50 protein-coding genes and 3 tRNA genes (1 of these 53 running past the window's edge) are annotated in these 52,393 nt (G+C 32.8%); 34 read left to right on the top strand and 19 right to left on the bottom strand.

What is annotated here, in order from left to right; translation table 11 throughout:
* Positions 1-777, top strand: a 777-nt coding sequence (locus GBO31_RS03780; RefSeq protein ID WP_219006981.1) for a glycoside hydrolase family 16 protein, incomplete at its 5' end; no start/stop codon positions are given.
* Between the two features lie 488 nt (positions 778-1,265).
* Entirely contained in the window at positions 1,266-1,778 is a 513-nt protein-coding gene (locus tag GBO31_RS03775) for a DinB family protein (RefSeq protein WP_219006980.1), read from the top strand.
* A 5-nt stretch (positions 1,779-1,783) separates the two neighbouring features.
* Here GBO31_RS03775 and GBO31_RS03770 read toward each other — a convergent pair whose 3' ends face one another.
* Positions 1,784-2,569, bottom strand: a complete 786-nt coding sequence (locus GBO31_RS03770; protein WP_219006979.1) for a phosphatase PAP2 family protein — start codon at positions 2,567-2,569, stop codon at positions 1,784-1,786.
* A gap of 306 nt (positions 2,570-2,875) precedes the next feature.
* On the opposite strand from GBO31_RS03770, the gene guaB reads away from it, so the two are divergent.
* On the top strand, positions 2,876-4,348 hold the full coding sequence (gene guaB / locus GBO31_RS03765) for an IMP dehydrogenase (protein ID WP_219006978.1): 1,473 nt from the start codon (positions 2,876-2,878) through the stop codon (positions 4,346-4,348).
* Positions 4,349-4,424: 76 nt separating this feature from the next.
* Here guaB and GBO31_RS03760 read toward each other — a convergent pair whose 3' ends face one another.
* Both GBO31_RS03760 and GBO31_RS03755 read right to left on the bottom strand, forming a co-directional pair.
* A complete protein-coding gene (locus GBO31_RS03760; protein ID WP_219006977.1) occupies positions 4,425-4,931 on the bottom strand; it encodes an OmpH family outer membrane protein in 507 nt (168 codons plus the stop codon).
* Positions 4,932-5,021: 90 nt separating this feature from the next.
* Positions 5,022-5,261, bottom strand: a complete 240-nt coding sequence (locus GBO31_RS03755; RefSeq protein ID WP_219006976.1) for a hypothetical protein — start codon at positions 5,259-5,261, stop codon at positions 5,022-5,024.
* Positions 5,262-5,592: 331 nt separating this feature from the next.
* Between GBO31_RS03755 and GBO31_RS03750 the strand changes: the two genes are divergently transcribed.
* The 20 genes from GBO31_RS03750 to GBO31_RS03655 all read left to right on the top strand — a co-directional run bounded on the left by GBO31_RS03750 (position 5,593) and on the right by GBO31_RS03655 (position 26,290).
* Complete coding sequence (locus GBO31_RS03750) at positions 5,593-7,551, top strand: peptidylprolyl isomerase (RefSeq protein WP_219006975.1); 1,959 nt, start codon at positions 5,593-5,595, stop codon at positions 7,549-7,551.
* Between the two features lies 1 nt (position 7,552).
* Positions 7,553-8,401: a peptidyl-prolyl cis-trans isomerase gene (locus GBO31_RS03745; protein WP_219006974.1), complete on the top strand. Its 849-nt coding sequence runs from the start codon at positions 7,553-7,555 to the stop codon at positions 8,399-8,401.
* On the top strand, positions 8,364-9,815 hold the full coding sequence (locus GBO31_RS03740; protein ID WP_219006973.1) for a peptidylprolyl isomerase: 1,452 nt from the start codon (positions 8,364-8,366) through the stop codon (positions 9,813-9,815). The genes GBO31_RS03745 and GBO31_RS03740 overlap by 38 nt, the downstream gene beginning before the upstream one ends.
* Before the next feature lies 1 nt (position 9,816).
* Positions 9,817-10,770 carry an AAA family ATPase gene (locus tag GBO31_RS03735; protein WP_219006972.1) on the top strand — a complete coding sequence of 318 codons (954 nt, stop codon included), beginning with the start codon at positions 9,817-9,819 and terminating at the stop codon, positions 10,768-10,770.
* A gap of 413 nt (positions 10,771-11,183) precedes the next feature.
* Positions 11,184-11,660: a hypothetical protein gene (locus GBO31_RS03730; RefSeq protein WP_219006971.1), complete on the top strand. Its 477-nt coding sequence runs from the start codon at positions 11,184-11,186 to the stop codon at positions 11,658-11,660.
* Positions 11,661-12,273: 613 nt separating this feature from the next.
* A complete protein-coding gene (locus tag GBO31_RS03725) occupies positions 12,274-15,051 on the top strand; it encodes a bifunctional aconitate hydratase 2/2-methylisocitrate dehydratase (RefSeq protein ID WP_219006970.1) in 2,778 nt (925 codons plus the stop codon).
* A 194-nt stretch (positions 15,052-15,245) separates the two neighbouring features.
* The gene (locus tag GBO31_RS03720) at positions 15,246-17,513 is read left to right on the top strand and encodes an aconitate hydratase (RefSeq protein ID WP_219006969.1); all 2,268 of its coding nucleotides are present in this window, start codon (positions 15,246-15,248) and stop codon (positions 17,511-17,513) included.
* Positions 17,514-17,607: 94 nt separating this feature from the next.
* A complete protein-coding gene (locus GBO31_RS03715) occupies positions 17,608-18,288 on the top strand; it encodes an NUDIX hydrolase (RefSeq protein WP_219006968.1) in 681 nt (226 codons plus the stop codon).
* Positions 18,289-18,491: 203 nt separating this feature from the next.
* On the top strand, positions 18,492-19,316 hold the full coding sequence (gene prs, locus GBO31_RS03710; RefSeq protein ID WP_219006967.1) for a ribose-phosphate diphosphokinase: 825 nt from the start codon (positions 18,492-18,494) through the stop codon (positions 19,314-19,316).
* Between the two features lie 83 nt (positions 19,317-19,399).
* Positions 19,400-19,858, top strand: coding sequence for a nucleoside 2-deoxyribosyltransferase domain-containing protein (locus tag GBO31_RS03705; protein WP_219006966.1), 459 nt, complete (start codon positions 19,400-19,402; stop codon positions 19,856-19,858).
* Positions 19,855-20,409 (top strand): NADAR family protein, encoded by a 555-nt coding sequence (locus GBO31_RS03700; protein ID WP_219006965.1) that lies wholly within the window; start codon positions 19,855-19,857, stop codon positions 20,407-20,409. Before GBO31_RS03705 ends, GBO31_RS03700 begins: the two co-directional genes overlap by 4 nt.
* A gap of 253 nt (positions 20,410-20,662) precedes the next feature.
* A complete protein-coding gene (locus GBO31_RS03695; protein ID WP_219006964.1) occupies positions 20,663-21,298 on the top strand; it encodes a DUF4291 domain-containing protein in 636 nt (211 codons plus the stop codon).
* Positions 21,299-21,308: 10 nt separating this feature from the next.
* Complete coding sequence (locus tag GBO31_RS03690) at positions 21,309-21,902, top strand: DUF4291 domain-containing protein (protein ID WP_219006963.1); 594 nt, start codon at positions 21,309-21,311, stop codon at positions 21,900-21,902.
* A gap of 14 nt (positions 21,903-21,916) precedes the next feature.
* A complete protein-coding gene (locus tag GBO31_RS03685) occupies positions 21,917-22,339 on the top strand; it encodes a macro domain-containing protein (protein WP_343211285.1) in 423 nt (140 codons plus the stop codon).
* Positions 22,340-22,411: 72 nt separating this feature from the next.
* Complete coding sequence (locus GBO31_RS03680) at positions 22,412-23,374, top strand: DUF1152 domain-containing protein (protein ID WP_219006962.1); 963 nt, start codon at positions 22,412-22,414, stop codon at positions 23,372-23,374.
* A gap of 2 nt (positions 23,375-23,376) precedes the next feature.
* A complete protein-coding gene (locus GBO31_RS03675; protein ID WP_219006961.1) occupies positions 23,377-23,892 on the top strand; it encodes an O-acetyl-ADP-ribose deacetylase in 516 nt (171 codons plus the stop codon).
* 108 nt (positions 23,893-24,000) lie between these two features.
* Positions 24,001-24,417, top strand: a complete 417-nt coding sequence (locus tag GBO31_RS03670) for an ADP-ribosylation/crystallin J1 (RefSeq protein WP_219006960.1) — start codon at positions 24,001-24,003, stop codon at positions 24,415-24,417.
* Positions 24,404-24,949, top strand: coding sequence for an RNA 2'-phosphotransferase (locus tag GBO31_RS03665; RefSeq protein ID WP_219006959.1), 546 nt, complete (start codon positions 24,404-24,406; stop codon positions 24,947-24,949). The genes GBO31_RS03670 and GBO31_RS03665 overlap by 14 nt, the downstream gene beginning before the upstream one ends.
* A gap of 55 nt (positions 24,950-25,004) precedes the next feature.
* Positions 25,005-25,556 (top strand): 2OG-Fe(II) oxygenase, encoded by a 552-nt coding sequence (locus tag GBO31_RS03660; RefSeq protein WP_219006958.1) that lies wholly within the window; start codon positions 25,005-25,007, stop codon positions 25,554-25,556.
* Entirely contained in the window at positions 25,553-26,290 is a 738-nt protein-coding gene (locus GBO31_RS03655; protein ID WP_219006957.1) for a metallophosphoesterase family protein, read from the top strand. Before GBO31_RS03660 ends, GBO31_RS03655 begins: the two co-directional genes overlap by 4 nt.
* A 4-nt stretch (positions 26,291-26,294) precedes the next feature.
* Here the strand turns inward: GBO31_RS03655 and GBO31_RS03650 are convergent, their stop codons facing one another.
* Positions 26,295-28,718, bottom strand: a complete 2,424-nt coding sequence (locus GBO31_RS03650; protein WP_219006956.1) for a T9SS type B sorting domain-containing protein — start codon at positions 28,716-28,718, stop codon at positions 26,295-26,297.
* Between the two features lie 698 nt (positions 28,719-29,416).
* On the opposite strand from GBO31_RS03650, the gene GBO31_RS03645 reads away from it, so the two are divergent.
* The 5 genes from GBO31_RS03645 to GBO31_RS03625 all read left to right on the top strand — a co-directional run bounded on the left by GBO31_RS03645 (position 29,417) and on the right by GBO31_RS03625 (position 35,574).
* Positions 29,417-30,541: a hypothetical protein gene (locus GBO31_RS03645; protein WP_219006955.1), complete on the top strand. Its 1,125-nt coding sequence runs from the start codon at positions 29,417-29,419 to the stop codon at positions 30,539-30,541.
* Positions 30,542-30,647: 106 nt separating this feature from the next.
* Complete coding sequence (locus GBO31_RS03640) at positions 30,648-32,090, top strand: nicotinate phosphoribosyltransferase (protein WP_219006954.1); 1,443 nt, start codon at positions 30,648-30,650, stop codon at positions 32,088-32,090.
* 220 nt (positions 32,091-32,310) lie between these two features.
* Positions 32,311-32,976 (top strand): Crp/Fnr family transcriptional regulator, encoded by a 666-nt coding sequence (locus GBO31_RS03635; RefSeq protein WP_219006953.1) that lies wholly within the window; start codon positions 32,311-32,313, stop codon positions 32,974-32,976.
* 74 nt (positions 32,977-33,050) lie between these two features.
* Positions 33,051-34,796, top strand: a complete 1,746-nt coding sequence (locus tag GBO31_RS03630; protein ID WP_246615759.1) for a hypothetical protein — start codon at positions 33,051-33,053, stop codon at positions 34,794-34,796.
* 217 nt (positions 34,797-35,013) lie between these two features.
* Positions 35,014-35,574, top strand: coding sequence for a TlpA family protein disulfide reductase (locus tag GBO31_RS03625; protein WP_219006952.1), 561 nt, complete (start codon positions 35,014-35,016; stop codon positions 35,572-35,574).
* A gap of 1 nt (position 35,575) precedes the next feature.
* Here the strand turns inward: GBO31_RS03625 and GBO31_RS03620 are convergent, their stop codons facing one another.
* The 7 genes from GBO31_RS03620 to GBO31_RS03590 form a co-directional block, all read right to left on the bottom strand.
* Positions 35,576-36,025: a beta-carotene hydroxylase gene (locus GBO31_RS03620; protein ID WP_219006951.1), complete on the bottom strand. Its 450-nt coding sequence runs from the start codon at positions 36,023-36,025 to the stop codon at positions 35,576-35,578.
* Between the two features lie 27 nt (positions 36,026-36,052).
* The gene (locus tag GBO31_RS03615; protein WP_219006950.1) at positions 36,053-36,892 is read right to left on the bottom strand and encodes a phytoene/squalene synthase family protein; all 840 of its coding nucleotides are present in this window, start codon (positions 36,890-36,892) and stop codon (positions 36,053-36,055) included.
* Between the two features lie 86 nt (positions 36,893-36,978).
* The gene (locus tag GBO31_RS03610; protein WP_219006949.1) at positions 36,979-38,472 is read right to left on the bottom strand and encodes a phytoene desaturase family protein; all 1,494 of its coding nucleotides are present in this window, start codon (positions 38,470-38,472) and stop codon (positions 36,979-36,981) included.
* A 29-nt stretch (positions 38,473-38,501) separates the two neighbouring features.
* Positions 38,502-39,398, bottom strand: a complete 897-nt coding sequence (locus GBO31_RS03605) for a MerR family transcriptional regulator (protein WP_219006948.1) — start codon at positions 39,396-39,398, stop codon at positions 38,502-38,504.
* 322 nt (positions 39,399-39,720) lie between these two features.
* Positions 39,721-40,944, bottom strand: coding sequence for a M23/M56 family metallopeptidase (locus GBO31_RS03600; RefSeq protein WP_219006947.1), 1,224 nt, complete (start codon positions 40,942-40,944; stop codon positions 39,721-39,723).
* Between the two features lie 100 nt (positions 40,945-41,044).
* Positions 41,045-41,428: a BlaI/MecI/CopY family transcriptional regulator gene (locus GBO31_RS03595; RefSeq protein ID WP_219006946.1), complete on the bottom strand. Its 384-nt coding sequence runs from the start codon at positions 41,426-41,428 to the stop codon at positions 41,045-41,047.
* 304 nt (positions 41,429-41,732) lie between these two features.
* Positions 41,733-42,284 (bottom strand): RNA polymerase sigma factor, encoded by a 552-nt coding sequence (locus GBO31_RS03590; protein ID WP_219006945.1) that lies wholly within the window; start codon positions 42,282-42,284, stop codon positions 41,733-41,735.
* Between the two features lie 279 nt (positions 42,285-42,563).
* On the opposite strand from GBO31_RS03590, the gene GBO31_RS03585 reads away from it, so the two are divergent.
* The 4 genes from GBO31_RS03585 to GBO31_RS03570 all read left to right on the top strand — a co-directional run bounded on the left by GBO31_RS03585 (position 42,564) and on the right by GBO31_RS03570 (position 47,009).
* Positions 42,564-44,369 carry a tetratricopeptide repeat protein gene (locus tag GBO31_RS03585; protein WP_219006944.1) on the top strand — a complete coding sequence of 602 codons (1,806 nt, stop codon included), beginning with the start codon at positions 42,564-42,566 and terminating at the stop codon, positions 44,367-44,369.
* A 458-nt stretch (positions 44,370-44,827) separates the two neighbouring features.
* Positions 44,828-45,955 carry a hypothetical protein gene (locus GBO31_RS03580; protein ID WP_219006943.1) on the top strand — a complete coding sequence of 376 codons (1,128 nt, stop codon included), beginning with the start codon at positions 44,828-44,830 and terminating at the stop codon, positions 45,953-45,955.
* 101 nt (positions 45,956-46,056) lie between these two features.
* Positions 46,057-46,629, top strand: a complete 573-nt coding sequence (locus GBO31_RS03575; RefSeq protein ID WP_219006942.1) for a TlpA family protein disulfide reductase — start codon at positions 46,057-46,059, stop codon at positions 46,627-46,629.
* Between the two features lie 164 nt (positions 46,630-46,793).
* On the top strand, positions 46,794-47,009 hold the full coding sequence (locus tag GBO31_RS03570) for a hypothetical protein (protein WP_219006941.1): 216 nt from the start codon (positions 46,794-46,796) through the stop codon (positions 47,007-47,009).
* Positions 47,010-47,071: 62 nt separating this feature from the next.
* Here the strand turns inward: GBO31_RS03570 and GBO31_RS03565 are convergent.
* The 3 genes from GBO31_RS03565 to GBO31_RS03555 all read right to left on the bottom strand — a co-directional run bounded on the left by GBO31_RS03565 (position 47,072) and on the right by GBO31_RS03555 (position 47,449).
* Positions 47,072-47,155 (bottom strand) — tRNA-Leu (locus GBO31_RS03565).
* Between the two features lie 67 nt (positions 47,156-47,222).
* A tRNA-Lys gene (locus tag GBO31_RS03560) sits at positions 47,223-47,295 on the bottom strand.
* Positions 47,296-47,376: 81 nt separating this feature from the next.
* Positions 47,377-47,449: transfer RNA gene (locus GBO31_RS03555), tRNA-Lys, on the bottom strand.
* 133 nt (positions 47,450-47,582) lie between these two features.
* On the opposite strand from GBO31_RS03555, the gene GBO31_RS03550 reads away from it, so the two are divergent.
* The gene (locus tag GBO31_RS03550) at positions 47,583-48,104 is read left to right on the top strand and encodes a shikimate kinase (RefSeq protein ID WP_219006940.1); all 522 of its coding nucleotides are present in this window, start codon (positions 47,583-47,585) and stop codon (positions 48,102-48,104) included.
* Here the strand turns inward: GBO31_RS03550 and GBO31_RS03545 are convergent.
* From GBO31_RS03545 to GBO31_RS03535, 3 genes are read right to left on the bottom strand one after another with little or no spacing between them, the layout of a single operon-like run.
* Complete coding sequence (locus GBO31_RS03545) at positions 48,096-48,596, bottom strand: phosphoribosyltransferase family protein (RefSeq protein WP_219006939.1); 501 nt, start codon at positions 48,594-48,596, stop codon at positions 48,096-48,098. The two genes, GBO31_RS03550 and GBO31_RS03545, sit on opposite strands and share 9 nt — an antisense overlap.
* A 25-nt stretch (positions 48,597-48,621) precedes the next feature.
* Positions 48,622-49,200, bottom strand: a complete 579-nt coding sequence (locus tag GBO31_RS03540; RefSeq protein WP_219006938.1) for a methyltransferase domain-containing protein — start codon at positions 49,198-49,200, stop codon at positions 48,622-48,624.
* Positions 49,197-49,592, bottom strand: a complete 396-nt coding sequence (locus tag GBO31_RS03535) for an RNA-binding S4 domain-containing protein (protein ID WP_219006937.1) — start codon at positions 49,590-49,592, stop codon at positions 49,197-49,199. Before GBO31_RS03535 ends, GBO31_RS03540 begins: the two co-directional genes overlap by 4 nt.
* A gap of 90 nt (positions 49,593-49,682) precedes the next feature.
* Between GBO31_RS03535 and GBO31_RS03530 the strand changes: the two genes are divergently transcribed.
* Complete coding sequence (locus tag GBO31_RS03530; protein WP_219006936.1) at positions 49,683-50,855, top strand: hypothetical protein; 1,173 nt, start codon at positions 49,683-49,685, stop codon at positions 50,853-50,855.
* A gap of 59 nt (positions 50,856-50,914) precedes the next feature.
* Here the strand turns inward: GBO31_RS03530 and GBO31_RS03525 are convergent, their stop codons facing one another.
* Positions 50,915-51,532: a porin family protein gene (locus tag GBO31_RS03525; RefSeq protein WP_219006935.1), complete on the bottom strand. Its 618-nt coding sequence runs from the start codon at positions 51,530-51,532 to the stop codon at positions 50,915-50,917.
* 169 nt (positions 51,533-51,701) lie between these two features.
* Positions 51,702-52,393, bottom strand: partial view of a transketolase family protein gene (locus tag GBO31_RS03520; protein WP_219006934.1) — the 3' portion only. Its footprint extends 262 nt past the window's final position; 692 of the gene's 954 nt are visible here — the last part of the coding sequence; its start codon lies off the right edge, out of view; it ends in the stop codon at positions 51,702-51,704.

The following is a 52,393-nucleotide window of genomic DNA, read 5'->3' as shown; positions in this document are numbered from 1 at the left end:
GCTAAAGCGGGACCTTGGGTTCGTCAATTTACCGACAATTTTAATAGTAATGGTAATTTAAATCAATGGCAAAGAACACATAATAGAACAGATTATAATTCTAGCATTTGTCATTATAGAAATTGGAATTCTGAAATCGCCAGTTTGGATGGGAGAAGTTGTCTTCGTTTGCAAGCATATCGAGTAAACAGTAATAGATATGAGTCAGGGCATGTAAAGTCTTATTATGATTTCCATCCTGGGAACAATCAAGAGTATCGATTACGTGCAAGTATTAAGCTTATTGCTAGACAAGGAAACAATTATAAAGGTTTTGCTGAAACATACGGTGTTTGGCCAGCTTTTTGGACAGTAAATGAAACCAATTGGCCTACACGTGGTGAGATTGATATTATGGAAGGATATTCTTATGGTAATCGAGCAGACTTTGGTAGTAACTTGTTCTACGGATCCAATGTTGGTCAAAATCAATTAGGCAATAATGCAAGTAGACCTTATAGTCTTGGTGAAGGATGGCATACATATGAACAGCGATGGATAAACAGAAATGGAAATATTACTGTTAAAATTTACGTCGACGGAAATCTTAGAGCAAATTATACCAATAGTGTAGATAATGATTTAAGACTACAGAACTTTAGAGATCATAATATTATACTCAATTTAAATATAGGGTCTGATGCTCAATTTGGAATTTTCGATAATTCTCGAATTAATGTTTTCTGGAATACATACATGTTTGTTGATTATGTAAGACTAGATAGAAGAACGCTATAAAAATATCATAATAACATACCATCAAAACCTACAATCGCTTTAGCTGTCTCGAAGTTATATTTCGAGGCAGCTTTTTTGTGTGTTGTAAAAGAAGTCTTAAATGAAAAAGCCTAAAAACTATATATTCTTAAGTTTTGGATACTTCCACTTTTGTTAGAAATTTATACAATTACATTTATTTTTTACTTACTCTCTGATCTAACTGGCCCCATATCCAAAGAGAGTTTTTAAATATATTGTTTTTAGGCTCTTCGGTACATTTTAATTGTGGCTAATTCAAAAAAAATATAACTCTTGATCAAGTCAAAAGTACCAACTAATACGATGTTTTGAAAGAGGGAAAAAGCTGGTTTTTAAGGGGTATCTTACCCTTTTTTTAAGATATAAGTTTTTTATAAAAGAGAAAGATGTTTTATTTCTGATAGCCAACAATATTATATTGTATTTTCGATCTTATAAGGAAGTTTGTGGAATCTAATACTTTTATTATGTCTACTTATCAATTCATAATTGATGAATTATCTAGAAATCAACAGGTTTTTAAAGAGTTACTAAGAGATGTGCCTAAGGAGGTGTATCTGTGGAAAAACAGACCCAATCGTTGGTGTTTGTTAGAAATTGTGTGTCATCTGTATGATGAAGAACGAGAGGATTTTAGAGCAAGAACCAAACATATACTGGAAACCCCAGATAATGAGTTTATTCCAATTGATCCGGAAGGATGGGTAGCACAAAGAGAATATATTACCAAAGAATATAGCAATATGTTAAGTAAGTTTTTACATGAACGAAGTATTTCCATAAATTGGTTGAAGACACTACAGGATCCAAAGTGGAATAATGTAACGATACATCCTGAATTTGGTGAAATGACCGCACAACAGTTCATGGCAAATTGGCTAGCACATGATTATTTGCATATAAGACAAATTACAAATCTTAAATTAGATTATTTAAAAAAACGATCCCAAGAAAATTTTCAATACGCAGAAGGTGATTAATTTTGTTAGAACGATTTAGAAAAATATAATCCGACACCTTCACCTGTAAATTGAGGTAGAAAAGCCATATCATCCATTTTCTTAAAAGGGTTCCATGAAATTAAATGTTCATAATGATAAACTAATCTCGTTGTTAGAATTCCGATTCCTGCACCGACTAATACATCAGATAGATAATGTTTATTATTCATCATTCGTAAACTACCCGTAGTGACAGCAAAAAGGTATCCACTATAGGCTAATATTGGACTAGAATCTATGAATTCTTCATATAAAACTGCTGCTGAAACAAAAGCCATAGAAGTATGTCCAGAAGGAAAGGAGTTTAATTGAGAAGGGTCACCAGGTCTAGCTTTATCTACTTCTTTTTTTAGAATTGTGGTAGCAGCACTAGTCACTAAAGTTGAAATTAGTAAATTTTTAGTTTGATCAAACCAATGATTTCTTGCTTTGACACCAAAAATATCGGCTGCATACATCTGAAGAATCGGTGCATATCTCGTATAATCATCAATGTTTAAATAAAAATCATCTCCGGTATATCCTCTGATGTCACTTTGTAAAGATTCTTCAAAATCACTTGTTGATAATAAAATACCAGAAGCAATAAGGGTAAAAGGAATAATTCTTTTAGTAAATAAGTTCCTTCTCTTTTTTTTAATTTCTGTTTGATCTGTCGTTTTTAGACTGATTTCAATAGGATTCAGATCTGATAGAGAGGATTCTGTTAACTGCGCATTAGTGATATGGACACAAAAGCATATCAATAAAAAGGTAATATTGATTTTCATAGGTATTCTTTTGGGGTTAGGTAGTTTGGGCGTAATCTTTTTGTAAGATACTATTTAAATATTAAAAAATTGTTAAAATACAATTCTATATATAACGAATTATTCAAAATTTATTGTGTCTCTTTAATGTTAATTTATTTAAAACCAGAATTTAACATAAGATTACTCATTTTAAGTATCCATAATTATGGAATGCTTATTTTGAATGAAGTAAGTATCTTAAAATAAATGAGATATTACTAATGTGGTTTTATGGGATTCCTTTAAAAAAAACTTATATTTGCACGCAATTAAATCTTAATTGCTATGACAGCTCACGAATCCAAAATCGTTGGAGAAGGACTTACATATGATGATGTATTATTAGTTCCTGCCTTTTCAGAAGTTTTACCAAGAGAAGTAAATATTCAAACTAAGTTTACTAGAAACATAACTATCAATGTTCCGATAGTTTCAGCTGCTATGGACACTGTTACAGAAAGTCGTATGGCAATTGCAATGGCTCAAGAAGGAGGAATTGGTGTGCTTCACAAGAATATGACTATTCAGGAGCAGGCTATGAAAGTCCGCAAAGTAAAGAGAGCAGAAAGCGGAATGATTATAGATCCCGTTACTTTGCCTTTAGATGCCAAAGTAATTGATGCAAAAAATAATATGCGAGAGCATAGCATTGGTGGAATTCCAATTGTTGATGAAGATAACAAGTTATTAGGAATTGTTACCAATAGAGATTTGCGTTTTGAAAAAAATGATGATAGACCTATCTCTGAGGTAATGACTAGTAAGAATTTAGTCACCGTTGGAGAAGGTACTTCTTTGCAAGAAGCTGAAGTAATATTACAAGACAATAAAATTGAAAAACTTCCAGTAGTTAATGATGATTATACCTTAGTAGGGTTGATTACTTTTAGGGACATTACAAAACTCACCTTAAAACCAATAGCGAATAAAGATAAATATGGGCGACTTAGAGTTGCTGCTGCTATTGGTGTTACTGGCGATGCAGTTGATCGTGCAGAAGCTTTAGTAAAAGCTGGTGTAGATGCTGTAGTTATTGATACAGCTCATGGGCACACCAAAGGTGTTGTATCTGTATTAAAAGATGTAAAAAAGAGCTTTCCTGATCTAGATGTAATTGTTGGTAATATAGCTACTGCCGAAGCAGCTAAATATTTAGTAGAAGCTGGAGCAGATGCAGTAAAAGTAGGAATTGGACCTGGATCTATATGTACAACAAGAGTAGTAGCTGGAGTAGGATTTCCTCAGTTTTCTGCTGTTTTAGAGGTAGCTGCTGCGATAAAAGGCTCTGGAGTTCCCGTAATTGCCGATGGAGGAATTCGATATACAGGTGATATTCCAAAGGCTATTGCCGCTGGAGCAGATACAGTAATGTTAGGTTCTTTATTGGCTGGTACAAAAGAATCTCCAGGAGAAACTATCATTTACGAAGGAAGAAAGTTCAAATCCTATCGTGGAATGGGATCTGTTGAAGCAATGAAACAGGGCTCGAAAGATCGCTACTTCCAAGATGTGGAGGATGATATTAAGAAATTAGTTCCTGAAGGTATTGTAGGTAGAGTAGCCTATAAAGGAGAGTTATTCGAGAGTATTCATCAATTTGTAGGTGGTCTACGTGCTGGAATGGGATATTGTGGTTCAAAAGATATAGAAACACTTCAGAATACAGGACGTTTTGTAAAAATAACGGCAAGTGGAATTCACGAAAGTCATCCACATGACGTAACGATCACTAAAGAAGCTCCTAATTATAGTAGATAATCAGATAGCAATAAATTCAATAAAAAAACGCTTCAATTTTAATTGGAGCGTTTTTTTATAAAAACTGGTTGTATGATTATTCGGTTGGGATACCTAATTTGGTCATTACCGTTTTAGTAAGATCAAATTTTGGATCTACATAAGCTAATCCACTGCTAGTAATAGTTAATACTTGAGTGTACCCTTCAGCTTTCGCTACTTCTTCTAAAGCTTTACCTATTTTACTATATAATGGTTGAAGTAACTTGTTTTGTTGTAACTGAACAAGTTGAGCTCCATTTTGACGAAATTTTGCAATATCATTTTCTAAAGCTATGATTTCCTCTTGTTTGGTCTTTTTCATAGGCTCTGTCATACTAGCTACGCCTTCTTGATAAGCTTTTACTTTTGCTTGATAATCATCTGCTTTTACTTTTAAGTCAGCTTCTAACTTTGCATTGTAAGCCTTAAGGTCTTCTTGTACCTTAGTAAGTTCTGGCATTTTTGAAAGAATAAAATCGCTATCAATTGTTCCAACTTTAGATTGTGCAATTGCTTGTACACTAACGAATAATAAAAGCACTGGAAATATTATATTTTTCATTGTTATCTTTTTAGTTCTTGTTTTTAAAATTTTTGCAAATATATAAGGTCTAAGGCAATATAAGTGCCAAGACAAATATTTTTTAAAAATCTATTCTTGATAAAGCTGTCCGCGATGAGGTTTTAGTGCATCTCTGACTTGTTTCATTTCAGAATCTATAACAACCATAAAGGCAATGCAATGAAATTCATCAATTACTTGAAAACCTGTAATATCGATAGATAGTTGCTCTATTTGAATGTATTCCTTTAGATGAATAACATGATGCTCTGCAGTTTTTTGAGCAGCGGGACCTCTAAAATCCCATATGAGTTTTAATTTACGTTCCAATTTTATATAATAATGTTTTTAAAATAATATGTCCTTTTTCGTATTTGTTTGCTAAAATACTACATCGTTTTGAAAGCTATTTTATTTGACATTATTAAATCTTGCAAATAACTTGTTCTTTGGATTATATAAAGTAGATACTAGTTTGGATGTGTATTTCTGTATCCTTATTTTAGTAATAAAGAAGAGAGTTTCTTAATTAAAAAAGAATTATCAAAATTATCAACTCGTTTCATACGATATKCTTATCATAATACGTTACTACAAATAGCTTGTAAAACACGTTAATATTGTTATTTTTGTCCGATTGGGGACTTTATTTTAGAGAACTATGCACAAAAAATCTATCATACTTTTTTTAGGAATAATCTTTAGTACATTAAATTATGGTCAAAAAAAAGATCAAGTACTCCTTACCATCAATGATTCACCAGTTTATAGATCAGAATTCAAGAGAGTATATCTAAAGAATATAGATTTGGTAAAAGATGAATCTCAGAAAGATATTGATGAATACCTTGAACTTTTTATTAATTATAAATTAAAACTTGAAGAGGCTAGAGCACAAGGGCTGGATAAAAAAGAGTCTTACATTAAAGAACTTGAAGGGTATAGAAAGCAACTATCTTCTGGATATTTAACAGATACTAAAGCGTCTGATGCTCTGGTAAGAGAAGCTTATGATCGTTTACAAGAAAGAGTAAATGCAAGTCACATTTTAATAAATGTTAGACCCGATGCACTTCCTAAAGATACTTTAGCCGCTTATCAAAAAATAACTGAAGCTAGAAACAAAATTATAAATGGAGAAGAGTTTAAAAAAATAGCAGTTGCTTATAGTCAAGATCCTTCTGTGAAAAGAAATAATGGAGACTTAGGCTGGTTTTCTGCTTTTAGAATGGTATATCCATTTGAAGAAGCCTCATTTACTACAGAAGTTGGTGAAGTTTCAGAACCTTTTAGAACTCGGTTTGGATACCATATCGTAAAAGTAAACAAAAAGGAAAAGTCATTAGGAGAAGTTACTGTTGCCCATATTATGGTAGCCTTTAATAAAGGAAGAACTGAAGAACAAGCTGAACAGAGAATTAAAGAAATACAAACACAGCTAAAAGCAAATACTTCATTCGAATCGCTAGCGAAACAATATAGCGATGATCGCAATACAGCTGTAAAAGGTGGTAAAATAAATCGTTTTGGACAAGGAGCCTTGAATTCAGAGAGTTTTGAAAAAGTAGCTTTTGCATTAAAAGAAAAAGGAGAACTTTCTCAACCTGTTAAAACAAAGTACGGATGGCATATCGTGAAGTTGATAGAAAAGCATCCACCAAAAACTTTTGATGAGCAAAAAGCAGAACTAACACAAAGAATAAAAAAAGATAGCAGATCTAAGTTGATTACAGAATCATTTATTAACTCGTTGAAGGATAAATATGGCCTGCAAAAAAATGAAAAAGCCATTAGTTATTTTAAAAAGACAGTACCAACAACGATTTTTAGCGAAAAATGGAATATCCCTACGAATGATGCTAATTTAAAAAAGAGTGTTTTTAAAATAGGAGACGAAAACTTTTCATATTTAGATTTTGCAAACTTTATTCAAAGCAAAGCAACTCGTAAAACTAATATGAAAGATGTTAAGGTTTTTGTTGAAAAAAATTATGAGGATTACGAATCTGAAAAGCTGCTTCAATATTATGAAGAACATTTAGAACAGGATAATCAAGATTTTGCTAATGTTATTTCAGAATATAGAGATGGTTTATTACTATTTGACTTGATGGAATCGAAAATTTGGAATGCTGCTAAATCAGATTCTATTGGATTACAAAAATATTATGAATCTAAAAAAGATGCATATATTCAAAATGAAAGTTATAAAGTAGTTAAATCTTCTTCTTCGGATGAAACATTGATGGATAAGGTTAAGCAAATGATTGAAAAAGGGATACCAATGAGTGATATCAAAAAAGAAGTTAATCAATCGGATGCCAATAAAGTGTTATTCACAGAAGAAATAGTAGAGAAAGGAGTAGATGAATTAGCAGATAAATTATCTGGTAAAGTAGGCGAAATTTTCAATCTAAAAGAGAATAATTATATCACCTTGGTTAAGGTAATGGAAATAATACCTGCCAGAACTAAAACTTTCGAGGAAACCAAAGGGAAAGTTATCAACGATTTCCAAGAAGATCTAGAGAAAAAATGGTTAAATGAACTTAGGAAAAAATATTCTGTGGATTTAAATCAGAAAACCCTAAAACAAATTAAAAAAGAACTATCAATTTAATATGCGATGTACTTATATCATAGTACTTTTTCTCTTACTTATATCTTGTAAAAATATAGATCGCTCTGCCAATAGAGAGGTAATTGCAAGAGTTAATGAGACTTATCTATATAAAGATGAGATCAAAGATCTTGTGCCTAAGAATACTCCAAAAGAGGATAGTTTGAATATTGTAAATAATTATATCAATATTTGGGCTACTAGACAATTGTTTATTGATCAGTCTAAAAGAAACTTAACGGAGTCAGAATTAAAAGAGTTTGATAATCTTGTAGAAGATTATAAAAGCACCTTATATATCAATGCTTATAAGGACGCTGTAATTAATAAATCCATAAATATGGAAGTTACAGATGCCGATATGACCTCTTATTATTCGGGAAATATCGAAAATTTTGTGCTTAATGAAGAATTAGTAAAGTTACGTTACTTACATTTGCCACCTGATTATAACAATATTGTTGCAACGCAAACACGTTTTAATCGTTTTAATGAAGAAGATCAAGAAGAATTACTAGATAAAAAGTTGGAATTCACGACATTTTCATTCAATGATTCTATTTGGGTAAAGTTTGATCAGGTATTGAATAAGATACCAGTTCTTAAAAATCAAGATAAGAATAAGATCTTAAAAAATGGTAAATATGTGCAACTGCGTGACTCTTTAGGAGTTTATATGATTAAAATTAAAGAGGTACTAACCAAAAATGAAACAGCACCTTTGATATATATTAAACCAACAATAAGACAGATTATACTCAACAAAAKAAAGAGGGAATTGATAAAAAAATTAGAAAAGGATATTACTAAAGATGCTATTAAAAACAAACAATTTGAAATCTATAATTAAGAATATTATTTGTCTTTTAGTATTAGTAGGAGCTAATACAGGTATGAAAATACATGCCCAAGAGATTATTGAAGATGAAAAGAAAGAAGTAGCGCAAAACGATGATTCTGTTAAACCATTTCAAAAAATTAAAATCGACGGAGTTGCTGCGGTAATAGGAGAGTATGTAATACTTGAAAGTGATATTACTATCGCTTATCAGCAATTACTTAGTGAAGGTGTTTCTGCAGCAGATGTAAGCCGTTGCGAATTAGCGGGAAGTTTATTCGAAAATAAACTGTACGCTCATCATGCTGTTCAAGATAGCGTTATTGTAACAGATGCTGAGGTAAATTCTATGGTAGATCAACAATTAAACTATATGACCAGAGAATTGGGTACTTTAGAAAAAGTGATAAAATTTTATGGAAAAGATAGTGAAGCTGATTTTAGAAAAGAACTTTTCGAAATTAATAAAGGAAATCGATTAGCAGAACAAATGCGATCTAAGATCGTAGAGGAAATTGAAATCACTCCAGAAGAAGTAAGAGAGTTTTTTGATGATATACCAAAAGATGAAAGACCACTGTTTGGAACAGAATTAGAACTTGCACAAATCGTAATCGAGCCTGAAATACCAGATGAAGAAGAACAAAAGGTAATCGATAGGTTGAAACAATTTAGAACAGATATCGTAGAAAATGGTAGTAGTTTCGCTACTAAAGCGGTATTATATTCTCAGGATCCTGGATCGAAATCAAAAGGAGGTAAGTATACATTGAACAGGCAAACTCCATTTGCCAAAGAATTTAAAGACGTTGCCTTCAGTTTGCAAGTAGGAGAGGTAAGTGAACCGTTTAAAACAGATTTTGGTTGGCATATCATACAACTAGATAAAATTAGAGGAGAAGAAATCGATGTGCGACATATTTTATTAATTCCTGATGTAACTAGAGAAAGTGTTGAAGTTGCACAAAAGTTGGTAGATTCTGTTCGTACAGCAATAGTTTCTGAAACTATTGATTTTAAAGAAGCAGCAAGAAAATTCAGTAATGAAAAAGAAACGAAAGAGGATGGAGGGCAATTAATAAATCCAACAACTGGAGATACTCGTTTTGAACTTACCAAAATTGATCCTATATTGTACGATCAAGTATCAAAATTAAAAACCAATGAAGTTTCTTTGGTAATTCCTGATCAAGACCGTCAAGGTCGTAAAAAGTTCAAACTAATTACTGTTTTAAATCGCTATGATGARCATATCGCTGATTATGCTAAGGATTACCTTAAAATACAGGAATTAGCGCTTAGAAAAAAGCAAATTGAGGCTATACGAAAGTGGCAAGAGGAAAAAATTAATGATACATATATAAAAATTAATGGTGAGTACAGAGACTGTGAGTTTAGCGGTAACTGGTTAAAAAAAGAAAAATAATATGTCTGACGTTGCAGCAGTAGAAAAACTGGTAAGCAAACATACCGAACTCAAAAAAGAAATTGCAAAAATAATCATAGGTCAGGAAGAAGTAATCGATCAGATTCTTATTTCTATATTTTCAGGAGGGCACGCGCTTTTAATCGGAGTGCCTGGATTGGCCAAAACCTTAATGGTAAATACGATATCTCGTGCATTAGGATTGGATTTTAAAAGAATTCAATTTACGCCAGATCTAATGCCAAGTGATATTTTGGGAAGCGAAATCTTAGATGAGTCTAGACATTTTAAGTTTATAAAAGGACCTGTTTTTTCCAATATCATACTTGCAGATGAGATTAACAGGACACCACCAAAAACGCAAGCTGCACTTTTGGAAGCGATGCAGGAAAGAGCGGTCACCGTTGCAGGTCACCATTACAAATTAGATCTACCTTATTTTGTGTTAGCAACACAAAACCCAATAGAACAAGAAGGAACTTATCCATTGCCAGAAGCACAATTGGACCGTTTTATGTTTGCAATAGAACTAAAATACCCAAGTTTTCAGGAAGAAGTAGAAGTGGTTAAAAGTACTACAGGAGACAATAAAGTAACAATCAATCCATTATTTACATCGCAAGAAATTATTGATTTTCAACAATTGATTCGCCGTATTCCGGTAGCTGATAATGTTGTAGAATATGCGGTTAGAATGGTTTCGAAAACAAGACCTAATGAAGATTCAGCAACCGATCTAGTAAAGAATTATATCGATTGGGGAGCAGGACCAAGAGCTTCACAAAATTTGATATTAGCAGCAAAAGCAAATGCTGCTGTAAAAGGAAAATTCTCTCCAGATCAGGAAGATGTTCAAGCTGTTGCAACTGGGATTCTTCGTCATAGAATGATCAAAAATTATAAAGCAGAAGCAGAAGGTGTAAGCATCGAAGATATTATCCAAAGTTTGTTCTAAAACACCCTACAAAATATCGTTAAAATTTAAAAAGCCCGTTAAGCAGGTAACGGGCTTTTTTGTAATTATGAACAATTGAATTTTACGGGAATGGATACTTGGGGAAAAACCATTTCCTAATATTTTCAATTTGAAGGTGCGAAAATAAAAGGTACAGGGGAATATTCCCTTTTTTTAACTTTTTTTTAATTCATTTTAAGCCTTTGTATAGAAACTTCCTGTAGTTATACTTATGATGTAAAGAGAAAATAAAGATCTATCCTTATGATCTTAGGTTACCACTTCTTTAGAAAACTAAATAGATGAACAGAACAATGTAATTTTTACCTTCTAAATTAAACCTTTTTTATTCTAAGAAGTCTTAGTAATGAACGTTCAAAAAATTATAGTTTAATAAATAAGAAAATAGATAGATGAAATATATTGTAACCTGCATGATTTTGTTTTTAGGAATATCAACCATTAAAGCACAATCAGAAGAAATAACAGATAGAAGAGAAGATCGTAAGCAGCGGAGAGAATTAAGAAAAGAGTTTAACGAGAGTTTATCTGAAGATCAGAAAGAACAATTAGAATATCAAAGAGAGCTTCATAAAGAACATAGAAAATCTTTCAGAGCAACCTATAATGAAGAGCAATTAGCTATTGTAGAAAATGAGGATCTTTCTAGAAAGGGAAAGCATAAAGCACTGAAACCGATCTTGAGTGATGATCAAAAAGCTCTTAAGGAGTCTCAAAAGAAAGAAATGAAAGAAGCAAAAAGTAAGTTTGAGGCTACATTAACTAAGGAGCAGCAGGAAAAATACGAGAAAATAAAAAGGAGGAAAGGAAAAAGAGGTAAAAAAGGAAGAAAAGGTAGACATACTGAAAAGGAGCAAAATGATGATTAACAATTTTTGTAATGTATAAATGTGAAAAAGTGAAGTTAATAAAACTTCACTTTTTTATACTTATAAGATAAAATTGACCGTTTTTAGAGGAATATTTTATAAACTAACTATAACGTTTTCGTAATTCTTTAAAATAAGGCTTAAAATATTAGATATTTTTTTAGTTGATTGCCATTTTAACCGCCTTATAATTGTTGATTTACATAATTAAATATCATATTTTTTCTAAAAATGTAAAAAAATATCATTACAGTCTTTCATATGATAAAAATCCTTTAAAATTTGTATTTTCGTCGGACTTGTCAATACGCAAAATTTAGCAATATCACGTTTAGTATTGAGTATTTTTTAAGAAATAAGTAGTATTCTTTAATTTATAAAATACACTACGAATTGATAACTATGGTTTTTCGTTTTTGCTCAAAACAGTGCAAAAAAAGACAAGTTTAAAAATGATGTAAGGACTTCAGTGTTTTCTCAACAGATTATATAGTTTTTTAGCTATTATTCAAAACGATTTGTTGGTATACTTTATAAATTACCAGAAAGAAAACAGATTCGTTTTCCTAACAGCATTTAAATTAAACCAGGAAAGAATTCTATTTTAAATTGTATGAACACTTATAATGATTACATCAAGGAGATTGAACAAAGAAAATCTCTAGGTTTACACCCAAAACCAATTGATGGAGCTGAGTTATTAAGCGAGATTATTTCGCAAATCAAAGATGAAAATAATTCGAATCGAGAAGATTCCTTGAAGTTTTTTATTTATAACACTTTGCCAGGTACTACTGCCGCTGCTGGTGTTAAGGCAAAATTTCTAAAGGAAATTATTCTTGGAGAATCTGTAGTTGAAGAAATTTCAGTTGCTTTTGCTTTTGAGCAATTATCTCATATGAAAGGTGGGCCTTCTGTAGAAGTGCTACTAGATTTAGCTTTAGGTACTGATACTTCATTAGCGGCACAGGCGGCAAAAGTTCTTAAAACTCAAGTGTTTTTATATGAAGCAGATACTGAACGTTTAGAAGAAGCAATGAAACTTGGTAGTGCAGTTGCTAAAGAAATTATAGAAAGTTATGCAAATGCGGAGTTTTTTACAAAATTACCTGAAATAGATGAAAAAATAGAAGTGGTTACCTACATCGCGGGAGTTGGAGACATTTCAACAGATTTACTTTCTCCAGGTGCTGATGCACACTCTAGATCAGACCGTGAATTGCATGGTCAATCTATGTTTGAGCATAACAAAGACATGCAGAATGAATTATTAGCATTACAAAAGCAACATCCGAATAAGCGTGTAATGTTAATTGCCGAAAAAGGAACTATGGGAGTTGGTTCTTCAAGGATGTCTGGTGTAAATAACGTTGCATTATGGACAGGTATTCCTTCAAGTCCTTATGTGCCATTTATTAATATTGCTCCTGTAATTGCAGGAACAAATGGAATTGCTCCAATTTTCTTAACTACTGTTGGTGTAACAGGAGGTATAGGTATCGATCTTAAAAATTGGGTAAAACAAAAGGATGAAAATGGAAATACGATCGTAGATGAAGATGGTGATCCAATTTTAAAAGAAGTATATTCTGTTAAAACGGGTACGGTTTTAACCATAAATACTAAAGAAAAGAAATTATATAACGGAGATAAAGAGTTAAAAGATATCTCCACAGCCTTAACTCCGCAAAAAATGGAGTTTATCAAAGCTGGAGGGTCTTATGCTGTAGTTTTTGGAAAAAAATTGCAAACATTCGCCTGTAAAGTTTTAGGTATAGATGTACCGCAAGTATACGCTCCATCAAAAGAGATTTCTATTGAAGGACAAGGATTAACTGCAGTTGAAAAGATTTTTAATAGAAATGCAGTAGGAAATACACCAGGAGTTACCTTACATGCAGGATCAAATACACGTGTTGAGGTAAATATTGTTGGTTCTCAGGATACAACAGGATTAATGACTTCTCAAGAGTTAGAAATGATGGCTGCCACGGTGATTTCTCCAATTGTAGATGCAGGATATCAATCAGGATGTCATACGGCTTCCGTTTGGGATGATAAGTCAAAAGCGAATATTCCTAGATTGATGAAGTTTATGAACGACTTTGGACTAATTACAGGTCGTGATCCGAAAGGAGTATATCATGCAATGACCGATGTGATTCATAAAGTATTGAATGATATCGCAGTTGATGATTGGGATGTGATCATAGGAGGTGATTCACACACTAGAATGGCAAAAGGAGTTGCTTTCGGAGCAGATTCTGGAACGGTAGCCTTAGCACTAGCAACTGGTGAAGCTACAATGCCAATTCCTCAGTCAGTGAAAGTGACATTTAAAGGAGAAATGGTTCCCTATATGGATTTCCGTGATGTAGTGCATGCTACACAACAACAAATGTTAGATCAATTTGAAGGTGAAAATGTTTTCCAGGGAAGAATTATAGAAGTACATATTGGTACCCTAACTTCTGATCAAGCATTTACATTCACTGATTGGACTGCCGAAATGAAAGCAAAAGCTTCTATTTGTGTATCAGAAGATGAAACATTAATAGAATCATTGGTAATCTCTAGAGATCGTATTCAAATTATGATTGATAAGGGAATGGATAATGAGAAGCAAGTACTACAAGGTTTGGTAGACAAAGCAAATAATCGTATTGCTGAACTTGCATCTGGGAAAAGATCTGCTTTAAGACCAGATGCTGATGCCAAATATTATGCAGAAGTAGTTATTGATTTAGATGAGATTGTGGAACCAATGATAGCGGATCCAGATGTAAATAATGAAGATGTTTCTAAGCGTTATACACATGATAATATCCAACCATTGTCATTTTATGGAGGAACAAAGAAGGTTGATTTAGGTTTTGTAGGATCTTGTATGATTCACAAAGGAGATATGAAGATTTTAGCACAAATGCTGAAGAATATTGAAGCGCAACAAGGAGAAGTTAAATTTAATGCACCTTTGGTAGTTGCTCCTCCAACCTATAATATTGTAGATGAGTTAAAAGCTGAAGGAGACTGGGAAGTATTAGCTAAATATTCAGGTTTTGTATTTGATGATGCTGCACCAAAAGCGGCGGCACGCACTAAATATGAAAACGTATTGTATTTAGAGCGTCCAGGATGTAACCTATGTATGGGTAATCAGGAAAAAGCAGAACCAGGTGATACAGTAATGGCAACTTCTACTCGTTTGTTCCAAGGCCGTGTTGTAAGAGATTCAAAAGAGAAAAAAGGAGAGTCGTTATTATCATCAACACCAGTAGTAGTTTTATCTTCAATTTTGGGAAGAACTCCAACATTAGAAGAATACCAAGCTGCTGTCAAGGGTATTGTATTAACGAAATTTAAGCCTTCTCAAAAACAATTAGTTGTTTAACAAATATTTGTTTTTAAAACATAATAAGAAAGCCTTAGTATCTAATATGCTAAGGCTTTCTTTTTTAAATATTTTTAGAAGTTCGCTATTTAATAAAAAGTGTTTTTTTATAATCATAATACCATTTCGTAGTCCTGCTATATTTCGTATCTTTCAATACCTAATAAAAATTAACGGAAATATATATAAGTCTTATGGCATTCGATATTAATATGATTAAAAAGGTGTATGCTCAAGTTGCTGAAAGAGTAGACGCTGCCCGAGAAGTAACGGGCAAACCTTTAACACTAGCAGAGAAAATTTTGTATTCGCATCTTTGGGATGGAAAAGCTAAAAATGCTTTTGTCAGAGGAAAAGATTATGTGGATTTTGCTCCAGACCGTATTGCTTGTCAGGATGCTACAGCACAAATGGCATTATTACAGTTCATGCAAGCCGGAAAGAAAAAAGTAGCAGTTCCTACTACCGTACATTGTGATCATTTGATTCAAGCAAAAGTAGGAGCTACAGTAGATTTACAAACTGCTTTAAATAATAGTAACGAAGTGTTCAATTTCTTAGAATCTGTTTCCAATAAATATGGAATAGGTTTTTGGAAACCAGGAGCAGGAATCATACATCAAGTAGTGTTAGAAAATTATGCGTTTCCTGGAGGAATGATGATCGGTACGGATTCGCACACTGTAAATGCAGGAGGATTAGGAATGGTAGCCATTGGTGTAGGTGGAGCAGATGCTGTGGATGTAATGGCAGGAATGGCTTGGGAACTTAAATTTCCAAAACTCATTGGAGTTCGATTAACAGGTAAATTATCTGGTTGGACAGCTCCAAAAGATGTGATTTTAAAAGTAGCCGAGATTCTGACAGTAAAAGGAGGAACAGGAGCTATTGTAGAATATTTTGGGCCAGGTGCAACGGCAATGTCTTGTACTGGAAAAGGTACTATTTGTAACATGGGCGCAGAGATTGGTGCTACCACCTCTACATTTGGGTATGACGAGTCTATGGAGCGATATTTAAGGGCTACCGATAGAGCAGATGTGGCAGATGCTGCAAATGAAGTAAAAGAATACCTGACCGCAGATCCAGAAGTATACGCAAATCCAGAACAATATTTTGATCAGGTGATAGATATCAACCTTTCTGAATTAGGGCCATTATTAAATGGACCTTTTACACCAGATTTATCTACAGAAGTTGGTTCAGCAATGACGGAGAAAGCAACAGCTAATGATTGGCCGATTAAAGTAGAGTGGGGATTGATCGGTTCTTGTACAAACTCTTCATACGAAGATTTGTCGAGAGCGTCTTCTATTGCTCAGCAGGCGTTAGATAAAGGATTAAAAACTAAAGCAGAATTTGGAATCAATCCAGGTTCTGAACAAGTGAGGTACACAGCAGAAAGAGATGGTATTCTTGATGTGTTTGAGAAATTGGATGCTAAAATATTCACCAATGCTTGTGGACCATGTATAGGGCAATGGGGTCGTTACGAAGATCCAAAGAATGCACCTAAAAATAGTATTGTGCATTCCTTTAATAGGAATTTTGCAAAGCGTGCTGATGGAAATCCAAATACACATGCTTTTGTAGCCTCTCCAGAACTAACAGCAGCCATTGCGATCGCAGGGCGTTTAGATTTTAATCCGATTACAGATAAATTGATAAATGAAGACGGACAAGAAGTAATGTTAGACGAACCAACAGGTTGGGAATTGCCGCCAAAAGGATTCGAAGTAAAAGAAAATGGATATTTAGAGCCAGTAGCTGATGGAAGTGGAGTAGAAGTAGTGGTAGATCCAAATTCGGAGCGTTTAGAATTGTTAACTCCTTTTGAACCTATTGGAGATGATGTTAAAGGAGCAAAATTATTGATCAAAGCTTTTGGGAAATGTACTACGGATCATATTTCAATGGCTGGGCCTTGGTTGCGTTATAGAGGACATTTGGATAACATTTCTAATAACTGTTTAATAGGAGCGGTAAATGCCTATAATAAGAAGACAAACTTTGTAAAAAACCAGTTAACAGGAGAGTATGATGGAGTGCCAACGGTACAAAGAGCATACAAAGCTGCAGGTGTTCCAACGATTGTAGTAGGAGATCATAACTATGGAGAAGGTTCTTCACGGGAGCATGCGGCAATGGAACCAAGACATTTAGGTGTGGTGGCAGTTATTGTAAAATCATTTGCTCGTATTCATGAAACTAATCTGAAAAAGCAAGGAATGTTAGGACTTACCTTTGTAAATGAAAGTGATTACGATAAAATTCAGGAAGATGATACGATTAACTTCTTAGATTTAAATGCTTTTGCACCTGGAAAAACATTAAGTCTAGAGTTTGTACATACTGATGGGTCAAAAGATGTGATTGAGGTAAATCATACTTATAATGATTCACAAATCGAATGGTTTAAAGAAGGATCTGCGTTGAATTTAATAAAGAAACAGAACGCTTAAAGATATAATCGAATAGAAGTAAATAATGCTCCCGAAGATCATTCTTCGGGAGTTTTTATTTTATAAAGCTTTGTAATTTTATAAATTTGCGTATATGATACGCCAAAATATTAAAGTAGCTGTAGATGCGGTAGTCTTTGGATATAAAGACAAGACATTACATGTGCTATTAATCAAAAGAAATATAGAGCCTTTTAAAGATTCTTGGGCTTTGCCAGGTGGTTTGGTTCTCGAAAACGAAAGCTTGGAAGAAGCTGTAGAACGAGAACTAAGAGAAGAGACCAATGCAACTGTGGATTATTTGGAACAATTATATTCTTTTGGGAAACCAGGTAGAGATCCTAGAAATAGAGTAGTCAGCGTAACCTATTTTGGACTAGTGAAACCAGAACATCATACGATCAAAGCGGATACCGATGCAAGTGATGTTGCTTGGTTTGATATTAATGAACTTCCTGAGTTAGCTTTTGATCATGCTACGATTCTTGAAATGGCTAAAAAGCGATTACAAAACAAACTTACCTATGAACCTATAGGTTTTGATTTGTTAGCAGATAAATTTTTGTTTTCTGATCTAGAAAAACTCTACATGACCATCTTGGATAAACAAATCGATCGTAGAAACTTCCGTAAGAAAATTTTAAGTTTTGGAATCTTAGAAGAATTAGCCGAAAAAGTATCCGAAGGAAGAGGAAGACCTGCAAACCTCTTTAAATTTAATCAAAAGCAATACTTCAAACTAAAAGATGAAGGTTTCCTTTTTGATATAAAATAATCCAACAGCTTTTAATAATTTCATAGGTTCCTTCGCTTGGAAGGGAAGGTGGTTTTATAAAACAAACTTGTTTTATAAAAACGGAAGGGTTGGTAATCCTTGTAATTCGAAATGTATCAAAAATTCTTTTTATTGTAATTTTTACGCAAAATATTTTGTAGATATATTTTTCTATTTTAAATTTGCGTAAAAATAACACAATTATGAAGTTTTTACATTTAGACCCATCGTTTACACCTTTTGGAAAGTCAATTGAGTTTAACGCATTTGTTTTTAATGGAGGAGAACCACATATCAAAATCGCAGAAAAGAATATAGGTAATGCGGTAACTATCACTCATCGGTTAAATTCATTTAATGAAGTGGGATTGTTATTGGTTGCTACAGAAGCATTACGAAGAATGGATGTAAAAGAGATTAAGGTGTTGATTCCTTATTTTCCAGCAGCAAGACAAGATAGAGTGATGGTTTCTGGTGAAGCATTGAGTGTAAAAGTGTATGCAGATATCATAAATGCTCAGAATTATAGTGAAGTAATGGTCTTTGATCCACATTCAGAGGTGACGCCAGCATTATTGAATAATGTAAAGGTGATTCAGAATTATGAGTTTGTAAAACAGTGTTTGAATTATATTGAAGAAGAGGTGTTGTTAATTTCTCCAGATGGAGGAGCGCTAAAAAAGATCTATAAAGTATCTGAGTATTTAGGAGGTATTGAAGTAATAGAATGTTCTAAGAAAAGAGATGTAAAAACAGGAAAGTTGTCGGGATTTAGAGTATATGAAGAGGATTTAAAAGGAAAACATTGTGTAATTGTGGATGATATCTGTGATGGAGGAGGAACATTTTTAGGATTAGCAACAGCTTTACAAGAAAAGAATGCAGGGAAATTAAGTTTGATCGTAACTCATGGGATTTTTAGCAGAGGTTTTGAAGAACTAAAGAAATCTTTTGATACGGTTTTTACCACCAATTCTTTTAGGGATGTCGATGAAGATGGAGTAGTTCAGTTTCCGGTAGGTAAATAAGTTAGTACAAAACTGAGCTTGTCGAAGTGTTGTAAAGAATGAACTAATGAAATAATAAGAATAACAATCAAACGAGTATTACCATGAACCTAATCAAAGCACCATCTACAATAGAACTTGATAAAAACCTCAGCGTTTTTTTAGCAGGAAGTATCGAAGTTGGTGTTGCCAAACGATGGCAAGACATAGTGATTCAAGAATTATCTAATGAAAAAGTAACCATACTCAACCCAAGAAGGGATAGTTGGGATCAAAGTTGGAAACAGACTATCGATGATCCAGTATTTAATAAACAGGTAAACTGGGAGTTAGAAGCACTAGAAAAATCAGATATGATCATCATGTACTTTGATAAAAATACAAAGTCTCCTATTACCTTATTGGAATTAGGATTGTTTGCCAAAAGCAGAAAGTTAATCGTTTGTTGTCCTGATGGGTTTTGGAGAAAAGGAAATGTAGATATCGTTTGTGAACGATATGGAATACAACAAGTAAGAAGTTTAAACGAATTGGTTCGTGAAATAAAAGAAAGAGTACAATGAAGTATACCATACAAAATATACAAGAACAATTTAATAAAGGGAAAAGCCTGAAGTATCTATTCTTTTGGGGACATACTCCTAATAAAGATGGTAGTATTGGTAAAAGTTGTTTTAGTCAGTGGTGGAATAATGCTTTTGAGGTAGAAGGAGTATGCTATAAAACTGCTGAACATTGGATGATGGCTAAGAAAGCTATTTTGTTTAATGATGAAATCATGTTAAAAGAAATCATAGACTGTAACCATCCTATGGAAGCCAAACAATTTGGTAGAAAAGTGAAAAATTTTGATCCAGAGATTTGGAATCAGCATAAATATGAGATTGTGAAAGAAGGAAATTTCCATAAGTTTTCACAGGATGAAGAAATGAAACAATTTTTACTAGATACAAAGAACAGAATCATTGTAGAAGCAAGTCCAAGAGATCGCATATGGGGAATTGGAATGGGACAAGCAAATGAAAAAGCGAAAAATCCCAATTTATGGAGAGGACAAAACTTACTAGGTTTTGCACTGATGGAGGTAAGAGATGAATTAAATGAAGAAAGTTAAAGTAGAATAATAATTCGTCCTATTGAAATTTCAACGTAAAAAACGAAGTGTACGCAGCGTAAAATTAAATTTTTGTAGCGTCAGAATAAAAATACAAAACCTGTTTTCCTGTGAAAACTTAAAGTTCAAGTAACTCAAAAAGGTTTTAATTTAATTTAGAGAAGAGAACGATGTTTTTAGTTGAAATTTCATAAGACTAGACTTTTTTGTTTCTTTTTTCGGCAATGGAAAAAAGAAAATAATAATAGATAAAATGAAACTTGAATTAAAAAAATATAAAGAACAAGAACCATACTGGCCACAAGATGGATATCATATCATGGCACAGTATGACGATGAGAAAATTATAGTGTATCAATCCTATAGACCTGAAATTGGGAATTTTGCAGTGCAAAATCAATTCTTTGACGGTGCTTTCAGTCTGGAAAGAATGACATGGATAAAACCTAATTTTCTTTGGATGATGTATCGAAATGGTTGGGGAACTAAAGAAGGGCAGGAAGTAGTCTTGGCAATTCATTTAAAAAGAACAGCCTTTGAGAAGTATTTAGAGAATGCTGTGTATTCATCTTTTAAACCCGATTTATACGAATCGTATGAATTATGGCAAAAAGATGTAGCTAATTCAAATGTTCGATTGCAATGRGACCCTGATCATAATCCTTATGGAGCCAAATTAGAAAGAAGAGCCATCCAAATTGGACTAAGAAAGGAATTTATAAGATCCTTTGTTAAAGATGATATTCTAGAGATCGAGGATATCTCAGCTTTTGTCAAAAAACAATATGAGTTTGTGAAATCAGGAGATTTAGAGCAATTAGTGACACCTTTTGAAAAACCAATGCTTTTTGAGAATGTGGAATTAAACAAGTATTTGAAATTGAAATAAAGAATTGAAAATGGGAAGAGTTCAAGAAATACGTGCAAACTATGATCGAGAAATAATTACGGTGTATCAGGCATATAGTAAAGCGATTGCCTTGCCTGCAATTCAGTATAATAAGTTCGAAACTCCATTTTCTTTTCATAGAATGACTTGGATAAAACCTTCCTATTTATGGTTAATGGCTAGAAGTAATTGGGGAACAAAATCCAATCAGGAATATATACTTGCCATAAAAATTACGAGAGCAGGTTGGGAGAAAGCATTGTCATTAGGAGTGTTGACCGATCCAGATAAAGCTATTTATAAAAGTGGATCGGTATGGAAACAAGCGTTTGAAAATGCGAAAGTGCATATTCAGTGGGATCCTGAAAGAACGCTGAAAGGAGCCAAAATGGACATGCGATCCATACAAGTTGGAATTGGTAGAGATCTGATCAAAGAATATAATGAAGAATGGATCCAAGAAATAGTGGATTTGACACCTTTAACGAGGAAAATAAAAGACCTGATTAAAAAGGGAAAATATAAAGAAGCGAAAAGACTAGTTCCGGATGAGAAAGTGTATACAGTATCGGAAAGTATACAACAAAGCATAGGAATTAGGTAAACAGAATAGGAGAAATGAAAACAATAACCTATATAAAAGGAGATGCAACAGTTCCACAAGCTAAAGGAACAAAGCTGATTGTTCATATCTGCAACAATATTGGTGGTTGGGGTAAAGGTTTTGTAGTAGCAATATCAAAACGATGGCTAGAACCAGAAAAAGCCTATAGAGAATGGCATAGAAACCGATCAAAAAATGATTTTGAGTTAGGAGCTATTCAAATAGTGAAGGTTTCCGATGATAAACATGTAGGTAATATGATTGCTCAGCAAGGAATCAAAACTGGTAGTAAAGGAGTTCCAATCAGATATGAAGCTGTGCAGCAATGTTTAGAGAAAATTGCAGTCGAAGCAAAAGAACTAAATGCAAGTATTCATATGCCAAGAATTGGTTGTGGATTGGCTGGTGGCAAATGGAAAGAATTGAACCTATTATAGAAGAAACCTTATTGCAGCATGATATAGATGTGTATGTCTATGATTTTGGTTAAAATTTAAATGAATAAAACTATGTACACTTTAGATAAAATACCTTTTTTTCAAGAAATCGAAAAAAGTAATAATATTCTTTTAGCAGGAATGGGCGGTGGTTTTGATATTTATGCAGCGATTCCACTATACTTTAGTTTAATAAAACAAGGTAAAAAAGTAACAATTGCTAATTATTCATTTACCAGATTAAATGATACATCATCAGAATCAGTATTTCCATTTTGTTACAAGATAAGACCTGGAGATCAAGTGCATACCATACCCAAATATTTCCCAGAGAAGTACCTTAAGTTATGGTTCCATCTACAAGGAATTTTAGTAGACATTTATGCCTTCGAAAGAACTGCAGTGCAACCACTAAAAGAAGCCTACCAGTTTTTAGTAGATAAACATGAAATAGATACTGTTGTATTGGTTGATGGAGGAACTGATTGTTTAATGTTTGGAGATGAAGAAGGATTGGGAACTCCTCAAGAAGATATTTGTTCCATGGCAGCAGTATTTCAGACTAAAGTGGATAAGAAATTATTATTGAGTGTGGGATTTGGGGTAGATCATTATCATGGAGTTTCACATTACAGATTTCTCGAAAATCTGGCTGAATTAGATAGAGAAGAAGCTTATTTAGGATCTTTTCAGGTATTGAATTCTATGACTGAAGGTCAAAAATATAAAGAAGCTATTGATTTTGTAGATACTAAAATGAAAGGAATGGAAAGTATTGTTTCCAATTCTATAATTAGCGCTTTAGAAGGAAATTATGGAGACTATCACAGAACATCAAGAACCAAAGGAAGCGAATTATGGATCAATCCATTAATGACAATTTATTGGAGTTTTAAGTTAGAAAATGTGATGAAGAAGAACACCTATTATGAGTATATAAAAAGCACAAATACAGTAGGAGAGTTTAGAGCTAGACTAGCTGATTATAGAAGAACACTAGTGGATTATAGAGAAAAACGACAGATACCTATTTAGAAATGAAACTAAAAGTACTACAAGCGGATATTACAACTGTTGAGGTAGATGTAATCGTAAATGCTGCCAATACTTCCTTATTAGGAGGCGGTGGTGTTGACGGAGCTATACATAGAAAAGGAGGAAAAGAGATTTTAGAAGCTTGTAGAAAAATTAGAGCAACACAAGGAAAATGTAATCCTGGAGAAGCAGTTATCACTACCGCTGGAAACCTTTCTGCAAAGTATATTATTCATACCGTAGGACCGGTTTGGAATAATGGAGGAAAAGATAAAGAGAAGACTTTGTCCAAATGTTATAGTAATTCACTAAGACTAGCAGTAGAGCATGATTGTAAAACGATTGCTTTTCCAAATATAAGTACAGGAATTTATAAGTTTCCAAAACAATTGGCAGCCAATATTGCTATTAGCACGGTAACAAATGACCCGAATCTGATACATATGAAAGAAGTGCTGTTTGTGTGCTATGATGAGGTGAATTTTAAAATATATCAGAAAATTCTAGAAGTGAACTAGCTTTTTTATAAATAATCCTATAGCTTATGTTGTCACACTGTCCCGATAGCTATCGGGAGTCGAAGTGTTTTTTGACAATGAAAAAAAGAAAATAAGAACAAGAGGAAAATGAAAACAACAACGTTATACAGACCTGTTGGATTAAAAGAATTAGAGCTAATTCACAAGAGCAATTGGAAGAGATTTCCACCAAGATTAGATTGGCAACCTATCTTTTATCCAGTAATGAATGAAGCATATGCTATAGAAATCGCTACCAAATGGAATTTGGATGACGAAGGTTCTGGATACTCTGGTTTTGTAACAGTGTTTGACATGAATGCAGAATTCATTCTAAAATATAAGATTGAAAATGTAGGAGGACCCATTCACAATGAATTATGGGTGCCCGCAGAAGAGTTGAAAGAGTTTAATGATCATATAGTTGGAGAAATCAGGATAACAAAAGCGTATTTCGGGAAGAAATATATTAGTCCTGAAAATGAAGAATTAAAAAGAATTATTAAAAAAAATGAAGAAAAATAATAAGCAAATAAGTAAGTTTTTAAGCCTTATTCTACGACATAATCCAGGAAAAATAGGATTGGTATTAGATGAAAATGGATGGGCAGATGTAAATGAGTTACTAGAAAAAGCAAATAAAGATCGTCATCAACTTACTTTAGAAATACTAAAAGAAGTGGTAGTTACGAATGATAAAAAAAGATTTGCTTTTAATGATGATGAAACCAAAATCAGGGCGAATCAAGGGCATTCCGTAAAGGTTGATTTGGAGTATACTCCCATAGAACCACCAGAATTCTTATATCATGGAACGGTAGGTAAATTTAGAGAAGCCATTAAAAAACAAGGCTTACTAAAAATGAGCAGGCATCATGTTCATTTGAGTGAAGAAAGAGAAACTGCTACACGTGTAGGTGCGAGAAGAGGCGTTCCTATCATATTATCAGTGCGATCAGGAGAAATGCATAGAAATGGAATTAAATTCTATCAATCAGATAATGGAGTTTGGTTAACGGATAACGTACCTCCAGAATATATTGAGTTTAAGACTTGAAAGTAATGAGACCTATCAGGTTTTCAAAACCTCATAGGTCTTAAAATCGAAATAAATGATTAAAGAAGTACTACATCCAGAAATATATTTAATTAAAGAATTTCTAAGTAAAGAAAAATGTGATCATTTTATCGAGAAAGGGGAACAGGTTTCCTTTGAGGAAGCAAAAGTGGCTATCGATGGCAGACAAGTCAAAATAAAAGGAATTCGTAATAATCAACGAATCTTATTCAAAGATCAGTTATTGGCTGATCAATTATGGAAAAAGATAGCATCGCATGTTGTTACAAATTTTGGAAAGTATAAGGCCTGTGGACTCAATGAAATGTTTCGGATTTATAAATATGAAGAAGGACAACGTTTCAAAATGCATAGGGATGGTAGTTACCAACGGAATGAAAAGGAATGTAGCTTTTTCTCATTTTTGATATATCTTAATCAAGATTTTGAAGGAGGGGAAACTCATTTTGAAAATGGTGTTACGATTAATCCTGAACTTGGAGATGCTTTATTGTTTCATCATCCATTACGCCATGAAGGAAAACCCATTATATCAGGAGAGAAATATGTGCTTAGAACAGATATAATGTATAAGTTAAAAGAATGAGAACACTTGTAATTGGAGATATACACGGAGGTTATAAAGCACTACTGCAAGTTTTAGATCGTGCTAAAGTGACTATAGAAGATACATTAATCTTTTTGGGAGATTATGTGGATGGATGGAGTGAATCTGCAGAAACGATTCATAAACTGATAGAATTATCTAAGACAAATAAATGTGTATTCATAAGAGGAAATCATGATCTTTGGTGTGGTTTGTGGTTGCAGAAAGGAGCAACAAATCCTGTTTGGCTTGCTAATGGAGGCGAAGAAACCATACAGAGCTATATAAAGTCAGGTCACTTAGCGAATTTTGAACATAAAAACTTCTTTTTAGACACTTTAAAGAATTACCATATAGATAATCAAAATAGACTCTTTCTTCATGCAGGTTTTACCTCTATGCATGGCGTAGGTCGAGAAGAATACGAATCCAATTATTATTGGGATAGAACCTTGTGGGAAGCAGCATTATTGGCCGATAAAGTAGATGAAAAAACATTAGAAGATGTACTCACCTCTCCAAAACGATTCAATCACTATACGGAAATCTATATCGGTCATACTCCTACAACCGATTATAAAAGAGATACTCCTATAAAAGCATATAATCTATGGAATATAGATACAGGGGCAGCCTTTACTGGAAAGCTTACCATTTTGGATATTGATACCAAAGAATTCTGGCAGAGTGATCCTTTACAAATCCTATATCCCGAAGAAAAAGGGCGTAATTAGGGTATTATCTCCTCAATGTAAAATGGCTACGATAGGTATCAGAACCATCTTTCAGTTCTGCCACAAACCAGTAGTCTGTTCCAGGCATAGGCGTTCCATTATAAACTCCATCCCATCCTTGTCCGTTAGGATCTATTTGTGCAAGTAACCTTCCATAGCGATCAAAAATAAATAAATCCATATCTGGTACATTATCATCAGAAATAACATTCCAGAAATCATTAAAACCATCATTATTGGGCGTGAAAAAAGCAGGAAAACCTATCACAAGAATAGTTTCTGTTAGTTCGCCACATCCATCTATATTCCGAACGGTTACGGTATGAGTTCCTAAGGAAACATTGTTGAAAATGTTATTTGTTTGAAAAAAACCATTGTCTAAAGAGAATTCATACGGCCCACTACCTCCTGTTACCGTAGCAAGAATGCCATTCTCACTAGAAAATAAACCATTCGTTAAACTAAGAACTAAGGATTCAGGTTCTTCAATAAAAATTACTGTTGTGGATGCAGTACCAATACATGAATTACTACTTATGCTTGTATACTCGATAACATATTCTCCGGGATTTTCGRCAATTATTGATGAGGTAGTAACGCCTGGAATTACAGCACCATCTAAGCTCCATACAAATGAAAACAATGCAGGATCTAAGTTTGTTTCCAAAATGGGAAATGGTTCGCCATTAATGGGCTGCCCATTGTTATCAACACATAAAGGTGCAGTGTTAGGAAGTAGCACTTGTGGGCAAAAACAATCTGGAGCAGTAACAGTTTCTGTAATCGAACAGCTGCTTACAATTGAGGAACTTAAGGTAATAGTAATATCTGTTCCAGAGGGAATATTAATAATGATATTATTAGCTGTGTCTACCGTTCCAGCAGAGGAAGTAACAACAATATTAGGTCCAGTCTGATACGTAATCTCATAGCCAGTGTTAGTACACTGAGTGACAATATTGGTAATAGTTGGTAATGCAACAGCTTGTACTGTAACTTCAGAACTAGCATTTCCACATCCGTTTCCTGAAGCTATTGTATACGTATAAACTCCATCCGGATCTGTGCCTGGTGTAAAAACTCCTGTTCCACTACTTAATGTAGGAGACCAAGTTCCACCGGTATCTGGTGTTCCTCCAAGAATAGTAAAAAGATCTATAGGAGCATCATTTTCACATACATCTAATGTTCCGGGATCACCAGCGTTTGGAGCATTAACTATTGTTACTGTAACATCCGCAGAATCATCTGGACAGTTAGTTCCAGTAACGGTATAGGTGTAAATACCAGGAGGATCCACAGCAGGATCAAAAACTCCAGTTCCACTTGCTAAAGGAGGTGTCCAAGTACCACCAGTAGTTGGAGTAATTCCATTAAGTTGAGTATATAAGTCAACAGGAGGACTCGTTAGACAGATATCTAAAGTTCCATCTTCACCAGCATTAGGAGAGTCCGTACCAGTTACGGTAACATCATCTGTTAAGGTTATTTGCTCACCATCACAGTTGGTATATACGATTTCTGCGGTATATGTTGTGTCCGTATTTGGGCATACACTAATCGTAGAAGTATCACCAATTTCCACACCAGAAGAATCAAACCAAGAGATTTCGTAATTGGGAGCACCATTTGGAGTAAATCGCCATGCTTCGTTGCTAATATCCCAAGGACCATCAGAAGTATTTCTGCCCGGAGGAACAAAAGCTATTGTACCTGGATTGTTTTGTATACCAATTACCGCATTTCCACTATTCCAGGAAGTACAAAAAGGTTTGTCTTCTACATAAACCTCAATAACATTGGTCGTTTCATAAAGAACCATCTGAAAGGTGGATGTTAAACTATTACAACTAGGACTAAAGTGAGCTACAGAAGAGTAAGAGACAACTAAGGTTCTGCAGGGAGATGTTCCTAGCAGTTCCCAACCAATTTCGGGAGAAGTATTAGTAATAGATGGATCGATATCATGAGCCACACCAAAAATATTAGCTTCGCCCAAAGTTGGATTCACATTTTCAGGAAGGTCTTCATTAAATTGCCATTCATTACTTTGGTCTAAAGCATCGACTTCAAGTCGTATCACACCATTTGAACCAACTTGAATCTGATTATAAGTATCTCCAAAAAAACAAAAATTAAAAGGTAAATCGATAACACCTGACCAAATATCATCGACACCAAGACTTATTGGATTCGCAAGCCCAGTAAAAGGAAATGGAGGTGCATAAGGAACAGACGATACTTCATAGCTTGTTGTAAGTCCAGTTTCTAAAAAATTTGCAGAAAGATCTACACAAAGATTTGTACAATCTGTACTTTGATCTGGTCCAGCATCTAAATTAGGACATCCTGGAGCTTGACTAAAAACAGAATAAGAAAAGAGTAGAAAGCCAATGCATAGGATACGCTTTAGAGTAGAGGTTTTCATATAGAGGGGTTGGTTTTAAGGTGGTTTCATAGGAGATCAATTAAAACTTCTGGGTTTAATCTGACGAGTAATAAAAAGTCTTCATTTATTAGTTTTTATTGTATTATCCATTTTTCAATAGATCTAATACAAGTGTTTCCAAAATTTTTAGAATGATGCATATCCAGCGACAGTAAATCCTCTACCAAATCTGTACTCTTTACAAGAATATCTACTTTAATAAAAACAGATTTCAAATTGATTTTATCTAGAATAAAAGGGACGAATTCCAAAATAATTCTCTTATGCGTATAGAGAACGTTTCTTAAAATATTTTTAGTGTGTAAGTTGTTTCTGTCTGAATTGTAGGTTTTTTCTAAACTTAAGGCAGCTTCATTCTAAAAAGTATTCTTGATACGATTAAAGGTGTTATTTGTCTGATTACGAACGTTTTTTTATTGATCTTGAAAGTATGTATTGATCTTTTTTTAATTAGAAATTAACTTTTTTAACATGAAATTAATGGTTGACCAATAAGCGCAAGAATTTCTTTAAAAGTACAAAAATTGTGAAAAATTTTGAATAGTTTCAAAACCTATTTGGTAGCTGTCTATACGATTATAAACTCATGAAAAATACAAGTTTAACTGAAAACAGGGTAGTTCTAAATTAAAATAATAAAGACTTTTATCCTTTAAAAAATAGAACATATGATAGTAATGAAACGTTTAGTAAACACTTTAGATAAAAATAGCATAGCGATTACTTTATTATGGTTTCTATGTATTAACATATCTAATAGTATAAATGCACAGAATATGGAAGATTTTATAGAGCATGATTCTTTTATAATAGTAGATAATCCGAAGGAAGTATATAAAAGTTTTTATAAGGATGGAATGCTTTACGAAGGGTATTTTCCTAAAGGAAATTCGGAGTTTCCAAGAGTAGACTATTATGAGAAGGGAATTCTAAAGTTTCAATATTCATTGGATATTTATCAAATGGCGTTAAATGGAGAATCAGAAGATATTGATGCTCCTATTGAGATGACAGAAGAGGAGTATGATGCATATTTAAAAAATCGATATAAACCTAAACTAGATATAAAATCTATTTACCAGAATGGCGAGATAATCGATGGATATAGCTATAAAGAAATAAAATCAGGGTTACTGACAAGAAAAATTGAAAATTATAGAACTATTGCGTTATTCATTGATGTATTTGCAATGCACTTTTATCAAAGAGTTAATATTATTTTAGATGGTGATCGGATATACATAAAGTCACCAACTATGGAAATGTCGGAAGAGAATCTGGAACTACAGTTATACAGAGAAGGTAATACTTGGATAACCAAACAGGAACTAAATCGGGAAACAATTGGACAATATTATTATGTCATCGGAGAACCGAAAAATTTACTTCCTAATACTACATTTTTTATATACAATCAGGAAGAGAATACCTATGGTTATGGCTATAAAGTATTTGAAAATATTATGGGAAATGGGATGAATCTGATGGATATTGATAGTATGTATTTTAATAATCCCAAAATGTTTCATACAAAGAATATGGAGACGTTTTTTGAAGATTTTATAGATTCGTATGCTGTTCAAATGTCAAAGGAAGAAGTAAGACCAAAAGAACCTGAAATATATCGAGGATACATACTAACGAATAAAAAAGGTGAAATAATAAAAGGGATCCGATTTTTTGAGAAAGAAAAAAACACCTTTTACGAAGAATATAAGGAAGGAAATACAATAAAAAAAGAGAATATAAGTCTACTTAATTTTCAAGATATGTTTAAAATATATATGGAGAATAATCGATAATCCAATATTTTATTTCCTATATGTTCATAGAAAAATCATCAATTGTTTCGGTAATTTAAAAATAAAAATTATATTTGCGTATAATTAACGCAAAATAAAATACGGTATGAATCCACTACTATTAACAGACGGTTACAAATTAGGTCATAAAGAACAATATCCAGAAGGAACCACCTTAGTGTATTCTAATTGGACTCCAAGAAAGAGCAGGATTAATGGAATTGATCAAGTAGTATTCTTTGGATTACAATATTTTATAAAAGAATATCTTATCGACCGATTTAATAAAGACTTCTTCAATCTTCCAAAAAAAGAAGTAGTTTCAGAGTATAAAAAGTATGTTGACAATTATTTAGGTGTTGATTATGATGTAAAGCATATCGGAGAATTACACGATTTAGGTTATTTGCCGATTGAAATAAAAGCATTACCCGAAGGTACTGAAGTTCCAATTCGCGTTCCTATGTTTATACTGGTCAATACGAAGCCAGAATTCTTTTGGTTAACGAATTACTTAGAAACATTACTTTCTAGTATTATTTGGCAACCCTGTACTTCTGCTACTATAGCTAAACAGTATCAAAAAATTTTAAGAAAGTTCGCTTCAGAAACGGATAAAGAAAACCTCGAATTTATTACTTGGCAAGGACATGATTTTTCTATGAGGGGAATGTCTGGTACCGAATCTGCTATTATTAGTGGTATGGGACATGCACTTTCTTTTTCAGGAAGTGATACTTTACCAGTAGCAAAAGCGTATGAGATGTATTATAATGCAGATGTAACCAAAGAATTGGTCATAGGAAGTGTAAATGCTACTGAGCACAGTGTAATGTGTGCTGGGAGTAAAGATGATGAAATAGGAACTTTCAGAAGATTACTAAATACGTATCCAACTGGAATCTTATCTGTAGTATCTGATACATGGGATTTGTGGAAAGTGTTAACAGAATATCTTCCTCAACTTAAAAATGAAATATTAGAGCGTGATGGAAAACTTGTTATAAGACCTGATTCAGGGGATCCTGTAGATATTATTTGTGGATGTGAACATGAGAATACTGTAATTGCCAAAGGAGTTATAGAACTATTATGGGATGAGTTTGGAGGTACTATCAATGCACAGGGATACAAAGTACTAAATCCTAAAATAGGAGCTATTTACGGAGATAGTATCACGATTGAAAGAGCTACTCAAATTTGTGAGCGTCTCAAGCAAAAGGGATTTGCTTCTACGAATGTAGTACTAGGAATTGGAAGTTTTACATATCAATATAATACTAGAGATACCTTTGGTTTTGCAATGAAGGCTACTTATGTAGAAGTAAATGGAGAAGGAAGAGAAATCTTCAAAGATCCTATAACGGATGATGGTACAAAAAAATCAGCGAAAGGACTGGTGCAATTGTACGAATCTGATGGCGAGATTAAACTAAAAGATCAATGTACCATTGAAGAAGAGAAACTCGGATTGTTACAAACGGTTTTCAAAGATGGAGAATTAATTCTTGATCAGAATCTATCCGATATTCGAAAGCGAATGCTATAATCTTTAGTATAATATATTTAGAAACTCCCAAAATTCATTTTTGGGAGTTTCTTTTTTTAGTTTAGGGTTTCTTCAATCCAAGCTGTTACTATTATATGGGAATCAYAGTTTTTAACTCAACGAAATTTTGTTGGTTTTTTTGTAAGGATTGTTTTTGAATTACGACGTCTATTTTAATACCAATCATTTGGTATGTAACTAACTTATAAAACACAACATCATGGGTGCAATTTGGTTTTTTGAGGATGCCAACCTCTTTAAGGTATTATGTCCTCATAAATTTAAGAACTACAAGAAAGATCACGATTTTGATGCCTACAAGAAAAGTGATTATATCTATTTTGAAGAGGATTCTGCTAATAAGGTATATCTTATCGAAAAAGGAAAGGTCAAAATTGGCTATTATTCTGAAGACGGAAATGAAGTGGTAAAAGCAATTTTAACTCGCGGAGAGCTTTTTGGGGAAAAAGCGATACTAGGAGAAGACAAGAGAACAGAGTTTGCGCAATCTATTGATAACACAACTTCGATATGTCCTATTGGTGTGAAAACCATGCATGATCTAATGCGTGACAACCAAACCTTTAGTTTAAAAGTATACAAATTCATAGGGCTACGTTTCAAGCGTCTTGAACGAAGATTACAACTACTCTTGTTTAAGGATACAAAAACGAGATTATTGGAGTTCTTGAATGAGCTGAAAGAGGATTTTGGATATTGTTGTCCTGATACTGGGGATACAGTTATACATCATCCATATACGCAAAGGGATATAGCTAATCTTATAGGAACTTCTAGACCAACCTTAAATATTTTAATGAACGAACTTAAGGAGTCAAATCGAATTGATTTTAATAGGAAAGAAATCCGCTTAATTGTTGCTTAGTGTTAGCTACCTAACATTTTAAATTGTTTTATGAATTTACTTTTACAGTAATAATAATCATAAAACAAAAAGCAATGTTTAAGAAAATAATTATAGGTATGCTTGCGATTGGGGTAATCGCAGTTTCCTGTGACGAAGATGATGACAATGTACAAGTAGCCAATGCAGGAACTATTGAAGGAGGTCCTTTTGAATTTGATGTAGATGGGGACCCAGATATGGTTTCCGGTATTACTTTAGATGATTCAGGCGCATTTGGTACTGGTAGTACATGGGTTATTACAGATGACCAAGGAAATATTCTTGGATTACCTCCAACATTAGCAGCTGTAGAAGGTGTGGATTTTGATGGAGCTGGAGCTGGAACTTGTTTTATCTGGTATGCTAGATATAACGGTGAAATTTCTGGACTAGAAATGGGAATGAACGCCAATGATGTTACCGGTGATTTCGATCTTTCGAATTCTATTACTGTAGAGCGTAATCAAGTAGCTAATGCAGGAGTTATAGAAGGAGGACCTTTTGAGTTTGATGTAGACGGAGAACCAGATATGGTATCTGGAATTACATTGGATGATACGAATGTTTTTGGTTCAGGTAGTACTTGGATCGTTACAGATGATCAAGGAAATATTCTTGGATTACCTCCAACATTAATGGCTTTAGAAGGTGTAGATTTTGATGGAGCAGGAGCAGGTACATGTTTGATCTGGTATGCACGATATGAAGGTGAAATTTCTGGATTAGAAATGGGAATGAATGCTAATGATGTTACTGGTGATTTCGATCTTTCAAATTCTATTACTGTAGAGCGTAATCAAGTTGTAAATGCAGGGACGATTTCTGGAGGTCCATATGAATTCGATGTTGATGGAGAGCCTGATATGGTGTCCGGAATTACATTAGACAGTTCAAACGCATTTGGAGATAATGGTACTTGGATTATTACTGATGATATGGGTAATATTTTAGGTCTTCCGCCAACATTAATGGATGTAGAAGGAGTAAACTTTGATAATGCTGGTGCAGGAACCTGTTTAATCTGGTATGCAAGGTATAATGGTACTGTAACTGGATTAGAAATGGGAATGAATGCCAATGATGTTATGGGAGATTTTGATCTTTCAAATTCGATTACAGTTGTTCGTAATCAAGTGGTAAATGCAGGAACACTTTCAGGAGGTCCTTATGAGTTTGATGTAGATGGAGAAACTGATAACGTATCTGGAATTACCTTAGATGATACCAACGCTTTTGGAGATAACAGCACTTGGATTATCACTGATGATCAAGGAAATATTTTAGGACTTCCATCAACATTAATGGATGTAGAAGGAGTGGATTTTGATGCAGCAGGTCCTGGTGTATGTCTAATCTGGTATGCGCGATATAATGGTACGGTAACAGGATTAGAAATGGGAATGAATGCTAATAATGTGATGGGAGATTTTGATCTTTCTAATTCCATCACTGTGACTCGTAATCAAGTAGTGAATGCAGGAACAATTTCTGGAGGACCATTTGTATTTGATGTAGATGGAACCATCGATAATGTTTCTGGAATTACATTAGACGATACTTTTGCGTTTGGAGATAATAGCACTTGGATTATCACAGATGATCAAGGAAATATTTTGGGACTTCCAGGAACATTATCAGAGGTAGAAGGAGTAGATTTTGACTTAGCAGGAGTTGGAGTATGTTTAATCTGGTATGCAAGATATAATGGTATGGTTACTGGATTAGAAATGGGAATGAATGCTAATAATGTGATGGGAGATTTTGATTTATCAAACTCAATAACAGTGACAAGAAATTAATTAATGTATAGTGAAAAAGAAAATGCATTATTGAAGATAATGTGAACTTAACGTTGCTAAGCTTCTTACATGGAGCTTAACCTAACACGATAGTTCATTGTTGTTTTTTTGTTAGTTTTAAAGCGCGGTCTCTGGCCGTGCTTTATTTATTTGTCTACTTTTGTAAGGAAACTGTTAATCACAGACCAACCTTTAAAAATACAATATACTATACCCAATGAAGTTCGATCAAAAGAAAATCTCAAACATACTTTTTGTAATCTTATTATTACTGTTTTTTATTCCTAATACTCGAGGAATGATGCAAATTTTTCTTACTCGAATATTTTCTTTTAGTCCTAGTTTGGTGGCAGTAGAGGAACGAGCAAAAGTAACTTCTTTTGATTGGAAACTACATGGTGTAAATACCGAATCCATGAATTTCAATAGCGCCGAAGGAAAAGTAATATTATTAAATTATTGGGCTACTTGGTGTCCTCCGTGTATTGCAGAAATGCCTTCTCTACAGAAATTGTATAACGATTATRAAGATACAGTAGTTTTCGTTTTTCTTACTGAAGACGATGATCCCGAACTGAACAAATTTATGAATGATAAAAGTTATAACTATCCCATATATAGATCATTATCAGCACATCCTAAACCTTTTGTACACAAACCTATACCAGGAACATATCTAATAGATAAAAAAGGAAATATCGTAWTACATAAAGTTGGAGCTGCAGATTGGAATACTGATAAAGTCAGAGCTACCATAGATCAACTTTTATCAGAATAATCTATTTTTTGAAGTACTTAAAAGGGACAATCAGCATACCGTAACATTCCCCTTTATCTTTTTTTAGGTGTTTATGATGTATTTTATGTGCTCTGCGAACTCCTCTAGCATACCAATGATTTGCATTTCTAAATAGTTTAAATCGTTGATGGATAAAGATATCATGCACAATAAAATATGCAATTCCATATGCTAAAATTCCAAAACCAATAGCTTCACCCATCCAGAAAGTAATGGGATCATGAGACATAAAAAATATCATACTTACCGCAGCATAGAACACAAAAAATAAGTCGTTTCGTTCCCACCAACTATTATGGTTTTTATGATGATGATCTTTATGTAAAGACCATAGAAAACCGTGCATAATGTATTTATGGGTAAACCAAGCCATAAATTCCATAATACAGAAGGTACCAAGAAATATTAATATCCAAATGAAAATATTCATTTTAAGTAAATTGTGTAAAAAACACTATTAAATTAAATTCATTCTATAATCAAAATAAGATTTGGCTAGTAATCCAAATTTTTGATAGTTAGGAACTCTGATTCTTGTATTTTTAATTTCTACAGAAGGAGTAGATTCTAACTTGGTCAATAACTTTTTATAATAAATGTACGCGGTATATACTCCAAATTTTGCTTCTACTGGTAATTTCATAATACCTTCGAATCCTTTATTGAAATCTTCCTGAATTTCCTCTATGATTTTTTGTTTAGAAGCTTCATCTAATTGAGTAAGATCAGTGTCAGGAAAATACGTACGACTTAATTCTTCGAAATCAGCTTTTAGATCTCTTAGAAAGTTTACTTTCTGAAAAGCAGAACCTAAGTGCATAGCACTTTCTTTTAGTTCTTCATATTTTTGTTGATCACCTTTTACGAATACTTTCAAGCACATTAGACCTACTACATCCGCAGAACCATATATATATTCCTTATACTCAGCGGTCGTTAAATAATTGGTTTTATGAAGGTCTAATCGCATACTTTTCATAAACGCTTCATACAATTCTGGTGCTATTTGATATTCATGAACCGTCTTTTGAAATGAATTCAATATAGGGTTTAAGCTAATTTTGTTTTCAATCGCTTTATACATTTCCGCTTCAAAATCATTGAATAGTGTCTCCTTGTCATAATCGTGGAAGCTATCAACAATTTCATCAGCAAAACGAACAAATCCATAGATATTGTAAATATCTTGTCGGATAGAATCAGATAACATTTTAGAAGCTAATGAAAAAGATGTGCTGTAAGAGTTGGTAACTAGCTTACTGCAACTGTAAGAAACGGAATCAAATAAAGCTTTCATAGAGGTAGTTTTAGTTTAACTTTTTTAAAAGAAAAAATAAGATTAGATCGAATAAAAATAATATGGTAAAATGTGTATTTTGTTCGTCATACAACTTGCAATTTTGGTCGCGTAGAAAGATTACACTGCGATTCTATTAAACCTGCTACTAATTTCCCAGAAATCAACGATGGAGGGACTCCTGGTCCAGGAACAGTGAGTTGTCCTGTAAAAAATAAGTTCTTCACTTTTTTACTTTTCAACTTAGGTCTAAGAAACGCTGTTTGCAATAAAGTATTTGCCATCCCATAAGCATTTCCTTTATATGAATTGTATTCTGTTACGAAGTCTTTTACACAAAAAGATTCTTTAAAGATAATATGGTTTTGAACACTTTGATCGGTTTGATGTTCAAAGCGTGTTATAATTTTATTAAAATACTCTTCTCTAAGCTCTGGAGTATCTTCTATACCAGGTGCTAAAGGTATTAAAAAAAAGCCATTTTCCATTCCTTCTGGTGCTGTCCCAATATCAGTTACGGAAGTAAAATTGGCATAAAACAAAGGGTCTTCAGGCCATTTTGGATCATCATAAATATCCTTTGCATGGAGATCAAAATCAGTATCAAAAAATAAGTTATGATGCTCAATATTTTTTAGTTTTTTGTCAAAGCCAACATAAAATAACAAAGATGAAGGAGCGAATGTTTTTCGTTCCCAATATTTTTCTGAGTATTGTCTATATTTAGAATCTAATAGTGTTTCACCATGATGATAATCGGCCCCACAAAGTACTACATCAGCATCTATAGTTGAAGAATTTACTGTAATACCAATTGCATGACCATTTTCTACATTTATTTTCTCAACAGGTGCATTGGTAACAATTTTTACACCAAGAGATTCTGCAAGCCTTTTCATGCCTAATATTACCTCATACATACCGCCTTTAGGGTGCCAAGTTCCAAGTCCAAAATCAGCATAGTTCATAAAACTATAAAAAGCTGGAGTATCGCTAGGTTTTGCTCCTAAAAATAAAACTGGAAACTCAAGAATCTGAATTAACTTTTTGTTAGTAAATTCTTTTCTCACTTCTTTGGAGATGGTACTAAAAAACTGACCGATTTTTTTAATGGTTTCTTTTGTTACTAACTCTATTGGAGAAACTCCAGGACGATATACCAATTCTTTAATAGCTATATCATAGTTACTTCTAGCGGCGTCAATAAATTTTTTARGTTTAGCGGCACTGCCTTCTTCTTCTTTTTCGAAAGCGGCATAGATTTTTTCTAAAGTATCTTCTATTGAAATACTTTGCTTGTCCTCAAAAAATACTTTATATGCAGGATTTAATTTATCCAATGCGTAAAAATCCGAAGGAGACGTATCAAAATCGTTGAAAAATTTTTCAAAAACATCAGGCATCCAATACCAGGAAGGACCAATATCAAAAGTAAACCCTTCTTTTTTTAGTTGTCTTGCTCTGCCACCAACAGTACTGTTTTTTTCATAGATAGTAACATCGCATCCCAATTGTGCTAAATAACAGGATGCAGAAAGTGATGAAAAGCCGGAGCCGATAATAACTACTTTTGAAGACATGCTGGTTGTGGTTTGTTTATTGGGGGTTTTTATAATTCTTTAATTAGATCGGTTATTGACGAAAAATAACGATGGTTCGGAGCGCTACTTTTCGAGATGTGCATGGTTTGTTTCCCTAGCATCCAAAATTCACTTTCGCGCTTTGTACACACAACATCATTAAATTTTTTAACGTAATCCTCTATTTTATCTTTTTCAGGTCTAACAGTAAAGTAGGATAGAAATGTAGTGTTTTCATGAAAAGTAAGCATATTAGGCAGGCTATCTAATGGAATGCTTGGACCTAGATAAATCGCCTTATACCCTTTTAACAAAATTTCATAATTGAYATACAACAAACCTAACTCATGAATCTCATTTTCTGGCAGAAAAAGTACAAAAGCCTTATCCGTCTGTGTGGATTTAGAGTATTGTAGTTTTTCTATATTGATAAGTAACTTCTGCTTGATTAGGTTGGTAATAAAATGTTCGTGCGAAGGACTTATAGTATTCGTTTGCCATAACAAACCTATTTCTGTTAATAAAGGAATAAAAACGTCAGTAAAAATTTGTCTAAATGTTCTCTTTTCTGATAATTGCTCATAGGTGCCTAAGAACAATTGCAAATCATAATTAAGCATAGCTATTTTCAAAGAATTGATAGCTTGGTTTTTGGTGCTTGTATCCGAAACAATGCGTCGTACATATTCATCAATTTCTTGATTATTTAACTTGGATACTCTGGATATCTTATACCCACTATTAACTAAATATGTAACATTAAGTAGTTTTTGTAAACTTTTTAAACTATATGTACGAATATTTGTTTCAGTTCTGTCTGGAGATAATAAATTGTATCTTTTTTCCCATATTCTAATCGTATGCGCTTTTACTCCGCATAGATTTTCCAGATCCTTGATACTAAAATTTTGCTTAATATTGTTCACCCTTTTATAAAAATAGTTAAACAAATTTAAACAAAAATATAAGTACTTGAAAGATAGTCCTTGTTAAAATATTAACCATAATTGTTAAAAATGGAATAGAAGCCCAAAATAGTGAAAACAAATTTAATCTTATTGATTAAAAAAAATCAACTAGCTCTTGTTTTAGTAGTACGAATTTTTAAGAATATGAATGTTAGGTGTTTAGGTAAATTGAGTAGTTGAAATAATGGGTAAAACTTTATTTTAACTGTTAAGTTTGTTTAATGAGAATCTGGTTATAATACAAGCAAGAGTATACGCTCTTACTTGTATTATAATTTCTTTATTTTAAGTAATCTATAGGGTCAACATTTTTTCCATTTAGTCGTACTTCATAATGAAGATGAGGTCCTGTAGAAAGTCCTGTGTTCCCGCTTTTTCCAATAATTTCTCCTGCTTTAACCTGCTGATTTTCTTTTACATCAAAACTGTCCAAGTGTGCATACCAGGTTTCATAGCCATCTGTATGCGATATCACAATTAAATTACCCCAATTACCTTTGTTCTTAGCTAATTTTACTGTTCCATTAGCAGTTGCTATAATAGGAGTTCCAATTTTCGCTCTTATGTCAATTCCTTGATGGATTACATTTTTTTTCAATTTAGGGTGGTCAAATTTTTTGCCATAATGTGCAGTGATATTTTCCTTAGTCCCATTTTGAATTGGAAATCCAGAAGGGGGAATCTCTACTTTAATTTCCTCTTCAATGATATTTTCAATAACGTCCCCAGTATCTATCGCGGGTTTTATAAATGCCGTAAGAATCAGAAATAATAAAGGAGTAAGTAAAACATATCTGAATGTTTTTTTAGGATTAGAATTGGTTTTTGTGATCATGTCTATTCGTTTTTTGATTAATGAATGATTAAAATAACTGTATAATTTTGATGTTGATTTGGTTCCTAGGTTTTTAATGAGTAACTCTAGATACGCTGATTTTTTGATCTGACTGTTTATGACAAATTTGTCTGCTTGGAATTCATGAATTGACCTTAAGGCTCTTCTGAAAACATAAACAATAGGGTTGAACCAAAAAAATGCTATGTATATCTCAGTAATGATCAAGTCTAGTGTGTGGTATAGTCTTATATGTGCATTTTCATGTTCTAAAATTGGGGCTTCAATAGTATTGATTTGGTCTTTTGGTATAAAAATCCAACCAAAACTTGAAAAAATGTGAGAAGTATCTGCAATGATTAAAGAGATTCCGTTTTTGTGAATTTTAGTAGATCTTTTCTTTAAAAAGAACAACTGTAATATGGATAAGAATAATCGCGAGAGATAAAAAACAATACCAATAAAATAAAATAATGTAATAAAATAAACAATGTTGTAGGTGGAATCGATATTGGATTTTACTTGCGATGTTTCTTCTCGTATGATATCGTTTACAGATAAGTATTCCTCAAAATTGGGAATGATGATGGTTTTAGGAGCAACTTCGAAGTTTATGTAACTTACCAAAGGAAAAGCAAGTGATAGTGGTAATATAGCTAAAAGTAGCATCCTATTAATCTTGTGAAAAGTCAATTTTCTAAAGAATAGATGATATGAAACATATAAAACAGTTAAACAAGAACTCGCTTGAAGCAGATATGTAAAAAAACTAGTCATTCTCTCTTTTTAGTTGATCAATTTTGTCTTCTATTAATTGTTTCATTTCTTCTAATTCTGAAACATTTAAATCCTCATTGTTTGTGAAAAATTGGGCAAACTTGCTTATTGATCCACTAAAAAAGTTCTTTACAACTCCTTTAAAGTGATTTTTAAAGTAGTGTTCTTTAGTCACTAATGGATAGTATTGTTTAATCCTTCCATAAAGTGTAAAGCTGATAAATTTTTTAGTGACTAGAGTCCTAATAACTGTAGATATTGTGGTATATGCAGGACGTGGTTCTGGAAATTGTTCCACAATATCTTTAAGGAAGGCTTTTTCGAGCTTCCAAAGATATTTCATCACCTGTTCTTCTGCCTTTGTTAGATCTTTCATAAGACAAATATAACTATATTTTTAGTAATAAAACTACAAAATTAGTAATAATACTATTTTTATAGTAATAAATACTGTGTTTGAAGTAAATAGATTAGATTCAGAATGATTTTTATAAAGGGAACTAATATTCTGATATAGCTATTTTTGAACTGTTAATTCCTCAATGAGATACATATAAACACGACAAAAAAATATTGACTATAAATGCAGCTGGAATAAGAAAAAACTGGAAGTGAGAATTAAAAATAATTTAATTAGTTGTTATTTTGATCCTATTTCCTTGTCGATATATTAATTTAATTCATGGATTAGAGGTGTTTAATTTCAAAAACTGAATGGCATTACTAATATGTTTTTCAACTGTTCTAGTAGAAATGCCAAGTAATTTTGCTATTTCTTTATTTCTTTTTTGTTTCAAACGACTTAATTTAAATACTTCTTTACATTTTTCAGGTAATTGTTCTATTGTGATCTCAATTTGTTGTAGATACATCTCTTTTTGATTTTCTTCAGTTGCTATAAAAATTTGTAATAGCGTCTGTGTTCTTAGGTGGTCAAGCATGTCTATTTCTTTCTTTTGTGCTCTTAGGTGCATTAAAAACTCATTATGACAAGCTTTATATAAATAACTTTTTAGCGAGGAATTAATATGTAGGTTCTTTTTTTTCTCCCATATTCTTATGAATACATTTTGAACCAAATCTTTAGATAAATTCATATTGCTAGAAAGTTTATAGACGTAGTTACATAACTCTTTATGGTGTTGATTGAAGATGATTTTAAAAGCTTGTTCATCCCCTTTGCGTAAATTTTTAATAAGTATAACTTCAGAATTTTGACCTCGATTCTTCATAAGTAACTTGATTAGTTTTAAAAGTGATTTATGTGATGTATTATGCTATATCGCATCTTCGATATTTCGGGTCAAAAGTAGAATCAGATGTTATTTTTTTTAGTAAATTGAGGTGTACAAAAGGTGTATAATGAGGTAGGTATGATGTGTGTAAAAAGGGGGAAGACTTCTGAATTTTAATGAGTTAGGTGTGTTTGGTGATTTTTCCTTAATCTTTGTCATAAAATAAATTGCCTGATTCTTTTATTTTTAAAAGTTAGGCTTTAAGCATATTTTCACATGAGTTTTAGTGCGTTCATAAATAGAATGGTTTTTGGGGGTAAAATTATAAAAGAAATATTTTTCTCCTTATTTCTTTTTTTTATAGGGGTAATTAGTCTGGCTCAAGAGTCAGATGATTTAGCTAGATTTAATGAATTGGTTAAAAATGAACCTAGACGTGGTGATGAAGGAGCGAATAAAAAGTTTCATGCCTTATTACAGCTTTCCAAAAAACTGAATTTACCGGAAAAAGAATGTTATTACACCGGTAGGTTATTGGCGGATCATTATTCCAATTTAGAAACTCGAAATGATAGTTGCTTGTTTTATCTTCAAAAGGTAAAGAATCTTGTTAAGACTCATGAAAATATCTTGTCTCCTAAAGAAAAGGTTCATTTATATTCTGCCATAGCTTTTACCGAAGCTGGTTTTTTTGGATATAACTCAAATGTGACTAATTATTATGGGAAAGCCTATGATTTGGCATTATCTATCCAAGATGAAGAGCGTATCTTTTATATAAAAAATCATGTTGCCTGGTTGATCGTTCTTCGAGGCGACAATGAATTGGATCAGATAAATGATGTGATTATAGATTTAGAAAAAGCACTACAAGTCTACCCAAAAAATGTTTATAGATTTGTTTCTTATAATGCATTAGCGCAATTATATTTTGCAAAGAATGATTTAACTTCTGCCAAGGCGTGGGTGGATAAGACGTTAGATAGTAAAATTGAAATAGATGCATCTCCACAGTGGTATGATAGATATAAGTACTGGGAATCACAAAACCTATTAAGTTATTATTTTTATAAGCAAGGAGAAGTGTATAAGGCAATAGATATATTAAATGCTGCCACAAACTCTTTTGACTCTTTTTCTGGCCATGAGAATGATTTCACTCTTATGTATTATCATTACTTTTTATACTATAGTCACATTGGAGATACGGAAAAAGCACTTTCATATATTACTAAAGCATGTGATAGTCCTTTAACGATTTATGAGAAAATATTTTATAGAGATCAAATGGTTCAGTTTTTATATAAAATAGGTGATCATGACTCAGCCAAAAAAGTAAATCAAGAAAAATTAGATTTATTGTCTCAAATATCTGTTTCAGATTCTAATATGTTTTCTAAATATCTAATCAATGAGCTTCAAAAGAAAGATTTAGAGGTAGCACAGAATGTATTAATAAATACAAACCTGCAGCTAAAGGAAAAAAATATTGCCAAGACTAATCAAGTACTCTGGTTAACAATTGCTTTAATTTTAGGCTTGATTACGGTGCTTACCTATATTTTTATAAAAAAAGGGAAGAAAAAAGATAAGACAATTGTTGACTTAAGACTCAGAGAATCTAGAGTTTTACAAGAATTAGTCGACCAAAGAGAGAATGAGTTGCAATTGGTAGCTCTTAAAGTGACTAATAAATTGAGTGTTTTAAAAGAGCTCAAGGAAGAGATAGAAAATATAACACAGATTACTCCAGAGATCAACACTTTAAAAGCAAAGGTCAATAGTTTAATATCTTCAGGAACAGAACTTGCAGAAGTTTCTGATCGATTGCAATCGCAATATCCAGGGATCTCCTATAACTTAAAAGAATCTCATCCTGATCTATCCGAAACAGAAATCAGGTATTGTTTATTGACCAAATTAAATTTATCGTTAAAAGAAACAGCAAATATCTTAATGGTATCACCAGATACCGTAAAACATACCAGAAGTCGTATTAAAAGAAAAATGAAAATATCTAAAGAATTAAGTTTAAAAGAATATATGGATCAAATTTCTAATGAAAAAAGGATTGTCGCTTAATCATTAGAATGTGATTTATGTAATGTTTTTTGCCTGAAAACCATTAGTTGTCTCTTATAAATCAAATATCTTTTCTTAATATCATATTTTTGTAAACCCTTATTTTTGTTATAGTTCCCCTCGGACTTCTCTAAGCTACTCCTAATTTTTTTTTCAAAAAAAACAGATCCAAGTACGTGTTTTTTTACAAGCCTGCATCATAAGTGTAGAAAATGAATAAGTTATAGATTTATGACTAGTACTTGTTCTAAAAACTAATGATTATTTGAATGTATATCATTTTGCTTGGGTGAAATTTAACTAAAAACTCAGCTAGTAATAACGCAAGATTATCATTTGGTTTAAAGTAACAAGTGAGTGCGCACCAAGAATCCAACTACTATTCTTTTTCATAAGGAGGTATCCGAAAATCCTTTATAAAGAGTAGGAACAACAAATCATTTAATTTTTAAAATACTATGAAAAATTTAAGAAAGTATTATGGCTTAGTCATTATGTTATCAATTGTATTAGGGTCTTGTGAAAAAGAGGACGATGCAGATCAAGTACTATTGGATGAAAATGTAACCGAAAACACAAATGCTGAAACTGATTCGAATAAAATTAGTTTTGTTATTAACGATGCAGGTAAGCAGGTGTCAGAAGAAGAATACCTTAAAGAATTGGCTGATAAAAGAAAGACATTATCTAAGTCTAGTAATGCCAGATATTGTAGATCGCTTCCTTCTAGGGATTTTCATAAATATGGTTTGAATCTCTCGAAACAATCTGATTTGGATGCCGCGAGGTATAGAGGATATCGTTGGTTAAAAGATATCATGCGTGTACAGGATAATATAATTATTAATCAAAATTCTAATGCTAAATTACTTCCTAATTTTAGTGTAAACGGTCAGAGCTATGGGTATCATACTTTTGATGGTACTAATTATCCAACAGAGATATGTTTTATTAGAGAATCTCTTTCCAATGGTCCTGAGATCAGATCCCTGTCACACCCAACCATTGAGGATTCTGAGAATAAGAAAGGAGATCCAAATATGGATGTTTCTCTTAATGGTCAAAAATTTGGTAGCGTTGCAAATAAAAAATCTTCTAGTATTTCTCGTACAAAGGCTAGTACTGTGAATGGAAGTTATACAGCAACAGCAACATTGGATGCTAAATTTTTTGGAGTAGGAACATCAATAAGTGGAGCTGTTATGGTTGGAGGAGCAACAACAAATACAAATCAAACTGTAGAAGGGGAAGAAGTAACAAGGACTAAAGATATCTTATTTAGCCCTGGACATATTGTACCAAAAGGACAACAATGCGATTTTTTACTATACGAAGAAAAAAGAGCTGCGGTGACTAAGTATCGAGTAAAGCAACGAATCTTCGGACAAGTTAATTATCAATATTGGACCGGAGATTATTATGCTGCTCCTAATTTTAGATCTAAAACCTATTTTTCTTCAAATAATTATAGTGCAGGATTTCTATTTCCTACCCCTGTAATGCAAGGAAAAATATATACAGATTTTGAAACTTATGATAATTACACCCATTATTCTATAGAGCGAACTAATTGCAGATCATTATAGGGTAAGAGAGGACTAAATAAAAAGGGCTGTTTGATGGCTATATAGAAATAATACTACCTATCGAATAGCTCTTAGCCTCATATATTTTAACTATTTATATTATGAAAATACAAAAGGAAATATCCATAGCGATGATATCATTAGGGATTGGAGTTTTATCAGCTGTAATCATATTAAGTTTATATCTCTCAAAAGAGTTTAGTACTACAAGTGTAACTTCTTTTGATCAAGAAAATACATCTGGTACACTATCCGATTTGGAATCAAAAAAAGAATCATTAATGCCTGCCCCAGTAATAGCATTGCAGGATCATAACGGACGAGAAATAGGATTAGATAGTCTGTCAACAGAAAAGAAAAAAATCTTAGTATTTGCGCAGAAGGATTGTGAATATTGCGAAAGTTTTTATCCAGAATTAGATGCATTCTCCAAACAGTATAAAAATTTTGAGGTAGTTGTCGTCAATTATGGAGCAACAGTAGATGATAACAATCAGACGATGAAAGAAAAAGAGTATGGCTTTAAGCTGTTGTCAGGTACAGAAAAAGTGTTTGCAGATTATCAAATACAAGCTACGCCTACCACTTTTTTACTGGATGAAAATAATCGTATTGTAGAAGCAGCTTTTGTAGAAACCAAAGCACAGATGGAAGAATGGATGTTTGCTATTTGATAAATGATATGTCTCGTGTAAAAATAAAACCGTATGTTTTTTACCTCTTTCAGTGCCCCCCAATCTGATAGAGGTTTTTTGGTTTTTAGTTTTTTTAGAATTTTAAGTAAGTGATTTTTGGTTTTTTTGCATCCTATAAATAGGAATACTAAAAAGAAAAGATCTTGATGAAAGAATACTTGTTTTTAATTGATCAATATTTAAATAATACAATTTCTCAAAACGATAGGGAAACTTTACTACTATGGGTGACAGAAAAGAAAGAACATGAAAACATTTTTAAAAAAGAAATAGGTAACTGGAGTTTATCAGCAAAAGAAATTCCAGTAAATACGACTAAGGCTTTTGAAAATCTTATAGCATTACTGAAAAAGAAGTAACAAAGTCATTTGTTATTACTTTACTTGAATTCTATTGAATCTTAATTTTAAAAGAAGAAAAGTGCCCAGAGCGGGAGTCGAACCCGCACGCCCTAATGGACACATGGCCCTCAACCATGCCTGTCTACCAATTCCAGCACCTGGGCTTTTCTATGAATTTACAATATACTGTAAAACTAAAAAAGTATCACAAGAGATTGTGATACTTTTTAGTGACCGGGCTGGGGCTCGAACCCAGGACCCTCTCCTTAAAAGGGAGATGCTCTACCAACTGAGCTACCCGGTCATTGATAATTACATTATCCTAAATTTATAAGAACTTTTAAGAGAATAATTTTCTGTGTAAAATTTATTCTAATCTTTCTAGTGACCGGGCTGGGGCTCGAACCCAGGACCCTCTCCTTAAAAGGGAGATGCTCTACCAACTGAGCTACCCGGTCATTAACATTCTTTTCCTGAATGCGGGTGCAAATATACTATCAATAATTTATTTTTCAAGAAGAATTTAATATAAATTTACATTTTATTTTAAATGCCCTTTTTTTAAGGCATAAATAACCTAAATTTTTATTCATGAATATTGTCTTATTAGGGTATATGGGATGCGGTAAGTCCTCAATTGCTAAAGAGTTAGCTTCTCAATTGGGAATGAATAGTCTTGATTTGGATCATTATATCGAAGATCAAGAGAAAAAATCTATCGCACAGATTTTTAAAGATCATGGGGAGATATATTTTAGAAAAAAGGAAAGTCAATACCTAAAACAACTACTAGAAACCTATACAAATCATATAATTTCGCTTGGAGGAGGAACGCCGTGCTTTGCAGGAAATATGGAGCTTATAAAAAATGATGCTACCTCTAAAAGTATCTATTTAAAGACGTCTCTAGAAGAATTAGTAAATCGATTATTTACCGAAAAAGAACATAGACCACTAATTGCTCATATTTCGTCAAAAGAGGATTTGAAAGATTTTATTCGTAAACACCTCTTCGAGCGATCATTTTATTATAATCAAGCAGAACATATGGTTTCTACAGATGCAAAAAATGTAAAAGAAATAGCACTAGAAATTAAAGAATTACTATTCTAAAGTAGCGAGATCATTTTCACCGAAAATAACATTTACATGTTCATGTAGTGATGTTGATAATGAAATTCCTTTGAAATCAGCTTTGATTGGATATTTTTTATGATTTCGGTTTACCAAAACTGCGGTTTTAAATCTAGTTAACGGAACATCTAAAAAATGTTTTACACCATACACTAGAGCTTTACCAGAATTTAAGACATCATCAGCAAGAACAAGCGCTTTATTTTCATATTCCGATGATGAAAGAGAAGTTTGTACAGTATTCTGAGGTGAAGTTTTATCCATAGTAACCTCACATAAAATAATAGTAATATCTGAAATTTCCTCTAATATTGTCTTTAGTCGTTGTGCAAAAATATAACCGTTTTGTGCAATACCCGCAATAACAATTTCTTTTTCACCAACGTTGGTTTCATAAATTTGATAAGCTATTCGCTTTATTTTATGTTGAATTTGTTCGTGCGTAAGAATAATGTTGTCTTTGGTTTGCATATATACGAGTAATAATTCTTCTTAATTAGGTTTCAAAGATAAAAAAGAGTTCGTTACCCTTTCTAGGAAGAATAGAATTATAACAATTTTCTAGAGTTTTAATTTCGAAATGATTTGAAAATAAGGAAATGTATTCTTGTTTTGTTCCTCCGAAAGGTGGACCTTTCTTTTCGAAAGTACGGCTAAATAAAACACCAATCAATTTTCCACCTTCTTTTAATAAGGATTTCATTTTGGTAACATATTCTTTTCTTTGAGTAGGTGCCAATGCACAGAAAAAAGTTTGCTCTATAATGATATCAAATTGGTCTTTTACCTTAAAAAAATCATTTAATATAATTTGTTCTTCTGGAAAATCAGGATGTGTTTTCTTGAATAGATCTAATGTGTCTTTTACAAAATCTAAGATGTATATATTTTTGAACCCTTTATTGAAAAGATGTGCAGCTTCATAAGCATTACCACATCCAGGAATTAATATCTTTAGATTTTTATCTTCTATTTGATCAAAATACGAAGCTATTGGAGGAGAAGCATACCCAATATCCCATCCGGTTTGTTGTTGTTCGTATTTCTTAGTCCAAAAATCAATATCTAAATTCATTCTTCACTATCGTTATCATTATCTGAAGGCCCTTCAAACCAATCATCAATATCCCTTCTATCTTTTTTGGTAGGTCTACCGGTACCTCTTTTTCGGTAATAATCTTTAGAATAATTTAAAAGATCTAGTTTTTGCAACGCTTCTTCTGGAGTAACGTCTTTACGATATATGTCGACAAGCTTAGCGCCTAGTCGACTTTTTGGTGTGTCTAATACAATAAGTTCATAATTAACTTGGTTTTTACGAACAGTAATTTTATCAGTTGGGTATATTTCTCTGGATGGTTTTATAATATCTCCATTCACACGAACTTTACCTTCTTTACAAGCTTTTGTAGCAATACTACGTGTCTTAAAATATCTGATACACCATAAATATTTATCAACTCGCATAAAAAATGATTAAAAAATGCGTTTATCTCTAATAATAGTGGAACAAAAGTACAAGAAAATTGTATCTTGCGCCTTCAAAAAAGCAATCAGATGAGTTTAAAAAGATATATTCTCGCAATAGCAATTACTGTTGCGGCTTTATATGCGTGTAACAATGATGACGATGATGGTATTATAMGTATACCTCCAAGAGATGTAGCTGAACAGCAAGCAGATGAAGATCCTTTAATTCAAGAATATTTACAGACCCATTTTTATGATCAAATAGATAACCCTGCGAACCCTAATTTCCAAGTTACTGTATTTGATACTATAGCAGGAGATAATGCAAATAGAGTTTCTATTTGGGACTCTGGGCTTCTAGAAACTAAAACGGTTACTAGAAATGATGTGGATTATACATTATATCTCTTAAATCTTAATGAAGGTTCTTCTGAGGCAAGAAAACCAACTTTTGCTGATTCTACTTTTGTCACTTATAGAGGAGAGCTGTTTTATGAAAATTTAGATGATGATGGTGACGGTATTCCAAACGAAGCCGATGTAGATGCTGATAATGATGGAGAGCCAGATGTGATTACTATAGATGATGATGGAACTTCGGAAACCAGAACAGATTCTGATGGTGATGGAATTGCTGATGATAGCGATGTAGACAATAATCCTGGAGAGCCAGATTCTGATGGAGACGGAATCATAGATGATAAAGATCCTGTGGATAATAATGATCCGAATAGAAAAGTTTTTGATAGTGCTGTAAATCCATTATGGTTTGATTTAGTTTCGGTAGTAGATGGATTTAGGGAAGCAACTACAGAATTCAGCGGAGCATCTAATTTTACGATGCCAAATGATGATGGGGATGGAACTATTAGTTTCGATTCGAATTTTGGTAATTTTACAGTCTTTATGCCTTCGGGATTAGCATATTTTGATTCACCGCCTGGTGGAACTGGAATTGGATTGTATAAATCATTAATTTTTAGCATTCAATTGTATGGAAGTGTAGAGTCTGATCATGATAATGATGGAGTTCCGTCCTATTTAGAAGATTTAGATGGTGATCGATTGGTATTCGATACTGATGATAATACAGATGGAGATACACTTCCTAATTATGTAGATACAGATGATGATGGAGATGGTACTTTAACTATCGATGAAGATTTAAATGATAATGGAGACCCTACAGATGATGATACGGATGGTGATGGAGTTCCGAATTATTTAGATACGGATGATACCGCTTCGAAAGATGATTAAAACTTTATAAAAAAACTCCGGTTCTTACCGGAGTTTTTTTATGCTTATATTTTACCAAACTATAAATCCAAAGCCAAACTAAGTATAAATTGATTTGGACGAGAATCTACTCTTATAGTTTGTCCTGTGTTTTCATCAATCGATTGTGCTTGATTTTCAGAAATGCCTCGTTCATATCTCAGATCGATGTTAAGACGACTTATCTGTAAGCCAACTCCAAATTGAACACCAACGGTAAATTCATTTTTAACATCACTTAAGCGGACATCCTGCAGACTATTATCTACTATATATTGTAAAGAAGGACCACCAAAAACATGAAGAGGCCCTAGCAAATAGACACCAGCCAAAATAGGTAAATCTAATTTCTTAATATCATAATCTAATTCTCGGTTATTAAAAGAATAAGAACTCCTATTCTGTGTATATTGTAGCTCTGGTTTTAGATAAAAATTATCAGTAATATCTCCTCTAAGGAATACCCCAATATGATATCCTACTCGATCATCAGCATTTTCTGAAAGCAGATTGTTTCCGGCATTCGTAACATCTGAAAATTCAATTTTGCCATTATCTCCGTAATTGAGACCAGCTTTTACCCCAAAATTTAATCCTTTGTTCTGACCAACAATTGTAAACGAACTACACAGGATTAACAACACTAATACATTTTTCATTTAAATGAGTTTTAAAAGATGAATAAATAATTGATTACTTTTTTTGGTTGTGGTCAGTGTTTCTAATATAACGTAAATAGAAACGTATTATTTCTACTATACAATCAAAAAGCCTTCCATTTTTTAATGGAAGGCTTTTATTGGTTAAAATATTTTAAAAATAGTTTATCTATTTTCTTTTAACTACTTTTTCAACAGCTTTTACGATAGATTCAGCATTTAAGCCATATTTAGCCATAAGTTGATCAGGAGTTCCACTTTCTCCAAAAGTATCATTCGTAGCAATAAACTCTTGAGGAACAGGATAATTTTGAGCTAATACTCTAGATACACTTTCGCCAAGTCCACCTAAGTAATTGTGTTCTTCTGCAGTAACGATGCAACCTGTTTTTTTAACGGAGTTTAAAATTGCTTCGTTATCAAGAGGTTTGATTGTGTGAATGTTGATCACTTCAGTACTAATGCCTTTTGCTTCAAGCGTTTCTGCCGCTAGTAAAGACTCCCATACAAGATGACCTGTAGCAACGATAGTAACATCGCTACCTTCTTGCAAGTGTACCGCTTTTCCTATTTCAAATTTTTGATCTTCCGGAGTAAAGTTTGCTACTTTAGGTCTTCCAAAACGTAAATAAACAGGGCCTTCATAATCAGCAATAGCAATAGTAGCTGCTTTGGTTTGATTATAATCACACGGGTTGATAACTACCATTCCTGGTAGCATTTTCATTAAACCAATATCTTCTAATATCTGATGTGTAGCACCATCTTCACCAAGAGTTAAACCTGCATGAGAAGCACAAATTTTAACGTTTTTTCCACTATAAGCTATGGATTGTCTAATTTGATCATATACACGACCTG

It is taken from the genome of Aquimarina litoralis (genome assembly GCF_019295435.1).
In the GTDB taxonomy this organism is placed as follows: domain Bacteria; phylum Bacteroidota; class Bacteroidia; order Flavobacteriales; family Flavobacteriaceae; genus Aquimarina; species Aquimarina litoralis_A.
Note: the sequence above shows the minus strand (reverse complement) of the source record. Positions and strands in the feature narration are given on the sequence as shown.

Excerpts from the sequence above, each read along its gene's own strand:
- GBO31_RS03775 (WP_219006980.1), top strand. The coding sequence starts at position 1,266 with ATGTCTACTTATCAATTCATAATTGATGAATTATCTAGAAATCAACAG.
- GBO31_RS03770 (WP_219006979.1), bottom strand. The coding sequence starts at position 2,569 with ATGAAAATCAATATTACCTTTTTATTGATATGCTTTTGTGTCCATATC.
- guaB (WP_219006978.1), top strand. The coding sequence starts at position 2,876 with ATGACAGCTCACGAATCCAAAATCGTTGGAGAAGGACTTACATATGAT.
- GBO31_RS03760 (WP_219006977.1), bottom strand. The coding sequence starts at position 4,931 with ATGAAAAATATAATATTTCCAGTGCTTTTATTATTCGTTAGTGTACAA.
- GBO31_RS03750 (WP_219006975.1), top strand. The coding sequence starts at position 5,593 with ATGCACAAAAAATCTATCATACTTTTTTTAGGAATAATCTTTAGTACA.
- GBO31_RS03735 (WP_219006972.1), top strand. The coding sequence starts at position 9,817 with ATGTCTGACGTTGCAGCAGTAGAAAAACTGGTAAGCAAACATACCGAA.
- GBO31_RS03730 (WP_219006971.1), top strand. The coding sequence starts at position 11,184 with ATGAAATATATTGTAACCTGCATGATTTTGTTTTTAGGAATATCAACC.
- GBO31_RS03725 (WP_219006970.1), top strand. The coding sequence starts at position 12,274 with ATGAACACTTATAATGATTACATCAAGGAGATTGAACAAAGAAAATCT.
- GBO31_RS03720 (WP_219006969.1), top strand. The coding sequence starts at position 15,246 with ATGGCATTCGATATTAATATGATTAAAAAGGTGTATGCTCAAGTTGCT.
- GBO31_RS03715 (WP_219006968.1), top strand. The coding sequence starts at position 17,608 with ATGATACGCCAAAATATTAAAGTAGCTGTAGATGCGGTAGTCTTTGGA.
- prs (WP_219006967.1), top strand. The coding sequence starts at position 18,492 with ATGAAGTTTTTACATTTAGACCCATCGTTTACACCTTTTGGAAAGTCA.
- GBO31_RS03705 (WP_219006966.1), top strand. The coding sequence starts at position 19,400 with ATGAACCTAATCAAAGCACCATCTACAATAGAACTTGATAAAAACCTC.
- GBO31_RS03700 (WP_219006965.1), top strand. The coding sequence starts at position 19,855 with ATGAAGTATACCATACAAAATATACAAGAACAATTTAATAAAGGGAAA.
- GBO31_RS03690 (WP_219006963.1), top strand. The coding sequence starts at position 21,309 with ATGGGAAGAGTTCAAGAAATACGTGCAAACTATGATCGAGAAATAATT.
- GBO31_RS03685 (WP_343211285.1), top strand. The coding sequence starts at position 21,917 with ATGAAAACAATAACCTATATAAAAGGAGATGCAACAGTTCCACAAGCT.
- GBO31_RS03680 (WP_219006962.1), top strand. The coding sequence starts at position 22,412 with ATGTACACTTTAGATAAAATACCTTTTTTTCAAGAAATCGAAAAAAGT.
- GBO31_RS03675 (WP_219006961.1), top strand. The coding sequence starts at position 23,377 with ATGAAACTAAAAGTACTACAAGCGGATATTACAACTGTTGAGGTAGAT.
- GBO31_RS03670 (WP_219006960.1), top strand. The coding sequence starts at position 24,001 with ATGAAAACAACAACGTTATACAGACCTGTTGGATTAAAAGAATTAGAG.
- GBO31_RS03665 (WP_219006959.1), top strand. The coding sequence starts at position 24,404 with ATGAAGAAAAATAATAAGCAAATAAGTAAGTTTTTAAGCCTTATTCTA.
- GBO31_RS03660 (WP_219006958.1), top strand. The coding sequence starts at position 25,005 with ATGATTAAAGAAGTACTACATCCAGAAATATATTTAATTAAAGAATTT.
- GBO31_RS03655 (WP_219006957.1), top strand. The coding sequence starts at position 25,553 with ATGAGAACACTTGTAATTGGAGATATACACGGAGGTTATAAAGCACTA.
- GBO31_RS03645 (WP_219006955.1), top strand. The coding sequence starts at position 29,417 with ATGAAACGTTTAGTAAACACTTTAGATAAAAATAGCATAGCGATTACT.
- GBO31_RS03640 (WP_219006954.1), top strand. The coding sequence starts at position 30,648 with ATGAATCCACTACTATTAACAGACGGTTACAAATTAGGTCATAAAGAA.
- GBO31_RS03635 (WP_219006953.1), top strand. The coding sequence starts at position 32,311 with ATGGGTGCAATTTGGTTTTTTGAGGATGCCAACCTCTTTAAGGTATTA.
- GBO31_RS03630 (WP_246615759.1), top strand. The coding sequence starts at position 33,051 with ATGTTTAAGAAAATAATTATAGGTATGCTTGCGATTGGGGTAATCGCA.
- GBO31_RS03620 (WP_219006951.1), bottom strand. The coding sequence starts at position 36,025 with ATGAATATTTTCATTTGGATATTAATATTTCTTGGTACCTTCTGTATT.
- GBO31_RS03615 (WP_219006950.1), bottom strand. The coding sequence starts at position 36,892 with ATGAAAGCTTTATTTGATTCCGTTTCTTACAGTTGCAGTAAGCTAGTT.
- GBO31_RS03600 (WP_219006947.1), bottom strand. The coding sequence starts at position 40,944 with ATGCTACTTTTAGCTATATTACCACTATCACTTGCTTTTCCTTTGGTA.
- GBO31_RS03595 (WP_219006946.1), bottom strand. The coding sequence starts at position 41,428 with ATGAAAGATCTAACAAAGGCAGAAGAACAGGTGATGAAATATCTTTGG.
- GBO31_RS03590 (WP_219006945.1), bottom strand. The coding sequence starts at position 42,284 with ATGAAGAATCGAGGTCAAAATTCTGAAGTTATACTTATTAAAAATTTA.
- GBO31_RS03585 (WP_219006944.1), top strand. The coding sequence starts at position 42,564 with ATGAGTTTTAGTGCGTTCATAAATAGAATGGTTTTTGGGGGTAAAATT.
- GBO31_RS03580 (WP_219006943.1), top strand. The coding sequence starts at position 44,828 with ATGAAAAATTTAAGAAAGTATTATGGCTTAGTCATTATGTTATCAATT.
- GBO31_RS03575 (WP_219006942.1), top strand. The coding sequence starts at position 46,057 with ATGAAAATACAAAAGGAAATATCCATAGCGATGATATCATTAGGGATT.
- GBO31_RS03550 (WP_219006940.1), top strand. The coding sequence starts at position 47,583 with ATGAATATTGTCTTATTAGGGTATATGGGATGCGGTAAGTCCTCAATT.
- GBO31_RS03545 (WP_219006939.1), bottom strand. The coding sequence starts at position 48,596 with ATGCAAACCAAAGACAACATTATTCTTACGCACGAACAAATTCAACAT.
- GBO31_RS03540 (WP_219006938.1), bottom strand. The coding sequence starts at position 49,200 with ATGAATTTAGATATTGATTTTTGGACTAAGAAATACGAACAACAACAA.
- GBO31_RS03535 (WP_219006937.1), bottom strand. The coding sequence starts at position 49,592 with ATGCGAGTTGATAAATATTTATGGTGTATCAGATATTTTAAGACACGT.
- GBO31_RS03525 (WP_219006935.1), bottom strand. The coding sequence starts at position 51,532 with ATGAAAAATGTATTAGTGTTGTTAATCCTGTGTAGTTCGTTTACAATT.